We start from the raw sequence: 42,023 nt of genomic DNA, 5'->3' as shown, positions 1-42,023 counted from the left end.
CCGATGCGCTGGTGAACGCCGGCCTCGCCCGCGTCGTTGCGGCGATGCAGGACCCGAACCCGTCAGTCGCCGGTCGCGGCATGCAGCGGCTGGCGCAGGCCGGTATTGCCATCGAAAGCGGCGTGCTGGAAGGCGAGGCGCGCAAGCTTAACGAAGGTTTCCTGAAGCGCATGGAACACGGCTTGCCGTTCGTGCGGGTCAAACTGGCCATGAGCCTCGACGGCCGCACGGCGATGGAAAGCGGCGAAAGCCAATGGATCACCGGTCCGGCCGCGCGTTCGGCGGTGCAACGCCTGCGCGCCCAGGCCAGCGTAGTGCTGACCGGCGCCGACACGGTACTCGCCGACAACGCCCGCTTGACCGTGCGTGCGGACGAGTTGGGCCTGGACGCCGAGCAGACCGCGTTGGCAATGAGCCGTCCGCCGCTGCGCGTGCTGATCGATGGCCGCTTGCGTGTGCCGCTTGATGCGCCTTTTTTCAAGGCCGGCCCGGCGCTGGTCGCGACGTGCATGGCCATCGAAGAGCAATATGCCAATGGCCCGGAATGCCTGATCGTGGCTGGCGACGATGGCCAGGTTGACCTGCACAAGCTGCTGGTCGAACTGGCCAACCGTGGGGTCAACGAAGTGCTGGTCGAGGCAGGTCCGCGTCTGGCGGGGGCTTTTGCCCAGCAAGGCCTGGTGGACGAATTCCAGATTTTCATCGCTGGCAAGTTTCTCGGCTCTTCGGCCCGACCGTTGCTGGACTGGCCGCTGGCGCAAATGAAAGACGCGCCCGAACTGAAAATCACCGAAATCCGCGCGGTTGGCGATGACTGGCGGGTCACTGCCATTCCTTTGCCAGCAGCGAGCGTATAATTCCCGGCCTGCGTCACGCGTCGGCCCTGTTCTCGAGGAGGACTCCATGTTTACCGGCATCATCGAATCCATCGGCAGTATTCGTGCATTGACCCCAAAAGGCGGAGATGTGCGGGTTTATGTAGAAACCGGCAAGCTCGATTTGAGCGACGTCAAACTGGGCGACAGCATCGCGGTCAACGGCGTGTGCCTGACGGCGGTTGAACTGCCAGGCAACGGCTTCGCGGCGGACGTCAGTCGCGAAACCCTCGACTGCACGGCCATGAACGACCTCAAGAGCGGCAGCCCGGTCAACCTGGAAAAAGCCCTGACCCCGACCACTCGCCTCGGCGGGCACCTGGTCAGCGGCCACGTCGACGGCGTGGGCGAAGTGGTTGCCCGTACCGAGAATGCCCGCGCTGTGGAATTCCGCATCCGCGCGCCAAAAGACCTGGCCAAGTACATCGCCCACAAAGGCTCGATCACCGTCGACGGCACCAGCCTGACCGTGAACGCAGTCGATGGCGCCGAGTTCCTGCTGACGATCATTCCGCACACCCTGAGCGAAACCATCATGGCGTCGTATCAGCCAGGTCGCCGGGTGAATCTGGAAGTGGACTTGCTGGCCCGTTATCTGGAGCGCCTGCTGTTGGGCGACAAGGCCGCAGAGCCTGCGTCCAGCAACATCACCGAAAGCTTTCTGGCCGCCAACGGCTACCTCAAATCCTGACTCAAGGGGGTGCCTTGTGGCGCTCAATAGCATCGAAGAACTGGTTGAAGACATCCGCCAAGGCAAGATGGTCATCCTCATGGATGACGAAGACCGCGAGAACGAAGGTGACCTGATCATGGCCGCCGAGTGCTGCCAGCCTGAGCACATCAACTTCATGGCCAAGCACGCCCGTGGCCTGATCTGCATGCCGATGAGCCGCGAGCGCTGCGAACTGCTGAAGCTGCCGCTGATGGCGCCCCGCAACGGCTCCGGTTTCGGCACCAAGTTCACCGTGTCCATCGAAGCCGCCACCGGCGTGACCACCGGCATCTCCGCCGCCGACCGTGCACGCACCGTGCAGGCGGCTGCCGCGAAAGACGCCAAGGCCGAAGACATCGTCAGCCCGGGCCACATCTTCCCGCTGATGGCCCAGGCCGGCGGTACGCTGGCACGTGCCGGCCACACCGAAGCGGCGTGCGACCTGGCGCGCATGGCCGGTTTCGAGCCAAGCGGCGTGATCTGCGAAGTGATGAACGACGACGGCACCATGTCCCGTCGCGCCGAACTGGAAACCTTCGCTGCTGAGCACAACATCAAGATCGGCACCATCGCCGACCTGATTCACTACCGGATGATCCACGAACGTACCGTTCAGCGGATTGCCGAGCAGCCACTGGACAGCGAACTGGGCCAATTCAACCTGGTGACCTATCGTGATTCCGTGGAAGGCGATGTGCACATGGCCCTGACCCTGGGCAACGTGTGCGCTGAAGAGCCGACCCTGGTTCGGGTGCACAACATGGACCCGTTGCGCGACCTGCTGATGGTCAAGCAACCTGGCCGCTGGAGCCTGCGCGCCGCCATGGCCGCGGTTGCCGAGGCGGGCAGCGGTGTGGTGCTGTTGCTCGGTCACCCGCTCGATGGCGACGTGTTGCTGGCGCATATTCGCGAAACGGCTGATCAGGCCGCCGTGAAAAAACCGACCACCTACAGCATTGTCGGTGCCGGTTCGCAGATCCTTCGGGACCTGGGCGTACGCAAAATGCGCCTGATGTCGGCACCGATGAAATTTAATGCGATATCCGGTTTCGATCTGGAAGTTGTAGAATACGTGCCCTCCGAATAATGACCGGTTGTTTCCGGCCCTTGATTCGCGGCTAACAAATCACTGAGGGACGCATAGAAAATGCGTCCCGGCTCTTTAAGAGATCTAACGAATGACCCTGAAGACCATCGAAGGTACCTTCATCGCCCCTAAAGGCCGCTACGCTTTGGTAGTGGGCCGTTTCAACAGCTTCGTCGTTGAAAGCCTGGTCAGCGGTGCAGTTGATGCCCTGGTTCGCCACGGCGTGAGCGAAAGCGACATCACCATCATCCGCGCACCTGGCGCCTTCGAAATTCCGCTGGTTGCGCAGAAAGTCGCTCAGAAAGGCGAGTTCGCGGCAATCATCGCCCTGGGCGCGGTCATTCGTGGCGGTACTCCGCACTTCGAATACGTGGCGGGCGAATGCACCAAGGGCCTGGCCCAGGTGTCCATGGAGTTTGGCGTTCCGGTCGCGTTCGGCGTCCTGACTGTTGATTCCATCGAGCAAGCCATCGAACGTTCCGGCACCAAGGCCGGTAACAAAGGTGCCGAAGCGGCCCTGTCCGCTCTGGAAATGGTCAGCCTGCTGGCGCAGTTGGAGGCCAAGTGATTAGCGACGAAAGCGATCGTTTCAACCCGCGCGATCCAAAGCCTGCGGATGCCGGCAAGCCATCGAAAAGCGTCAAGCGTCGTGAAGCCCGTCAGCTCGCGACTCAGGCGCTTTATCAATGGCACATGGCCCGTCAGTCGCTGAACGAGATCGAAGCGCAGTTTCGGGTCGATAACGATTTCAGCGATGTCGATGGCGCCTACTTCCGTGAAATCCTGCACGGGGTTCCAGCGCAGAAGGACAAGATCGACGCCGCTCTCAAGCCTTGCCTGGACCTGACCATCGAAGAGCTGGACCCGGTTGAACTGGCGGTATTGCGCCTTTCCACCTGGGAACTGCTTGAGCGTGTCGACGTTCCTTACCGCGTTGTCATCAACGAAGGTATCGAGCTGGCGAAAGTCTTCGGTTCCACCGACGGCCACAAGTTCGTCAACGGTGTACTCGACAAGCTGGCCCCGCGTCTGCGTGAAGCTGAAGTCAAGGCGTTCAAGCGCTAACCAGCGCTTGCAATCGCATGGGTGAGTTTGAGCTGATCCGCAATTTCTTCGCCGCCGCGCCTTGTGCGCAGGGCGGCGAAGGCGTTGCTCTCGGGATCGGTGATGACTGCGCCTTGCTTGCTGTTCCCCCCGGGGAGCAGCTGGCCATTTCCACCGACACCCTCGTGGCCGGTGTGCATTTCGCAGACCCTTGCGACCCGTTTCTGCTCGGTCAGCGCTCGCTGGCTGTAGCGGTCAGTGACCTGGCCGCCATGGGCGCCACGCCCGTTGCCTTTACCCTTGCCCTGACCTTGCCGACGGTGACCGCCGATTGGCTGGATGCTTTCGCCCGTGGTTTGAACGTGATGGCGCAGGGCTGCGGTGTGGCGCTGGTCGGCGGTGACACGACACGTGGCCCCCTGAGCTTGACCGTAACCGTGTTCGGACGGGTGCCGGCTGGCAAGGCATTGACTCGCAGCGGCGCCCGACCCGGTGACCTGTTGTGTGTCGGCGGCGAGCTGGGCAATGGCGCGGGCGCCTTGTCGTTGGTGCTCGGCCAGCGCACGGCCGAGCCTGCCATCGCCGATCCGCTGCTGGCCCATTACTGGTCGCCGCAACCGCAGCTTGGTCTGGGTGAAGCGTTGCGTGGCAAGGCCACCTCGGCGCTGGACATCTCCGACGGCTTGCTTGCCGACTGCGGGCATATCGCGCTCGCGTCGGAGGTCGGCATTCAGGTTGAACGGGGCCGGTTGCCGCTGTCGAAGGCTTTAGTGGCCTTCCTCGGTCAAACGGGCGCCGAAGACGCCGCCCTGAGTGGCGGTGACGATTACGTGCTGGCGTTCACCCTACCGTCCGTCGAGTTGTCACAATTGATCGCCGACGGTTGGCCGATCCATGTGATCGGGCGGGTGGTGGCAGGGCAGGGCGTCGTCTTGCTGGATGCCGCTGGACAAGACATCACCCCGCAAACCCGGGGCTATCAACATTTTCGGGAGACACCGTGACAGATCATCCCAAACAGGTCCCGGCGGAATTCGTACCGCCTTCGGTCTGGCGCAATCCATGGCATTTCCTGGCGTTCGGGTTCGGCTCGGGCACCTTGCCAAAGGCACCGGGCACCTGGGGGTCATTAGTTGCGCTACCCTTTATCCCGTTGTGGCAGATGTTGCCCGACTGGGGTTACTGGCTGATGCTGGGCATCACCATGCTGTTCGGCTTCTGGCTGTGCGGCAAGGTGGCCGACGATTTGCGGGTACACGACCACGAAGGCATCGTCTGGGACGAAATGGTCGGGATGTGGATCACCCTGTGGCTGGTGCCGGAAGGTTGGTATTGGTTGTTGGCGGGATTCCTGATGTTTCGCTTCTTCGACATTCTCAAGCCGTGGCCGATTCGCTGGATCGACCGGCATGTGCATGGCGGTGTCGGGATCATGCTCGATGATGTATTGGCCGGGGTGTTTGCGTGGTTGGCGATGCAAGGGCTGGTGAAGCTCTTCGCCTGAGGATCAAGCGGGAGGAACAGGGATGGCTCGACGCTGGTTGGCGGTGATGGTTTTCGCGATATTCGGCGCGCTGGCACACGCGCAGGACGCGCCGACGACGCCGTCCGTGATTCATCTGGCCAGCGAGGAGTGGGAGGACTACACCGCCGCCGACGGGCATGGCATGGCCTGGGACGTGTTGCGCGAAGTGTTCGAGCCGGCTGGCGTCAAACTGGATATCCGCACCGAACCCTACACGCGCTCCATCGGCCTGGCGCAACGTGGCGAAGTGGATGCGTGTGTTGGCGGTTATCGGGATGAAGTCAGCGACCTGCTGTACCCGCGCTGGAATTACGACACCGATCATATCTATGCGCTGGGCCTGTCGACCAGCCCGGTGCCGACCCTGCAAACTCTTGGCGACTATCGGCTTGCCTGGGTCCGTGGCTACGAGTTCCAGGCCTATTTGCCTAACGTACGCCGCTACAACGAAGTGGTCCGACGCACCGGGATTCTGTCGATGCTGACCCACAACCGCGCCGACTATTACATCGATGCGTTGACCGAAGTGGATTACATCGTCAGCCGGGCCAAGGATCCATCGCAGTACCGCCGTACCCACATCGCAGAATTGCCGCTGTATCTTTGCTTTGCGAATAATCCCAAGGCGCGCGCGTTGATGTCGTTGTTTGATCAGCGAATGGATCTGTTGGTGAAAAACGGTCAATTGAAGCCGATCTTCGAGCGCTGGAAGCAGCCTTACCCCTTTGATTCAAATTGAACACAGGCCCATGTAGCAGCTGGCGAAGCCTGCGTTCGGCGGCGAAGCCGTCGTAAATTCAGACATTGCGCTGTATCAGACTGACCGGGTCGACAGGTTTCACGGCGGCTGCGCCCCCGAACGCAGGCTTCGCCAGCTGCTACAAAGGATCTGTGTGACAACCGAGGATCTAACTTTTTGATCGTTATGCCCCATAATTCAGCCTAAGCGTCTGTAGGAACGTGCTGTTACAATGCCGCGTCTGCGAATCTCCAGTACCTATTGATCAGGAGCACACCGGTGCCTGTCGTTTTTGTCGCCGCTTCCAAGCTGCCAACGCCTTTTGCGCAATTCACCATGCACGGCTTTCTCGATGAAGAAAACGGGCGCGAGCACGTTGTGCTGAGCCTGGGCGAATTCGACGACGGTGCCCCGGTTCTCGGCCGCTTGCACTCCGAATGCCTGACCGGTGACGCCTTGTTCAGCCAGCGTTGCGACTGCGGTTCGCAACTTGAGGCCGCCTTGCAGGCGATCGCCCGTGAAGGTCGTGGCGTGTTGCTCTACTTGCGTCAGGAAGGCCGAGGCATTGGCCTGCTGAACAAGATCCGCGCCTACGAATTGCAGGACGCCGGCGCCGACACCGTTGAAGCCAACGAGCGTCTGGGTTTTGCCGCTGACCAGCGTGAATACTCGATGTGCCTGCCGATGCTTGAACATCTGGGCGTGAAATCCCTGCGTCTGATGACCAATAACCCGCGCAAGGTCAAAGCCCTCACCGACATGGGCATTGTGGTCGCCGAACGCGTGCCGCTGCACACCGGCCACAACCCGCACAACAAACTCTACCTGGCCACCAAGGCCAGCAAGCTCGACCACATGATGGGCAACGAGCATCAGGGCGAGGCAGACCGGGCGTGACCCGCGGTCAAGTGCGGCGTCGTCTGTCCGTCAACTGGTGGCAATACCTGTCGCTGGCCCTGCTGCCGCTGTTCGTGATCAACGGCGTATTCGGCCAGGGCGAGGCGATCTTGCCGGTGCTGGCGATGCCGTTGTTCATTGCCGGTGTGGCTTCGATGTTTGTCAGCCTGAAATTTTTTGGCGGCTACAAGCACGCGCTGATCGCCACCCAGAAAGCCCTTGATACCCCGGAAGAACCCGCCGCCTGGATTGCCCTGGCGGCCAAGCGCCGCGTGGCGTTCCTGGCGGCCGCCTTGCCTGCCTGGATCGGAGCGCTGGCGGTGTTTGTCGGCCTTGAAGCCGTGCCGTTGGTGCTGCTGGCATTGTCGACCGTGGTGCTGTTCTACCTCTACCGTATTCCGCGTCAACTCGGCTGATGCTTCGGGCCTGGCTGGCGGTTTTGCTGCTGGCCGTCGGCGGCTCGGCATCAGCGGTTGAACGCGTCGTCAGCCTCGCGCCGTCGCTCTCTGAAATCGTCGTTGAGCTGGGTTCAGCGGACCTGCTGGTGGGTGTGCTGGACGCCGGCGAACGCCCGGCCGCTCTCAAGGACCTGCCTTCCGTTGGCCGCTATGGCCAGTTGGACATGGAACGGCTGCTCAGCCTGAAACCCGATTTGCTGCTGCTTTGGCCCGGCAGTGTAGGTCCGGCACAGCATGAGCAGCTCAAGCGGCTGAATATTCCCACCTACGTTGCCGAACCGCACAACCTCGAACAACTCACCGCGCAAATAGAGGCGATTGCCACCCAGCTTGGCCGGCCTGAGCGTGGCGTTTCACTGGCCGCCAGTTTGCGTCAGCGACTGGAATCACTGCGCCAACGCTACCGCCGGGAGCAACCGTTGCGGGTGTTCTATCAGGTCTGGGATCGGCCGCTGTACACCGTGGGCGGCGGGCAGATCATCAGCGATGCGCTTGAAGTCTGCGGGGCACGTAATGTGTTTGCCGACCTGACCCTGCCCGCGCCCCAAGTCAGCGTCGAGGCGGTGCTGCAGCGTAATCCCGAAGTGATTCTGGCCAGTGATCAGGCGCAGCTCGAAGCGTGGAAAGCCTGGCCGCAGGTGACGGCGGTGGCGCAGGGGCAATTGCTGCTGGTCACGGACAAAGGCCTGGAACGGCCGAGCGGGCAGATGCTTGAGGCGACGGCCAAGCTGTGCCAAATCATCGCGCCTGACCGCTGAACTGTGGCGAGGGAGCTTGCTCCCGCTGGGCTGCGAAGCGGCCCCAAATCTGTCGGTGGGTTACTTCAGATAGAACTGCATCAGCCTATTTACGACTGCTGCGCAGCCGAGCGGGAGCAAGCTCCCTCGCCACAATGGCCGGCGGCAGCTTTAGAGCTGTGGAGTCCAGGTCACCCCGAACATCCACGCCCGACCTTCCTCGCGATACCCATACTGAGCGTCGTCATGGCTGTACAGCGCCCGGCTGTAGCCCTTGTCCAGCAGGTTATCGAGCTTGAGCTCCAGCTTGATCTCGCGACTCAGTTCCCAGCTGCTACGCAACCCCAGCAACGCATACCCGCCCAGCGGCTGCTGATTGTTCAAGTCGTCATAACTGCTGCTCACCGCTTGCCAGCTGGCGCCAAGGCCCAGTCGATCGAACTGCCGATCCAGGTCCAGGCTCAACGTTCGTCGTGCACGACGCGCCAGGGTATGCCCGCTGTCGCGATCCCTCGGGTCGATGATTGCCACGCCGAGATTGCTCTGCCAGCCGAACAATTCCTGTTTCAACGCCGCTTCGAAACCGTTGATCCGCGCCGAGGCCACGTTCTGCGGCCGGGAGTTGCTGCCGAAAATAATCGCGTCTTCCAGGTCCGTGCGATACAGCGAAGCCTCCAGTCGGCTGCTGTCAGTTAACTGGCTGCGCCACTGCAGTTCGTAGCTTTTCGAGGTCTCGGGCTTGAGGTCCGGGTTGCTGAAATCCGGGTAGTACAGGTCATTGAAGGTCGGTGCGCGGAAGCCTTCACTGTAGGTCAGCAACAGGTCGTTGTCCGGGTTCAACGGCAGGGTAAAAGTGCCGCTCCAGCTGTTTTGCCCGCCAAATTGCTGGTTCTGGTCGCGCCGCAAACCCAGTTCCGTGGAGAAACTGTCCGCCTGATAGCGGTGCTGAATAAACGCCGCGCGGTTCCAGCGGCTGTCTTCGTCGAACGGCGTGCTGCTGTTGATGCGGTCTTCGTACCAGTCGCCGCCGAGGATCAGGCTGTTGCGTTCGTTGAGGGTCAGGTCGTTCTGCCAGTTCACCGAGTCGCGGTAAGTGTTGAACACGCTGCGCTCGTCGCTGAGCTTGTCGAAGGTTTTCTCGCGGTTTTCGCTGTGGCCGAACTCGACGCGGGTTTTCCAAATGTCGTTAACCCGAGCGTCGACGTAACTGCTGACGCTGCTGACGTCGAACTCGCTGTAAGGCTGCTGCTGGACCGACTCGAAGGTGTTGAGGTCGAAGCGCCCGAACGGATTGTCGAACTCGCTTTTGCCACGGTTATCCAGCAGGTTGGCGCCGATTTCGATGTCGTCGGTGAGGGCGTGGCTCAGGCTCAGACTCATCGATTTATTGCGGTACTCATCGTGATCGCCATCGCTGGGATACGACTCATGAGTGCGATTGATCCCGGCAGTTTCATCGAGGCTGGCGCCGAGGTTGAAACGGGTTTTCTCGTCGCCCCCGGACAAGCCCAGGCTGCGTTCCCAGGTTTGATGGCTGCCAAAACCTACATGCATGCGCGGCTGCAAGCCGGCCTCGTCACCGCGACGGGTGAAAATCTGAATGACCCCGCCGATGGCATCGCTGCCGTAAATCACCGAGCGGGAGCCGCGCAGCACTTCCACGCGCTCGACCTGTTCGATGTTGATGTGCTGCAGGTTGCTGTCGCCGGACGTCGAGTTGCCGATGCGTTGGCCATCCACCAGGACCAGGCTCTGGGCCGAGTTGGTACCACGAATGTAAATCCCCGGCAGGCTGCCGCGACCGCCGGTTTGCCCGACTTGAACGCCTGGCACCCGACGCAGCAGGTCCGTGACGCTGTTCGGTTGCAGGCGATCAATGTCTTCGCGGGTGAACACGGTGTTGGCGGCGCTGCTGTCGTTGCGCGCTTCGACCTGGCGATTGGCGCTGATCAGCACATCGGGCAGCTTCAGGGCCTGATCGCGTTCGAAGGTGTCGGCCAGGAGCTGGCCGGACGGCAGAAGGGTCAGCGTCAGGGCGAGGCGGGAGAGTTTCATCGGGTAATCCGTCGGCGCTTTAAAGCGAACACATATTTGAAAGTTGCCCAAAACCAATGTGGGAGCGAGCCTGCTCGCGATGACGGTGTATCAGTCAAGAATGAGTTGACTGTCAGTCCGCTATCGCGAGCAGGCTCGCTCCCACAGGGTCTTGTGTTTAGATTTTCAGCAGTTGCAGGCGCTCGCGAACAGAAGCCTCGATCCCGGCCTCATCCAGCCCGCACTCCGCCAGCATTTGCGCAGGCTTGGCGTGTTCGACGTAGATATCCGGCAAGCCCAAGTGCAGCACCGACTTGAGGATGTTCTCGCGGGCAAGGAACTCGCTGACCGCGCCACCGGCGCCGCCCATGATCGCGTTTTCTTCGATGGTCACCAGCAACTCATGACTGCCGGCAATTTCACGAACCAGTGCCTCGTCGAGGGGTTTGACGAAGCGCATGTCGACTACGGTGGCATCCAGCGTCTCGCCGACTTTCAGTGCCTCGGCCAGTTGCACGCCGAACACCAGCAGCGCCACTTTGCTGCCCTGGCGACGGACGACACCCTTGCCGATTTCGATCGGTTCGAGGTTTTTCTCGATGGTCGCATTCGGACCGTTGCCACGCGGATAACGCACCGCCGCCGGGCCGTTGTACAGATGCCCGGTGCTGAGCATTTTGCGCAGTTCGTTTTCGTCGCTCGGCGTCATCACCAGCATGCCGGGGATGCAGCGCAGGAACGACAAATCGAAGCTGCCCGCGTGCGTCGGGCCGTCTTCGCCCACCAGACCGGCGCGATCGATGGCGAACAGCACGTCAAGGTTTTGCACCGCGACGTCGTGGATGAGTTGGTCATAGCCGCGTTGCAGGAACGTCGAGTAAATCGCCACCACGGGTTTCGCGCCTTCGCAGGCCATGCCCGCCGCGAGGGTCACTGCGTGTTGCTCGGCAATCGCCACGTCGAAATAGCGCAACGGGAAACGTTCGCTGAAGGCCACCAGGTCAGAGCCTTCCTTCATTGCCGGCGTGATGCCGACCAGGCGCGGGTCTGCAGCGGCCATGTCGCATAGCCACTCGCCGAACACACCGGAATACTTCGGACCGCTCGCTTTTTTCGGTGCGGCGGCCGGCGCGTCCAGCGGCTCGAGTTTGGTGATGGCGTGGTAGCCGATCGGATCGACTTCCGCCGGAGCGAAGCCTTTGCCTTTCTTGGTGACGATGTGCAGGAACTGCGGGCCTTTCAGATCGCGCATGTTGCGCAAGGTGGCGATCAGGGTCGGCAGGTCGTGGCCATCGATCGGGCCGATGTAGTTCCAGCCCAGCTCTTCGAACAGCGTGCCGGGGACCAGCATGCCTTTTGCGTATTCTTCGGTGCGACGGGCGATTTCCCAGGCGCCGGGCAGGCGCGACAGGACCTTTTTGCTGCCTTCGCGCATGCTCGCGTAAGTGCGGCTGGAAAGGATCTTCGCCAGGTAGTTCGACAAACCGCCGACGTTGCGCGAGATCGACATGTCATTGTCGTTGAGGATCACCAGCATGTTGGCGTCCACTTCCGGCGCATGGTTCAGCGCCTCGAACGCCATGCCGGCGGTCAGTGCGCCGTCGCCGATCACGGCAATCGCCTTGCGATCACTGTTTTGCAGGCGGGCGGCAATGGCCATGCCCAGCGCTGCGCTGATCGACGTGCTGGAGTGGCCGACGCCAAAGGTGTCGTACTCGCTCTCGGAACGACGCGGGAAGGCCGCGACGCCGTCCTTCTGGCGCAGGGTGCCCATGCGCTCGCGACGGCCGGTCAGGATTTTGTGCGGATAGGCCTGATGACCCACGTCCCACACCAGCCGGTCGTCCGGGGTGTCGAAGACGTAATGCAACGCAATGGTCAGCTCGATGACGCCCAGGCCTGCACCGAAATGCCCACCGGTCTGACCGACCGTGTAGAGCAATTCCAGGCGCAACTCATCGGCCAGGGTTTCCAGCTCGGCTTCGCCTAACCGGCGCAGGCCGTCCGGCGTGTTGGCACGGTCGAGCAGAGGCGTGGTCGGGCGCTTGCGGGGAATCTCATGAAACGTCGTGGGCATCAGGCGAATCGTTATAGGTATAAAAGATGCGGCAGTTTACCTGATGCATCGCCCCCTGCCCACGCGTTGCTCTTTTTTGGCGGATACGCTGTCAGCTGCGGCGGTCCACGATATAACGGGCCAGATCGCGTAACGGCTCGGCGGCCGCGTCAAACGGTCGCAGCGCGTGCAGGGCCTGGTCGCGCAGTTCCAGGGCATAAGCCTTGGCCGCATCGAGGCCGAGCAGGGACGGGTAAGTCGGTTTGTCGCGGGCGATGTCGGCGCCCTGGCGCTTGCCGAGGGTTTCGGTATCGCTTTCGACGTCGAGAATGTCGTCCTGGACCTGGAACGCCAGACCGATGGCCTGTGCATAGTTCTGCAGGGATTTCAGTTCGTCCTTCTCGGCCCGGCCGCTGGCGAGGGCGCCGAGTTTGACGCTGGCTTCGATCAATGCGCCGGTTTTGTGCCGGTGCATGTATTCGAGGGCCTTTTGATCGAGTTTCAGGCCAACGGAGCCGAGGTCAATGGCCTGACCGCCGACCATGCCCGCCGGGCCCGCTGCCAATGCGAGCGCGCTGACCATTTGCAGGCGGATTTCGGCGTCCAGCGTACTCAGGCGCGGATCGAGCAGGGCACTGAAGGCCAGGCTCTGCAAGCCGTCACCGGCGAGGATCGCGCAGGCTTCATCGAATTTCTTGTGGGTGGTGGGCTGGCCGCGACGCAGATCGTCGTCGTCCATGGCCGGCAAATCGTCGTGCACCAGCGAATAAGCGTGAATCAGCTCCACCGCGCAGGCCGCGCCATTGGCTTGTTCAGCCTTGCCGCCCAACGCTTCGCACGCGGCGTAGGCCAGCAGCGGGCGCACACGCTTGCCGCCGTTCATTACGCTGTAGCGCATGGCTTCGTAGAGACGAGCGAGCTCAGGGCTCGGTGCGTTGAACAGGGTTTCCAGGGCCGCGTTGACCCGGGCCTGGCTGGTCGCCGAATACGCTGCAATCATTCTGGCTGATCCGCGTCGAAGGGTTCCTCGGCCAATTCGCCATCCCGTTCAAGCAATACCTGAACCTTTTGCTCGGCCTGGGCCAGCGCCGCCTGGCAATCACGGGTCAGACCGATGCCCTGCTCGAAAGCCGTCAGCGAGTCCTCCAGCGATAATTCGCCGTTCTCCAGTCGCTCTACCAGCGTTTGCAGGTCAGCGAGGGATTGTTCGAAATCCAGTGCAGCTTTTTTGCGGGCCATGGCGGCTATTTCCGGTTGACGTTAAACCGGCGCGACACTAGCAGACATGGGGGTTATGGGCAAATGAGGCCACTGTCTGATGCACGGTTGTATCCGTTGCTGCGGTCACGGCGGTTAAAAAATGTGGGAGCCAGCCTGCTGGCGATGGACGCACAGACAACGCGATCATCCAGACAGGGCGCGTATCGTTGACGTCCATCGCCAGCAGGCTGGCTCCCACAGGGGAATTGCGCGCATCAGCAGAGTCAGGTCGGCTGTCAGGCTGCCTTGGTTTGCATTTAATCGAGGCGCCCTGAACAAGATTATTCGGCTCACCGTCCAGCCACGACCGTGACCCCTCCCTCAAATCAAGCACCATTCGATTGTTAAAACCCCACCAAATGGCTACCCTTCGCGCCTTCTACGACCCATCAGTCACGGGTCGATCTGACGAAACGCAGTACTTGGATCTGTAACGCGCCTAGGATCAGGCGCAGGGTTTCGTTATGCATGGCAGGAGGCGTTACATGCGTTCATGTTTTCTATTGCTGATCGGGCTGGCCTGCGCGACCACTGCCTGGGCCGGGCCAACGGCCGAGCTGACGGAACCTGTCGGCGGCTGGCGTTACTCCGGTTTGCTCGACCGCAGCGAAAACCCGCAAGTCGCCTATCCCACGCCACCCATCGACCGCGGCGTGCAGCGCAATCGCACGATGATCGAAGGCCAGCTCAAGGCCATCGGTACTCAACGCGGGCCGCACACGCTGGCGGTCAATGGTAATCCGCTGAACCTGTACACCGACGACGCAGGGCGTTTCGCTCGGCCGTATGCGTTCGGCGCAGGTTCCAACAGCGTCGAAGTGCGCAGTGCCGAAGGCAAATCCCTCAAGCGCGTTCAATTCTATGAAGCCAACGACTTGCGCACCCCGGCGCGGATCCGCGTGGTGCTGGGGTGGGACGACCCGAAAGCCGAACTCGACCTGCACATCATCACCCCCGACGGCCAGCATGCGTTTTTCGCCCACACGGCGTTGACCAACGGCGGCGGTCTGGACCCGGACGGCGTCGATGGCCCCGGCCCGGAAATGTTCACCATGACCGCGCCGCTGCATGGCACCTATCTGGTTTACGTGAACTATTGGGGCAACTTCGGCAGCGAAGGCTATAACTTCGATGAGGCCAGCAACCAGAACGAGGTCATCACCTCGCAAATCAACCTGGTGCTCAACGAAAACACCGTCGACGAAAAACGCGAGACCTTCATCGTGCCCCTGCGGGCCATCGGTGACCTGCTGCTGGTCAAGACTTTCAACTATTAAGCATCCCGCTCCACGGATGAATTGCTGAGCTTTGGGAACATGAGCGTGAACATGAGCGATAACACTGTGACACCTGCCGCTGATGCACCGGCTGCGAATATTTCTCGTCGCTGGCCGACCGTGCTGATCGGGCTGTGCCTGGTGGCGGGCGTCGCGGGCGGGTTGGGCTGGTTCATGCACAAACCCAAGGCGCCGCCGGCGGCCCTGGCCAGTGACAAACTGGGCATGAGTCGCCCGGACGGTCTGCTCGAAACCCGCTCCCTGAGCCAGTTGCCCAAGGACTTGCTGGCGGTGCCATTTCTCAAGGAAACCCTGACCGAAGATTTCGTCTTCTATTACGAAACCCATGTGGATCGGCTCGGGTTGATCGGCAGCCTGCGGCGGATTATTTACGAGCATGACCTGAAGTTGCAGGACAGCCTGATCGAGCAGCTGTTCGATCAACCGGCGGATGTGGCGCTGTGGCGCGGAGCGGACGGTCGGCTCAAGGATTTCCTGCTGGTGATGGATCGCGGTGGCCTGGCCAAGGTGCTGGAGCCGCTGGCCAAGGTGGCACTGGATGACTCGCAACTGACCAAACTCAGTGACGTGAAAGTCGGCGCCGACGACGTTGCGCTCTATCAACTGAACTACAACGCCAGCAAAGCGCTGGTATTCGCCTCCCATGGCGACAAATTGGTGGTGCTGTCGAACCCGTCCAAACTCTACGATCCGGGCAACGGCCCGATGGACGAGCCGGGCAGCGTCTCGACCCTGGCCATCGCAGCGTTGCTCAACGGTGACAAACTGTTTCCCGAAGCCTTCGGACTGCCACCGCGTGCGCCGGAAGTGAAACAACGCCTGTCGGTGAACTCCAGCGTACTGGCGATGGGTTACCAGCGTTTTATCCCTAACTTCGCCGGCCTGCGTTTCGACATGGACGACAAGGGCTGGCACAGCTTCCTGGCCATGGATGAACTGGAAAACCAACCGGACTTCGATTTCAAACCGGTCTGGCAAGCCATGCCGATGGGCGCCAGCGCCTGCGTGGCCCTGCCGCTTGCCGCCGAACAACAGAAACCATTGCTGGTGAAACTCGGCGCCGAAGAGAACGTGGCCCAAGCGCTGACCGAACACATGGCCGGTGCGGCCGGCCTGTGCTGGTACGCCGATTCGCGGCTGTACACACCGCTGCTGGTGGCCAGCCTCAATGACAAGGACAGCGCGAAACTCGACGGTGATCTGGGCACTTTGTTCGGCTCGATGGTCGGCGCCTACGAAGGCAATGTCGAAGAACATGCGTTCCCGGTGGTCGAGAAACAGGAAGGCGAAACCCATCAATGGCAACGTCAGGTCAGTTCCAATTTCGGTCCGTATGCCGCCAAGGACGCCGAGACGCCGGAAGCCATCACCGGCAAGGCGTTCATGAAAGTCAGCCTGGCGCGTCACGGTTCAACGCTGTTGTTTTCCCTGGACGACAAGCTGGTGGACAAAGCCCTCGGCACCCTCGACAAACGCTTCCCGCCGATGGCCGATGTGGTGCCCAAGGACTTGCTGATGCCCGTCTATTTCGGCCCGGATTCCATGGCGCAACTGATGCAACAGGAAACCCTCGACAGCCTGCCGCAGGACATGGAGCCGGTGTTTTACAACGCCGCGCAAACCTACCTGATCCCGAAACTGCGCACGCTCGGCGGTTACGGCAAATATGCCCTGACCTTGCCCGCCGGCAGCGAGCCTGATGGCCACTGGCAGTGGTTGCCGCTGGAATGGAAAGCCCTGTGACCGCACTCATTCGAGGCCTCGGCCTGCTGGCGATGTTGCTGGGCAGTCGCGCATTGGCCAGCGACGCCGCGCCGCTCGACGTGCAGCAATCCCAGGTGTTCCGCGCCTGGTTCGTGCGCATCGCTCAGGAGCAACTCACCCAGGGCCCGAGCCCGCGCTGGTATCAGCAGGACTGCGCCGGGCTCGTGCGGTTTGCCGCCAACGAAGCGCTGAAAGTCCATGACGACAAATGGCTGCGCAGCAATGGCCTGTCCAATCGCTACCTGCCACCGGAGTTGCAATTGAGCGAGGCCCAGCGCGGTCTGGCCCAGCAATGGCAGCAGGGCGGCGGCAAGGTCGGGCCATACGTCAACGCGATCAAGCTGATTCAGTTCAACAGTCATCTGGTGGGCCGCGACCTGGCGCAAGCCCGGCCCGGCGACCTGATGTTTTTCGATCAGGGCGACGACCAGCACCTGATGATCTGGATGGGCCGCTACATCGCCTATCACACCGGTACCACCACCCCCACTGACAACGGCATGCGATCCGCGAGCCTGCAGCAACTCATGACATGGAAGGACACCCGATGGATACCCGATGCAGCCAACCCCAACTTCATCGGCGTCTATCGACTGAACTTTCTCTCCCAATGATCGGTGCCCGCATGCTGCGTTTCTGTTCAAAACTGCCAGTGTTGCTGGCACTGATTCTGCCGCTGGCCACGGTCAACGCCGAAGACACCGTCGCGCCAAGCAACTACACGCCGGTGGCCGGGGAAAGCTTTTTCCTGCTGGCCGACAGCAGCTTTGCCAGCGACGAGCAGGCGATGGTGCGCCTGGAAGCGCCGGGCCGTGACTACCGTCGATTCCGCATGGAACCTTACGGCGGCGCCGACATTCGCGTGTACCGCATCGACAAGCCGCTGGACTTCCTCAAGCGCCAGAAGAACCTGCACCGCGTGGTCAGTGACGGCCAGTTCAAGGGTGAAGGCCTGTCGAACACCCTCGCTTACCTGTGGGACAACTGGTACCGCAAATCCCGTCGCGTGATGCAACGGGCGTTTTCCTACGAGTCGCGTAAACAAGTCACCGAGGAAGTGCCGGAACTGAAGATGGGCACCGCCATCGCCGCACCAACGCCTTACGACGCTCAGCCGCAATTCGCGCTGATTCCGGGCCTGCCGGTGGTCAGCCAGTTCCGGTATCCGCTGTGGCAAGCCAAACCGATCCAGCCGCCCGAAGGCGTGAACCTGGCCGGCTCTTCCAGCGAGTTCGTCACCGTTGCGCCGGGCAACGTGTACATCCCGCTGGGCCATCTGAAACCGGGGCTGTATCTGGTGGAAGCGCTGATCGGCAAGTACCGCGCGACCACCATGGTCTTCGTTTCCAACACCGTCGCCGTCAGCAAGATTGCCGGTGATGAACTGCTGGTGTGGGCCGCGCGCAAACACGAAGGCAGTTCGGTGCCCAAGGTGAATGTGTTGTGGACCGATGGCCTTGGCGTCATGAGCAGCGGCGCCACCGATGCCGATGGTTTGCTGCGCCTGAAACACGTCAGCCCGGAGCGTTCGTTCGTGATTGGCGAGGACGAAGAGGGCGGGGTGTTCGTCTCTGAAAACTTCTATTACGACAGTGAAATCTACGACACCAAACTCTATGCGTTTACGGACCGGCCGCTGTATCGGCCGGGGGATTGGGTGTCGCTGAAAATCGTCGGTCGCGAGTTCAAGAACGCGCGTGACTCAGTGTTGCCGACCGCTGCCGACGTCAACGTGACCGTGCTCGATGCAACCGGCACCGCGCTGCAATCACTGGCGCTGAAACTGGATTCAAAGGCTGGAACCCAAGGGCGATTCCAGTTGCCGGACAATGCCGTCGCGGGCGGCTATGAGCTGCGTTTCAGCTACAAGGATCAGGCTTACAGCAGCGCCTTTCGCGTGGCCGAATACATCAAGCCACATTTTGAAATCTCGCTGAACCTGGCCAAACCCGATTACCGCACCGGCGAACCGGTGAAGGGCAATCTGGTGCTGCTGTACCCAGACGGAAAACCGGTGGCCAATGCCAAATTAACCCTCGGTTTGCGTGCCCAGCAACTGTCGATGGTCGACAACGAACTGCAATACCTCGGGCAATTCCCGGTGGAGCTGACCAGCACCGAACTGACCACCGACGCCAAGGGCAACGCGACCCTCGACCTGCCGGCCGCCGACAAGCCGAGCCGCTACATGCTCACCGTGTTTGCCAGTGATGGCGCGGCCTATCGAGTCAAGACCACCAAGGAAATCCTCATCGACCGTGGCGCCGCGAGCTTTCGTCTCGGTGCACCGCAGCGCTTCAGCGCCGTCGGCGACAAAGTTGTCTTCAGCTACGTCAATGAAGGTGGCAGCGAGCAAAGCAAAGCCGTCACGCCGAGCGCCTACAGTTGGGTGCGCCTGGAAGACCAGACCACCGGCGGAGGTAAACTCGCGGCGACCGATAAGGGCTTCACCCTCGCCTTCGACCGTCCGGGCACTTACAACCTGAGCTTGAAGGACGACCATGGTCGCGTGGTCGGCGCGACCGGCCATTCGGTCACCGGCGATGGCGTCAAAGCCGTGCCCGGCACCGTGGAAATCGTCCTCGACAAAGCCGAATACAAGGCCGGCGACGAAGCGCTGGCGTTGATCACGTTCCCTGAGCCGGTCAGCGACGCGTTGCTGTCCCTGGAACGCGACAAGGTCGAGGCCACCGCGCTGATATCCAAGGGCGGCGACTGGCTGAAGATGGAAAAGCTCAGCGAGACCCAATACCGCGCGCGCATCCCGGTGAAAGACAACTTTGCGCCGAACCTGACGTTCTCCGTGCTCTACACCAAGGGCGGCCAGTACAGTTTCCAGAACGCCGGGATCAAGGTGATTGCGCCGCAGATCGACGTGGCCATCGCCACCGATAAAGAGACCTATCAGCCGGGCGATACGGTGTCGGTGGACCTCACCACACAGTTCGCCGGCAAGCCGATTCCGGCGCACCTGACGGTCAGCGTGGTCGACGAAATGGTTTACGCGCTGCAACCGGAAGTCGCGCCGACCATCGACCAGTTCTTCTACCACCCGCGCCGCAACAATGTGCGCACTAGCGCCAGCCTGTCGTTCATCAGCTACGACGTGGCATTGCCGGGCAGCCCCGGCGCACCGGGCAAAGCCAATCGCAGCGAGCGCGGCGTGAAAGTGCTGGAACGACCACGCCGTGAAGACGTCGACACCGCGGCCTGGCAGCCTGAATTGGTGACCGACGTCAGTGGCAAAACCCGCTTCACCTTCAAGATGCCGGACTCGCTGACCCGCTGGCGCATCACTGCGCGGGCCATCGCCGATGACGGTCAGGTCGGGCAGAAAAAGCAGTTCGTGCGTTCGGAAAAACCGCTGTACCTGAAGTGGAGCGGGCCAACCCGATTCCGTACCGGCGACAAACCGGACCTCGGTGTGTTCGCCTTCAGCCAGGCCGAGCAACCGGTGAAGGCCGAGCTGGTGATTCATTACGGCGGCGCGGATCAACGGGTACCAGTGACGCTGAACAACGGCATCAACTACATCGCGTTGCCGGCGTTCGCCCCGGTCAATGGCGATTGGACTGCAGAGCTGGTGCAGGACGGCAAAACCGCAGACGCCCTGGCCGTGCGCCTGACTGCGACCGGTGAAGGCTGGCAGGTCACGCAGAGCCAAAGCCTGGACGTGGCCAGTGGCGATACGCCGTTGGCCTTGCCAGCAGACGCCAGCGATATCCGTCTGCGCCTGGATGACAGTCCGCAAGCGCTGTTCCGTTCGGCGCTCGATGATTTGCTGAGCTATCCGTATGGCGGCGTCGAGCAGACGGCCAGTCGTTTGCTGCCGTTGAGCATCGCTTATCCGACCTTGTCGGCGAATCTGCAGATCCGTGATCGCCTGCGGCTGATCATGCAAAACAGCCGTCTGCGGCTGGTGCAGATGGCCGGGCCCTCGGCGAGTTTCACCTGGTGGGGTATGGACGGTGAGCCGGACGCGTTCCTCACCGCGTACGCCTATTACGCCGACTGGCACGCCAGCAAAGCGCTGGAGCTGAGCCTGCCGCCAGAGCATTGGCAACGGGTGCTGGAGGTCTATTCGAAACAGGCCAAAAACACGCCGCTGTTGCAGCGCGCATTGATCCTGTCGTTCGCCAAACAGATGCAATTGCCGGTGAACACCTTGCTCAGCGGCTTGATGGACGACTTGTCGAAAGCGGGCGAGGGCAATGCGGCGAACCTGATGGACGATGGCGAGGACAGTCTCGTCATGAGCGATCCGGATTCGGCGCTGGGGCTGGCGGCGGCACGTGCGTTGACCGCTTCGTTGGCGAAGCAATCCAAGGTCACTTTGCCGGACGCGTTCAATCGGCAACTGGCCGATGCGCAGCAGCGTCTGGCCGTCAGTTCCCAGCCGTTTGCCGAAGCGCTGAACCTGTCCCTGCAAACCTTCGATCAGGCCCACGCGCAAGCGTTGTTGCAACGCTTGTTGCCGCAGCAATCGACGCTGGAACGTGCACTGGCGCTGACCTGGTTGCAGCGCAGCATCGAGCAGGCTTCGCCCACCATCGCGCTGGCGCCGGGTGACGGCTGGAAGAAAAACTACGGTGATACCGGCGAGATGTATTGGACGTGGCAGGGCGCCTCGCCCGTGCCAGCAGTGCTGTCGCTGAGCGGGACACAAGAGCGTCCGTTGCGGGCGGCGTTGAGTTATCAGACGCGGCAGCCGTCGGTTGATCCTGTGGCGGTGACCATCACGCGTCGCCTGTCGCGACTGGTGCCGGGTGACGAAGCGTTCACCTTCAAACTGGAAGCGGTCGGTACCAAACCTTTGTCCAGCGACAGCCTGTATCTGGACGAAGTGATCCTCACCAGTAAGGCTGCCAAGCCGTTGCGCTACGGCATGATCGAAGTGCCGCTGCCGCCGGGCGCCGATGTGGAGCGCACCACCTGGGGCATCAAACTGATGGGCAAGGCGGGCACAGAACCGACGGCACTGGAGAAGGCGCGCTTCGAGCCGGGTCAGATGGCCTATGCGATTCCAGTCGATGCGCTCAGCGGCGAATTGCGCCTGCGCCATCTGGTGCGCTTCTCGCAAAAAGGTCAGTTCAATTTGCCGCCGGTGCGTTTCACTCAGGTCTACGCGCCACAGCATCAGGCGCAGGAACAGAAACCGGCGCTCGGCCAGGTCACGGTCAACTGATGTGAGCCGGTTTCTGCTGGGGTGGCTGTTGTGTTTACTCCCTGCGCTGGCGACAGCGCAGGAGGAACCGCTGCGCTTGGGCTTCAAGGGTGAGCTGCTGACGCTGAGACGCACTCAGGTGATGGCTCGCGAGCCAATGCCGGCAGACGTGCAGACACCGTTGGGCAGTCTGTGGAAGTTGTTTGTGTATGGCTGGCTGGTGGACACCGGCGCACGTGAGCCGGCTTATGAATGTCGCGGGCAGTCGAAAGAAGAAGTCTATTGCTGCACCGCTGGCGGCAAGATCGAGCGTGATCAGGCCTTGGTGAAGTCGTGCGGTTTGTATTTCGAGCCGGCGCGGCTGGGCATTACTGGAGGTGACTGGCGCAGTTATTGGCAAGCGCGACACGCACCAGAGTGGTTGCTGGACTTGCCGTCATTGCAGCCTTCCACGCGTGTGTCGGTGGCCGAGTTGCTCAAGGTGCTGGCGGTGATGCCGGCGCAGGCTCAGGCGCGTCGAGTGTTATTGGACGTGGTATTGAACGCGTCCGACGGCAATGTCGTGGGCGAACTCGGCGGCCGGTTACGGGTGAAAACCTGGAGCTGGCTGGGCGATCAGGGGCCGTCTTCGCGCCAGGGCGGGTTCGCCGGCTGGACCACGGATGGCTCGCCGATCTGGGCCGGCGGGCGCGGGACCAGTCAAACGGTGCTGCGCAACTACGGTCAGGCGCTGGCGTCTGTCTTGCCGGTTGATTGGCCTGTGGACGCGGGACGCTGCGTTGAAGTCGGTCTGTTTGCCCGTTATCCGATCGAGCGTGTTCTGGCGGGGGATCGTGTGGTGTCCAGCGGGCCCCTGCAAGGCGACTACCGCGTCGAATTCACCAACGGCAATCAACTGGATATCCACAGCGACGGCGAATTGTTTTTGCTCAAGGACCAACTCGTCGCCCGCCTGGACCGTGAAGAATATGTCGCCCGCGTCCTGCAACGTGAAGCCCAGCCCGAACCTGCCGAAGCCGCCAAAGCATTGGCCATCGCCATCCGCACTTATCTGCTGCAAAACGCCACCCGCAACGGCGACTGCCTGAGCATCGACGACAGCAGCAGCCGCCAACGCGTTGCGCCGCGCCCGGCCACGGCCGAATCAAGGAACATCGCCGCCTGGACCAGCGACCTCGTGTTGGCCGGCAGCACCGTCACCTATCATTCCGACCAACCCGGCCCGGACAAACTCTCGTGGCAGCAAGCCGTCGAACAAGCCAACGCCGGCCAACGCTACGACGCCATTCTGCTGCACGCCTACTCGCGTGCGAGCCTCAGTCGATGGGACAACCCCGTCGCCTCTTGCGAAGCGCTGCCCGCCGCCCAGGACTGGCTGCAAAACCAGCGGCGCGGTTGGCGCCAACGCCTCGAAAGCGAAGTCGGCTACAACGAAGTCAGCACTTTCGCCGTCTGCCGCCTGGCTTTCGGCCGGCCCTACGTCGACCGCGAACGCCAGCGCATCTACGTGCGCGGCGTGCTGTCGCTGCAGGATCGCCTCGACCTGACCCACGAATACCTGCACCTGGCCTTTGAAGCTCATCCCAATGGCCAGGATGAAACCTACATCGAAGGGCTCGCCCGCCACCTCTTGCTGGAATAGGTCATGAAACTCCGTTATCCACAGGTCTTCCTGTTCCTTTGTACTTTCCTTGCGCTGCCGACAGTTTTTGCGGCGGATAACGCCGTGAAGCTCGACACCCCCGTCGGCGGCTGGCGCACAGGGGCGGTCGAGGGCGAAGGCGAACATTTTCGCCAGACCGTCAACTACCCGGCCTCGTCGGTCAATACGCCAGCGGGCCAGGCCAACACCGCGCGCATCACCGGCCAGATCAAAGCCACCCCCAAGTCCACCGAGCCCGGCCGGCTGATCGTCAATGGCGTCAGCATGCCGCTGAAGATCGACCCTGCCGGCCGCTTTGATCGCCCGTTCTCCTTCCCCAATGGCAGCAACAGCGTCGAAGTGCGCAGCCCCGATAGCCAACAACGTCATCGCACACAATTTTTCAACGCCAGTGGCGGTGCGACACCAGCCAAGTTGCGGGTGTTGTTGTCGTGGGACAGCGACAACACGGATCTGGATCTGCACCTGATCACCCCCGATGGCGCGCACATCTGGTACGGCGATCGTGTGGCACCCAATGGCGCCGCGCTGGATGTCGACGTGACGACCGGTTACGGCCCGGAAATCTTCGCCATGCCCGCGCCGATCAAAGGCCAATACCTGGTGTACGTGAACTACTTCGGGGGCGGGTATCGCAGTGATGAAGAAGGGCAGGAGGATGCGGTTCAACCGCTGACCACGGCGCAGGTGACGGTGATTACCGAGGAAGGGACGCCGAACGAGAAGATGGAGACGTTCCTGGTGCCGATGCGGGCGGTGGGGGAGTTGACGCTGGTTAAGGGGTTTAGTTATCCGTGAGGGGGTGAATCAGTCAGCGGGTTGCTGACCGATCCGATCTTGCGCATCCTGGTAGGCGGCTTCACGTTCACGCTTTCCAATGGCGATCACAAACACCACGACTTCTTGATCAAGCACCTGATAGATCAGGCGATAACCAGCACTGCGCAGCTTAAGTTTGTAGCAATCAGGCAAGTTGCGAAGTCGATTGGCTTCGACACGAGGGTTTTCCAATACTTCAGCAAGCTTCTTTTTAAACTGCTGGCGTAACGTGTCCCCCAGTTTGTTCCACTCTTTTAACGCACGACGATCAAATTCGAGGCTATAGGTCATCCAGGCTTACCTTGACTCGCTGAGGGGAGGCAAGGCGCTCGGTGACCACGGCGATGAGGGCTTCATCCTCTTCGCTGAGTAATGCTGCTTTGAAAGGCAGTTTGCCTCTCTCTGCGACGTATTGAAGGGTTTGGCGCAACAGCTCTGAGGGGGTGACCCCGAGTTTTTCCAGCTCGGCAAATGAACGCTGCTTCAGGTCATCGTCGATGCGAATATTAATAGAAGCCATGGTGAATTACCTGTAATGACGTTTGTCGTTACGATAGCAATTGCGGTACTGGCCCAACAACCTCTCATGGCGGTTTTCAGATGACAGGTAAGCTTTCTCTAGAGTAGCTTTCGCGTCATCCGTGAAGCACAAAAAAGGCCAGCGCTAACGCTGGCCTCTTCTTCAATCCATCAGCCACGCATTTCGCCAAGCCAACAAGTGTTCGTCCTTGAGCATCCAGTTGTCGAGTACCACGCTGCGAAGAGCATCTCCGACCCGGGCGTTGGCGTCGGGTTCCGCGAGGTGTTCGCGAATGGCGGCAACCCAGTCTTTCGGTTTGTTCTTGACCCTGGTCACGGGGAAGTCACCCTGATAACAGACGATGTCCGAGCAGATCACCGGGAAGCCACAAGCGCCGTATTCCAATAGTCGTAGATTGCTTTTGCAGGCGTTGAAGACATTATCTTTGAGCGGTGCCAACGCCAGGTCCAGGTTCAAGCCGGCGAGGTAGGCCGGGTATTTCTCGATATTCACGCCCCTGTGGAATTCGTGGACATAGGGACGCAGTTCCGGTGGGCACATGCCCATGAACACCCATTCCACTTCCCCGGCCAGTTCACGAACCACTTCGGCAATGACATTCAAGTCAGCGCCGTGGCCCGAGCCGCCGGCCCAGCCGACCCGAGGCTTGTGGCCTTGTTGGCGAAGGCTGGTCAGGCCGCTCCACCATTGGCTGGGCAGGCGGTTTTCTATCACTCGGATGTCGGCGTTATACCCCTTCAGTGCATGGGCCAGCGGCTGTGTCGACACTACCAGCCGGTCGCACAAGCCCACGGCTTTCTTCAAGCGTTTGGCAATGTCTTTGGGCGGCAGGTCGCGGCTTGCGCCAGTGGGCACGTCGAGGATGTAGTCATCCAGCTCGTAAACCTTGAAGGCCCTGGAAAATGCCTTGGAGTTCTCGATGAGTTCGAGCTGAGGTGTCGTGTATTGACGCTGGAAAATGATCGTGTCCGGCGCCAGGCGCTCCAGCTCTACCGGTTGAAGCCCCCAGTCGCTCAACGCGCCCTCGACCAGCCCGGCGGCTTTCATGGCCGCGAAGGGCTGGCGCACCCGATAATGGCCACAGCCGAAAGCGTCGCCGGGGTAGCACAGCGCGTGAGGCAACGCGCGACTGGCGAACGGTTGCCAGCCGGCCTCGCTGCGGCAATCGGCAGCGAAGCCGCTGCCTTCCAGGGTCAGGTTGCGGTTGTAGGCCTGGTCGTTGGCCAGCTGCGGCAGCCAACGCTGGTACATCACCGATTGTTCGCGCTTGAAGCGTTCGAGCTTGGCTTCCTGCCGGGTCGTGTCGACCGTGTGCTGGCTCACGCTGTTTTCGTGCACGAGCACCGCATAAGGCGTCCAGACAATCAGTCGCCCGGCCTGGCCGACTTTCAGACACAGATCGACGTCGTTAAAGGAAATCGTCAGGCTGGCTTCGTCCAGTCCGCCCACCTGGCGGTAAAGCTCGGTACTGATCATCAGGCAGGCGGCGGTCACCGCGCTGTAGTTCTGGTCAACCTGCAAACGGTGAAGGTAGCCGTTGGACTGCATGGGGTCGCCCAGGAAGGGGTGGTCAGCAACGCCGCGCAAGCCGAGGACCACGCCACCATGCTGAATCGTCCCGTTGGGGAATAACAATTTGGCGCCGACGATGCCGACTTCCGGCCGTTGGGCGTGATGGAGCAGCGCGCCCAGCCAGTCGCCATCAATGATCGCGGTGTCATTGTTGAGCAGCACCAGGTAGTCGCCACGGGCATGGCTGGCGGCGAAATTGTTGATCGCCGAATAGTTGAACGGGTGCGGGTAGCGCAGGATGCGCACCTTGGGGTCGTTCAGACTTTCCATACCGCTGAACCATTCCAGGGCTTCGGCGGTTTCACTGTTGTTGTCGACGATGATCAGTTCGTAATTCGTGTAGCGGGTTTTCTCCATGATGCTTTCGACGCAGCGAAGCAGCATCGGCAGGCAATCCTTGGTGGGAATCAGGATGGACACCAACGGCTGCCCGGCGTGTTGGTAAACCACGCGATTCATCATCGACAAAGGGCCTGTGCGCAATTCATGAGCCACACCCAGTCGCTGCAAATGCGCTTCGACTATCGCGGCAGAGTGCGCGATGACTTGGGGCTCGCCGAGCCACTGGCCGAAGTTAATCGCCTGGTGCACCAGCACATCGGAAAGGTGCCCGACGGTGCCCAACCCATGGGTTTCGATCAGCCGATAGAGCAGGTCATGGGGCGCCAGTTCGGCAAAGGCGGGATCGAAGCAATCGACGGCCAGCGCCGCTTCGCGACTGAAGGCCAGGGCTCGGCCGACATACGGATAACTGCGCAACAGATCCAGGTTCAGGTCTGGTTTGAATACCGGGTCCTGGCAGCCGGTTGCGGTCAGCGAGTCTTCATCGCTGTAGCAAACGCTGATGCCGGGGTTCAGGGCGATGCCTTCGGCGAGCACTAGCAGCGCGTGGGGATCCAGTTGGTCGCCGCCCCGCAGCAAGTAGCACCAGTCGACCTCGATACCTTGCAGCAACTCATTGAGCTGGCTCGGCCAGGATTCAGCCAGCGGCAGCCAGACCAGATTGTCGGCCGGTGTCACGCCTACCGGTTGGGCATTGGACAGCACCACAATGGCTGCGGCCCCATACAGCTGGCGGTCGATGCTTTCCAGGCTGGAACGCAACAATGCAATGTCGCCGGTGGTATCGGTCAACACCAACAAAATGTCCGGTTGCTGCGGCCAGCCAGCCAGTCGCGCCGGCAACGCTTCGAACTCGGCGGGGGACAACTGCCGGGTGTCCAGCCAGCGCCGGTACAGGTCGGTATCGCGCTGCTGTTGGCCGACAATCGCCAGCACACCAAAAAAGCGTTCCACGGCGTGTGCCAGGGTGCCTTCAATCTGGCCACGTTCAGCTTCAAAATCCTTACCGGCCAGCTGCATCCGCTCCAGAGGCGCCAGCGCTTCGGTGCGCACAAAGAACATGGTGCCGGCAAAAAAATGCGCAGCGTCGATTACTCGTGGGTCAAAGCCAGCACGTTCGGAGAGGGTGAACAGGTGCGTGCGGGTGCTTTCATCAAGGTCTTTGGCGACCGGCAGCCAGAATTTCTGGGTGCCCAGCAGCGGATTGCGCGCTGGGTCGGCCAATTGTTCTACCGAATGGCGGAAGCGCAAGGGGCTTAGCAAGTCATCAAAAAGGTCGCGGGCCCAGGCTTTCGACTCGCCCAGGGTGTGCAACTTGAGCACTGTGCGAATGTTATCGGCGCGTAAAAACGGCAGCACCTTCAGAAAGGGCAGAACATCCCGTCCGTGGTTGGGCACGCGGTACAGCGAATGACTCAGCCCGCTGGCCTCCAACTGAGCACGCACCGTGTCGTCTCGGCCGGCCACGCAGGTGACGTAAAGGTGCAGTCGTTCATGCAGGTCAATCAAGCGGACCAGAATGTCTCGCAGCACTTTGGGGTGATACACATGGATGACCACGCCAACGGGCGGCTCGCCGTCTTCGAGAAGTGGCTGCTGCGCGACCAGCACTTCACACTCCTTGAGGAACGGGGCTGCGCTGCTGTGTGCCTTGATGGGCAGGGCTTCAGACGCCAGGAAAGCACCTTTGGCTGGGAAGGTATTCGTCATGTTCACACCAATTTGAATAGGGGGCGAAGGTAGAACTCGCGGAAGCCGCCTTCAGGAAGCCCTGGGTCTCACCTTGCAGCGCGTATATGTCGGGGGACCCGCGCGGTGTCGAGATCGACTTCGACGTGGTGCCACATCACACATTGAACAAACGCACGCGAAAATGCCCCGGCACACAACCGTCAATGAAATGTTGTTTTTTGCTATCTGGAGGGGGGCCAAGCAGAAAGCGTTCCAACTTCGGGCGTCGTGGCCGGTGGTGGGCTGGCGGCGGAGGAACGATTGTTTCAGGCATTAAAAAGCCGGCTTGTGGCCGGCTTCTCGGGGACTGGCTTGGTTCATTTTTGGTAAACCGCGCCAGCCTTCAAAACGTACACCCGGATCTTGCGTCCGGCTGTGGGACTCGGCGAGAAAATCATCTGCCTTGTCGGTGCGATCGAAGCCGCGGGGCGGGTCGATGCGCAAATGTGGGGCGCAGCATACTGATTTTTTTGGAGAATTCCCAGCATGGTGTGCGACCTCAGGCTAACCCGTGACCTGTAGCAGCTGGCGTAGCCTGCGTCTGGCTGCGCAGCAGTCGTAAACCATTCGACTCGGTGTAACAGGTAAACCGCAATTACCGGTTTTACGACTGCTGCGCAGCCGGACGCAGGCTTCGCCAGCTGCTACAGGGTTGAGTGTTCACAGGAATGGCACGGGCGGGCGGCGTTTGTTCAGGGTCGACCACCAAAACACCCAGCCCAATACGCGGATGTTCTGCTCTTCGATTTGCGCAGCCCTGAAGACCTCATCGGGGTATTCGGCGCTGTTGTGGCTGCGCATTCGCAAACCATTGCCCGGCATCCGGTGCAGGTATTTGATTCGCAGCATCCCGTCATGTTCGATGGCGTAAATCTCCCCGTCGACAATCTGGGTCAGCCCGCGATCGATGGCGATGGTCGAGCCGTCTTTAATCTTTTCGTCCATGCTGTTGCCGATCATGCAGGCGCAGATGGCGTCCGCATGGTTGATGTCCAGTGAGTCGAGATGGCTGCGGGGCAGGCGCACGGGTTGGCTTTTGTCTTCCACGACATGGGTTTTACTGGAGCCTTGAGCGGCAGGCACTTCTTTGTAGACGCTCAGCTCGATGTCGGTGGGTTCGATGACGGTGTAAATGCCGCGGATAGCCTGGGCGTCGAAGGTGTTGCCTGACTCGTCGAGCAAGCGCAGGTGTTTGGCGTCTTTCGGGCCTTCGGCGGTTTTGAGCCAGTCGCTGTTGACGGACAATTTTCGGGCGACGGCTTCCATGATATGGGCGGGCACACCGCGGGTGTACCAGTTGTGGACGTTCTGCGGCGCCGTGTCCAGAAACTCGGCAAATCCTGTCGTCGTAATGTTCGCTGCCTTGAGCAGCGCTTTGAACCGTGGTCCGCTAGTGTTCTTTTTCATAAACACGAGTCTACGGGCGCTGGGCGGGGGTTTGAATAAACAAACCGTTCAAAATTCGCGGGAATTTTAAGACTGGATGTAAGACGTAAAAGGTAAATTTTAAACAGAGAAAAACCGAAACATCGGGGTGTTAAACAGTATGTTTACAGGCCTTTTCTGCGCCCACAAAAAACCCCGGATCAACCGGGGTTTTTTCAAGTCGTCAGTGGCGCAAGGCCAATGGCGCCTCAGCCTTTATAGGCAGCAACCGACTTGGTGATCGCGTCGCGGGCGGCGTCTGCACCGGCCCAGCCTTCGATCTTCACCCATTTGCCTTTTTCGAGGTCTTTGTAGTTGGCGAAGAAGTGCTCGATCTGCTGAATCAGCAGCGGTGGCAGATCGGTGTATTCCTTCACGTCGACGTACAGCTGGGACAGCTTGTCGTGTGGGACTGCGATGACTTTGGCATCGCCGCCGCCGTCGTCGGTCATGTTCAGGATGCCGACCGGACGGGCGCGGATCACCGAACCTGGAGCAACCGGATAAGGGGTCACAACCAGCACGTCGAGGGGATCACCGTCGTCAGCCAGGGTGTTCGGGATGTAACCGTAGTTGGCCGGGTAGAACATCGGGGTGGCCATGAAACGGTCAACGAACAGGCAATCGCTGTCTTTGTCGATTTCGTATTTGATCGGCGCGTGGTTGGCCGGGATCTCGATCGCGACGTAGATGTCGTTCGGCAGGTCTTTGCCAGCCGGAATCTTGCTGTAGCTCATTGGGCGGTGCCCCCGTTAGTTGACCAAAACACTTGGCCGGATTGACCAAAAAGTGGCGGCGATTATAGGCATATTCCGCCTGCGATGCCACGTGCCCGACCTTAGTCGGCTGTCTGATAGACCGGGTCTTCGGCCTGAAGTTGCTTGAGCCTTGCCAATGGATCCTGGCGGTAAAACAGCTTCAGTTGATCGTAAACCCGAGGATAGGCCCCGTGCAGCAAATCCGGGGCGCTGAAGAAGTATTCGCTGGTGACCGCGAAAAACTCGGCGGGGTTTTCCGCCGCGTAAGGATCAATGGCGGTTTCGGCGTCCGGATTGCGCTCCAGTTGGCCATCGAGATCGTCGTAGGCCTCTTGCATGACCTTGGCCCAGTCGCTGACCCGCATGTCGGGGTGCAGCGGTGGCAGGCCGTTGGCATCGCCATTGAGCATGTCGAGTTTGTGCGCGAGCTCGTGGATCACCAGGTTGTAGCCCTCCCAGCCGCCACTGGCCATTACGCCGGGCCACGCAAGAATGATCGGGCCCTGCTGCCAGGCCTCGCCACTGTGCTCGCCGTCCCATTCGTGCTCGACGCCACTGGCATCGCGATGGCGTTGGGGGCTGAGAAAGTCGTCAGGGTAAAGGATGATTTCGTGGAAACCCTGATACCAGTTCAGGTCGCCCAGGTTCATCAACGGCAACTGTGCCTGGGCGGCGAGCAGCAGGCGTTGCTCCTGATGGAGTTCGACGCCGGGCAGGGCGGTCAGGTGTTTGTCCTGGAGGAACAGCACGCTGGCTTCACGCAACCACTGGTCTTGTTCGGCGGAGATCCCGTCCAGAAAGCTCAGGTGGTGGCGCACCCGTTGCCACATGTCGTCGGCAATCGGGTGTTTGGCCAAGGTACGTTGGCGACGCCAAGCGTTTAGCGACCACATGCGGTATTAGCGCGATTGGGCTTTTGACGCGGCATTGCCAAAGCGGCTGCGGATCATGCCGATGATCATCGGCACCAGCGATAGCAGAATGATGCCTACCACCAGCAGCGACAGGTTTTGCTTGATGAATGGCACATTGCCGAAGAAATAACCCAGCGTCACCAGGCCGCCGACCCACAGGACTGTGCCGAAGATGCTGAAGGCAAAGAAGCGCGGGTAGGGCATTTTGCCAACGCCGGCGACGAATGGCGCAAAGGTCCGGATGATCGGCATGAAGCGCGCCAACGTCACGGTTTTGCCACCGTGCCTATCATAGAAATCGTGGGTTTGCTGCAAGTAGTCGCGGCGGAAGATTTTCGAGTTCGGATTACTGAACAGGCGTTCTCCGGCTGTTCGTCCGATCACATAGTTGGTGCTGTCACCCAGGATGGCCGCCAGCATCAACAGCCCGCCCAGCAGAACCGGGTCCATGCCGCCACCGGCTGCAACGGCGCCGGCAATAAACAGCAGGGAATCGCCCGGCAGGAACGGCATCACCACCAGGCCGGTTTCGCAGAAAATCACCAGAAACAGAATGGCGTAGATCCATGCCCCGTAGTTGCTGACCAGCATGTCGAGGTAAACATCGAGATGCAGAACAATGTCGATCGGGTTGAAATCCATGGAGAGCACCTGTGGTTATGGCCCGACTCGGCAGGCCTGTGCGGATGACTTCGCGAAAGCCTACAGACGGGTGTAGTTTTTCTTACAAGCCGGAAAAGGTCGGCATTATACGGGCACACAAGTGAAAAACGTGTTCAGTTTGTAGCAGGGGATTTCGCGAGAATTGGCCGTTACTCAATCCATTGTTGCGAGGGAGCTCGCTCCCGCTGGAGGGCGAAGCACTCCCAAACCCGAGTTCATAGCGCTTCAGGATAATCTTGTTGGATGATTTACGACTGCTGCGCAGTCGAGCGGGAGCAAGCTCCCTCGCCACAGAAGCTCGCTGCGTCGCAATTTGCGTTACAGCTCATCACTGATCGGCAACACATAGTTCTTGAACTCTGTGTCTTCCTTGAATCCGATGGACTCGTAGGTTTTCTGCGCGATTTCGTTGTGGCTGCTGGTGGAAACGCGCATGCGCACGGCATTGGTTTCCTTGGCCATTTTTTTCGCGGTGCGCATCAGGTTGTCGGCCACCAACTGACGGCGGGCGTCTTCGGCGACATAGATGTCATTGAGGATCCACACGCGTTTAAGCGAAAGGGACGAGAAGCTCGGATACAACTGACAGAAACCCATCAGTTTGTTGGCGTCATCATCGGCCAGGGCCAGGTAGATCACCGATTCCTTGCGTCGCAGGCGTTTCTCGAGGAACGCGCGGGACGAGTCCGGATACGGCAGGGAGCCATAAAACTCGCGATATTTGACGAACAACGGGGTCAGGAGGTCCAGATGTTCGAGGGTCGCTTGAATAATCCGCATGGTAGGTCTCGTCTTCAAGTGGCTGTCTTCACGTGCTCTGACGGCAAACGGTTCTCACTCGGGCAGCCGTGCGTCGATCCTGCCTGAAACCTGATTGCAAACGCAATGCGGAAACGGTTCAGGCATTCGACGGCCCCAGTAGGAAATTACCTTTCATGTCCGCACCGGCGTCCGACTCAAGCGTCTGAACCTGAGCTTCGTCCTTCAGATTGACTCCAGAGAGCCGGCGCCGACAGGCTTCGCGCATCAAATACAGCAAACGGTGTGCCGCCATGCCGTAACTAAGCCCTTCGAGGCGGATATTCGAGATGCAATTGCGATAGGCATCCGTCAGCCCGACCTTGGGATTGTAGGTGAAATACAGTCCCAGGCTGTCCGGAGAGCTGAGCCCCGGGCGCTCGCCGATCAGGATCACGACCATCTTCGCGCCCAGTAACTCGCCTATTTCGTCGGCGACGGCGACCCGCCCCTGTTCCACCAGAATGACCGGTGAGACGGACCAGCCGTCACCCACAATCTGATCTTCCAGCCGTGCCAGAAACGGCAAGGTGTGGCGGTGAACGGCCAGCGCCGACAATCCATCGGCCACGACAATCGCCAGGTCGATGCCGCCGGGATTGGCCAGCGCATGATCGCGCAGTGCCTGCGCCGACTCACTGCTCAACTTTCGCCCCAGGTCGGGGCGCTGCAGATAACTGTTTCGGTCGGTGGCGGCACTGTGCAGCAGCAGACTGCTGCGCCCGCGATCGGCCAGCTGTGATCTGAGCCCGGCGTGGTCAAACGGCAAGTGCACCGCATCGCGCGCCTCGGCGTGGGCGTACTGGAAATCCAGCTGCGCGCGGGTTGGCATGCTGGTGCCAGAGCGACCGAGGGCGATCCGGGCCGGCGTCAGACGACGCAGTTCCAGCAACGGGTTCTGCGGGTCGGCGGTTGGTTTATCCATTTCAACACTCATCCCAATTGCCCCATCGCCTGGCGGAAGGCCGGCGGCAGGCTGTCGCCGAAGTGAATCTTGCCGTCCGCCTGAGTGAAGATGCCCATTCTCGCCAGCCACTGTTCGAATTCCGGCGCGGGCTTGAGGCCCAGGGTTTGTCGGGCATAGAGCGCGTCGTGGAACGAAGTGGTCTGGTAGTTGAGCATGATGTCGTCGGAACCGGGGATGCCCATGATGAAGTTGATCCCGGCCACGCCCAGCAGGGTCAGCAGGGTATCCATGTCGTCCTGGTCGGCTTCGGCGTGGTTGGTGTAACAGATGTCGCAGCCCATCGGCACGCCCAGCAATTTGCCGCAGAAGTGGTCTTCCAGGCCGGCGCGGATGATCTGTTTGCCGTTGTAGAGGTATTCCGGGCCGATGAATCCTACGACCGTATTCACCAGGAACGGCTTGAAATGTCGCGCCACGGCGTAGGCGCGGGTTTCGCAGGTCTGCTGATCGATGCCGTGGTGGGCGTTGGCTGAAAGGGCACTGCCTTGGCCGGTCTCGAAATACATCAGATTCTGGCCCAGCGTGCCGCGATTCAGGCTCAAACCGGCGTCGTATCCTTCCTGCAAGACGTTGAGGTTGATGCCGAAACTGGCATTGGCCGCTTCGGTGCCGGCAATGGACTGGAACACCAGGTCCAGTGGCACGCCACGATTGATCGCTTCGATGGACGTGGTGACGTGGGTCAGCACGCAGGCCTGTGTAGGAATTTCGTAGCGCTGGATGATCGCGTCGAGCATTTCGAGCATGGCGCAGATCGACGCGATGCTGTCGGTGGCCGGGTTGATGCCGATCATGGCGTCGCCGTTGCCGTACAGCAGGCCGTCGAGGATGCTCGCGGCGATACCGGACGGTTCGTCGGTCGGGTGGTTGGGTTGCAGGCGTGTGGATAACCGTCCGGGCAGGCCCATCGTGCCGCGAAATTGCGTGATGACGCGGATTTTCTGCGCCACCAGCACCAGGTCTTGTACGCGCATGATTTTCGAGACGGCAGCGGCCATTTCCGGAGTCAGGCCGGGGGCGAGGGCGCGCAGGCTCTGCTCGTCGGCGGCATCGCTGAGCAACCAGTCGCGGAAACCGCCCACGGTGAGGTGGCTGACGGCAGCGAAAGCCTGTTTGTCGTGAGTGTCGATGATCAGCCGGGTGACTTCATCAGCCTCGTAGGGAATCAGTACTTCCTGTAGGAAGTGAGCCAGCGGGATGTCAGCCAGGGTCATTTGCGCGGCGACGCGTTCGCCATCATTGAGCGCGGCGACGCCCGCGAGAAAATCCCCGGAGCGTGCCGGACTGGCCTTGGCCATGACTTCCTTGAGGCTCTCGAAACGGTAGGTTCGGGCGCCGATGGAGTGGGCAAATGTGGCCATGGGGGCCTCCTGATGTGTAGAAGTCTTGATTACACTGACATTCCCTTGTGGGAGCCAGCCAGCCAGCCAGCTGGCGATTGAGTGTGTCATTCAAAATCTATGCTGACTGTCCGACCGCAATCGCCAGCAGGCTGGCACCCACAGGGGCGCTGTGTGCACTTCAATAAAGCATGCGCCAGGCACGGGGCCCGGCGCCGGTGCAACTCAGGCGCCTTCGAGCATCGCATCCGCCGGCGCATCGAAGCGCTGCTTGGCGGTCAGTTGGAAATACAGGTAGCCGGCCGCCATGAAACCGAGGAACACACAACCGATCAGCGTATTGAACCAGGCCATCGCTATCAGGCAGACCACCGCCAGGAACAACGCGATCCCCGGCACAATCGGGTAGCCCGGCGCACGGAAGGTACGTTCCAGGTTCGGCTCGGTTTTACGCAGCTTGAACAGGCTCAGCATACTGATGATGTACATCACGATGGCGCCGAATACCGACATGGTGATCATCGCCGCCGTCAGGGTCATGCCTTGCAGGTTGACCAGGCCATCGCTGTAAATGGCCGCGATGCCGATCACGCCGCCCGCCAGAATCGCACGGTGCGGGGTCTGGAAGCGTGACAGTTTGGCCAAGGAGCGCGGCAGGTAGCCGGCGCGGGCCAGCGCAAAGAACTGCCGCGAGTAGCCGAGGATGATCCCGTGGAAACTCGCCACCAGCCCGAACAGGCCGATCCAGACCAGCATGTGCATCCAGCTTGAGTTATTGCCGACCACCGCTTTCATCGCCTGGGGCAGCGGGTCGTTGATGTTCGACAGCTGACGCCAGTCGCCAACGCCGCCCGCCATCACCATCACACCGATGGCCAGGAACACCAGGGTCAGGATGCCGCTGACATAGGCCTTGGGAATCGTGCGTTTCGGGTCCTTGGCTTCCTCGGCCGCCATGGCTGCGCCTTCAATGGCGAGGAAGAACCAGATTGCAAACGGGATCGCCGCAAAGATGCCGGGTATCGATGCCAGGGTGAATTCGTTGGAGCCCGACCAGCCATTGAGAACGAAATTACTGAAACTGAAGCCCGGCGCCACCACGCCCATGAACACCAGCAATTCGGCAACGGCCAGTACAGTGACCACCAATTCGAAGGTGGCGGCGATGCTGACGCCAAGAATATTAAGGGTCATGAACACAAAATACGCACCAACGGCGGCGATCTTGGGGTCAAGCTCCGGGTATTGCACGTTGAGGTAGGCGCCGATGGCCATGGCAATCGCCGGGGGCGCAAAGACGAATTCGATCAGGGTGGCGATGCCAGCGATCAGGCCGCCTTTTTCCCCAAAGGCCCGCCGACTGTAGGCAAACGGCCCGCCCGCGTGGGGAATGGCGGTGGTCAACTCGGTGAAGCTGAAGATGAAGCAGGTGTACATCGTCGCCACCATTAACGCGGTGACGAGGAAACCCAGTGTGCCTGCGGTGCCCCAGCCGTAACTCCAGCCGAAATACTCGCCGGAAATCACCAGGCCGACGGCAATGCCCCATAGATGCAGGGTGCCGAGTGTGGGTTTGAGCTGTGTAGAAGAAGTCATAAGTCCTCGCTGTCTTTTTTATTGTTTGATCTGTTGGACTGTCGGGAACTGCATTTGCGGGTAAAGCGGGCAGGCAAAGCCCGTGCCAGAGCGGCAGGGCGATTTTTAGTGAGTCATTGAGGACGCCATCGCGAGCAGGCTCACTCCCACAGGGGACGTCTGTCTGCCCACCTATGTGGATTCACCACAGATCCCCTGTGGGAGCGAGCCTGCTCGCGATGGCAATGTGAAGGGCGACGCAGGGTTACCCGCATCGCCCCCGGGTTTTAGAAGAACCCCAACGGATTGATGTCGTAGCTCACCAGCAGGTTTTTGGTCTGCTGATAGTGATCGAGCATCATCTTGTGGGTTTCACGGCCGACGCCGGACTTCTTGTAACCACCGAACGCGGCATGCGCCGGGTACAGGTGGTAGCAGTTGGTCCACACGCGCCCGGCCTTGATGGCGCGGCCCATGCGATAGGCGCGGTTGATGTCGCGGGTCCAGAGGCCGGCACCGAGGCCGAACTCCGTGTCGTTGGCGATGGCCAGGGCTTCGGCTTCGTCCTTGAACGTAGTGATGCTCACCACCGGGCCAAAGATTTCTTCCTGGAACACGCGCATTTTGTTGGTGCCCTTGAGCAGGGTCGGCTGGATGTAATACCCGGTCGCCAGGTTGCCCTCGAGTTTTTCAACCTTGCCGCCGGTCAGCAGCTCGGCGCCTTCGCCCTTGGCGATTTCCAGGTACGAAAGAATCTTGTCAAATTGCTGCTCGGAGGCTTGGGCGCCAACCATAGTGTCGGTGTCCAGCGGGTCGCCACGTTTGATCTGCAGGACTTTCTTCATCACCACTTGCATGAATTCGTCGTAGATCGATTCCTGCACCAGGGCGCGGGAAGGGCAGGTGCAGACTTCGCCCTGGTTGAAGAACGCCAGCACCAGGCCTTCAGCGGCTTTTTCGATGAAGGTCGGTTCGGCTTTCATGATGTCTTCGAAGAAGATGTTCGGCGATTTGCCACCCAGCTCCACGGTGGACGGAATGATGTTTTCGGCTGCGCATTTCATGATGTGCGAGCCAACCGGGGTCGAGCCGGTGAAGGCGATCTTGGCGATACGTTTACTGGTGGCCAGGGCCTCGCCGGCTTCTTTGCCGAAGCCTTGGACAATGTTGAGCACGCCCGGCGGCAGCAAATCGCCGATCAGCTCGACGAGCACGGTAATGCCCAGCGGCGTCTGTTCGGCAGGCTTGAGCACCACACAGTTGCCGGCCGCCAGCGCCGGGGCCAGTTTCCAGGCGGCCATCAGGATCGGGAAGTTCCACGGGATGATCTGCCCGACCACGCCCAGGGGTTCATGGATGTGATAAGCCACGGTGTTGCCGTCGATCTCTGCAGCGCTGCCTTCCTGCGCGCGGATGCAACCGGCGAAGTAGCGGAAGTGGTCAGCGGCCAACGGGATGTCGGCATTGAGGGTTTCGCGAACGGCCTTGCCGTTATCCCAGGATTCGGTGATCGCCAGCAGTTCCAGGTTCTGTTCGATGCGGTCGGCGATTTTCAGCAGCACCAGCGAGCGCGCCTGGGCGGACGTGGCGCCCCAGGCATCAGCCGCCGCGTGGGCAGCGTCCAGGGCCTTGTCGATGTCTTCGGCCGAGGAGCGTGGGAATTCGGCAATAGGTTGGCCGTTGACTGGCGAAGTATTGGTGAAGTACTGACCTTTGACAGGCGCGACGAACTCGCCGCCGATGTAGTTACCGTATTTACTCTTGAACGAAACGATAGCGCCTTCAGTACCGGGGTGAGCGTAACGCATGGTGTTTTCTCCTTGGCTCTTGTGTTTATAAGGGAGAGCGCATGTGCGCTTGCTATAAGCGTAGAGCAAAGGTTGGGCCACTGCCTTGCAGGTCAGGCAAATCAAGGCCTTGCGCGATTTTTGTCGGACGGGTGGAGGTCGCCTGCAACGGTTTTGGTACAGCCCAGGTGACACTTTGTACCGCTTGTGGCACAGCGGCTGACTGCTCGGTCTTGCCAGCATTGCAATGCCGGCCAGGCTGGAGGATGCTCGGCCAACGTAGCCACTGGATATTCCGCTGTGGCGAGGGAGCTTGCTCCCGCTGGGCTGCGAAGCGGCCCCCAAAATGTTAGCCGCAACAAATCTGGCGAGCGCTTCGCACTCGAGCGGGAGCAAGCTCCCTCGCCACAAGGTGTGTGTCAGCCTCTTTTAGCGGGGCAGCACGGTTTTCGGGAGAATAATAAGAAATGCACGACAACCATTTGAGTCGCCATGCCCAGCAAGTCCTGACCGTCACGCAAGGTAAATCCCATCTGCATGGCCCCGGTAGCGACCCGTCGATTGCCCGCTCCTGGCTGCGTTGTCTTGAGGACTATCACCTCGACCCGGCCCTCACCATTGCGCCGACGGTGCTGGAACACGGCCGCGTGCTGGAAAGCCGCGAGCGCTTGCAGCAAGTACTGCACATCGCCGGCAACGAAATGGCCAGTCTGCATCAGCAACTCTCCGGCGCGGGCCACGCGGTGCTGCTGACCGACGCGCGGGGGGTGATCCTCAATTGCGTCACGGCCCCCGCCGAACGGAAGATTTTCGAGCGCGCCGGCCTCTGGCTTGGCGCCGACTGGAGCGAGGCCTGCGAAGGCACCAACGGCATCGGCACATGCCTGGTGGAGCGGCAATCGCTGACCATTCACCAGGATGAACATTTTCGCGGTCGCCATACCGGCCTGACCTGCTCGGCAAGCCCGGTGTTCGACCCGCACGGCGAACTGCTGGCCGTGCTCGATGTTTCCTCGGCGCGGCACGATGTGTCGCGTCAGAGCCAGTTTCACACCATGGCCTTGGTCAATCTGTCGGCGAAGATGATCGAGAGCTGCTATTTCCTGCGTTATTTCGACAATCAATGGTTGCTGCGTTTTCACTTGCAGGCTGAGTCCGTGGGGCTGTTCAGCGAAGGGCTGCTGGCCTTCGACGGGGAAGGGCGGATCAGCGCCGTCAATCAGAGTGCGCTGAACCTGTTGGGGCATATTCGCGGCGGGCTGCTGGGCAAACCGGTGGAGGCATTTTTCGATTGCTCGCTGGATGAGTTGCTCGGCCGCGCCAGTGTCAACGCGAGCGCCAGTTGGCCATTACGGACGCGCGACGGACGCGGCCTGTTTGCGGTGCTGCGGGGCCAGCCGCGCAGCATCCCGATGCCGGTGGTTCAAAGCCCGGCAAGGGGCGAACGTCCTCATTTATCAGGCATCTGCATTGGTGATCCGGCGTTGCAGGAGGATTTCCGCAAGTCCTTGCGCGTCTTTGAACGGGACGTGCCGCTGTTGATCAACGGCGAAACCGGGTCCGGCAAAGAGGCCTTCGCCAAAGCCGTGCATCAGGCCAGCCAGCGCGCCGAAAAAGCCTTCGTTGCCCTCAATTGCGCGGCGATTCCTGAAAGCCTGATCGAGAGCGAACTGTTCGGTTACCGCGGCGGCAGCTTTACCGGCGCGCGCAAGGAAGGCATGCGCGGCAAGTTGCAGCAGGCCGATGGTGGCACGTTGTTCCTTGATGAAATCGGTGACATGCCGCTGGCGTTGCAAACCCGGTTGTTGCGGGTGCTGGAAGACCGTCAGGTGGTGCCGATCGGCGGTGAGCCGGAACCGGTCAATGTGCGGATCATCAGCGCCACCCACCGCAATTTGCTGGGGCGGGTGCAGGACGGTAGTTTTCGCGAGGATTTGTATTACCGGCTCAATGGGTTGGAGGTGGCGCTGCCGGCGTTGCGCGAGCGTACTGACAAATCCCGGTTGCTCGATTTTTTGCTGGCTGAAGAAGCGGGCGGGGAAACGGTGCTGATTGATGAGCCGGCCCGCCAGGCTTTATTGGGCTTCGCGTGGCCGGGGAACGTTCGCCAGTTGCGCAATGTGCTTCGGACCTTGGCGGCGTTGTGCGACGGCGGACGGATTGGGTTGGAGGATTTGCCGGCGATGATTCGTCAGGCCCCACCAGCGCCGGCTGTGGCTGTTGAAGCACCGTCGGAGCATCCGTTGGAAGATGCCGAGCGGCTGGCGTTGCTCAATGCACTGGAGCAAACCCGTTGGCACATGACCCATACCGCAGAACAGCTTGGCGTCAGTCGTAACACTCTCTACAGGAAACTGCGTAAACACGGCATCGCTCGCTAAACCGCTTCTGTGGCGAGGGAGCTTGCTCCCGCTCGGCTGCGCAGCAGTCGTAATATGGGGCCGCTGCGCGGCCCAGCGGGAGCAAGCTCCTCGCCACAGAAAATCAGCTAAAGAGTGCGATTTTCCCCTCCCTACGCTAACCTGCGGCCATGTTTTACGAGGTCGACTATGCACATTCATATTCTGGGTATCTGCGGCACTTTCATGGGTTCGATGGCGGTCTTGGCCAAAGAGCTGGGCCATCACGTGACCGGCTCCGATGCCAACGTCTATCCGCCGATGAGCACCCAGCTCGAGGCGCAGGGCATTGAATTGACCCAGGGTTACGATCCCGCCCAGCTCGATCCGGCTCCGGACCTGGTCGTCATCGGCAACGCCATGTCCCGCGGCAACCCGGCGGTCGAATACGTATTGAACAAAGGCCTGCCGTACGTCTCCGGCCCGCAATGGCTGGCGGATCACGTGCTGCAAGGTCGCTGGGTGCTGGCGGTTGCCGGTACGCACGGCAAAACCACCACCAGCAGTATGCTCGCCTGGGTGCTGGAACACGCGGGCATGAGCCCGGGTTTCCTGATCGGCGGCGTGCCACAGAATTTCTCCGTGTCGGCCCGCTTGGGCGGTACGCCGTTTTTCGTGATCGAAGCCGACGAGTACGACAGCGCGTTCTTCGACAAGCGTTCCAAGTTTGTCCATTACCGCCCGCGCACGGCGATCCTGAATAACCTGGAGTACGATCACGCCGACATATTCCCCGATCTGCCTGCCATCGAGCGGCAGTTCCACCATTTGGTGCGCACCATCCCGAGTGAAGGGCTGGTGATCCACCCGACCACCGAACCGGCCTTGCAGCGTGTGATCGAGATGGGTTGCTGGACCCCGGTGCAAACCACCGGTGCCGGCGGTCAGTGGCAGGTCAAACTGCTCAGCGAGGACGGCTCTAAATTCGAAGTGATGTTCGAAGGTGTTGCTCAAGGCGTGGTCGACTGGGACATGACCGGTCAGCACAACGTCGCCAACGCCCTGGCCACCTTGGCGGCGGCTCGCCATGTGGGGGTTGTACCCTCCATGGGCATCGCCGCGCTGAGCGCTTTCAAAAG

Annotated in this window: 35 protein-coding genes (1 of these 35 only partly in view); 19 read left to right on the top strand and 16 right to left on the bottom strand. The window is 60.9% G+C overall.

What is annotated here, in order from left to right:
• From ribD to EJA72_RS18060, 11 genes are all read left to right on the top strand, one after another.
• The coding region (ribD, locus tag EJA72_RS18110; RefSeq protein ID WP_157712780.1) for a bifunctional diaminohydroxyphosphoribosylaminopyrimidine deaminase/5-amino-6-(5-phosphoribosylamino)uracil reductase RibD at window positions 1-857 on the top strand (857 nt) is incomplete at its 5' end.
• Between the two features lie 46 nt (window positions 858-903).
• Window positions 904-1,566 (top strand): riboflavin synthase, encoded by a 663-nt coding sequence (locus EJA72_RS18105; RefSeq protein WP_157712779.1) that lies wholly within the window; start codon window positions 904-906, stop codon window positions 1,564-1,566.
• Between the two features lie 16 nt (window positions 1,567-1,582).
• Window positions 1,583-2,674 carry a bifunctional 3,4-dihydroxy-2-butanone-4-phosphate synthase/GTP cyclohydrolase II gene (ribBA, locus tag EJA72_RS18100; RefSeq protein WP_178129416.1) on the top strand — a complete coding sequence of 364 codons (1,092 nt, stop codon included), beginning with the start codon at window positions 1,583-1,585 and terminating at the stop codon, window positions 2,672-2,674.
• Window positions 2,675-2,765: 91 nt separating this feature from the next.
• Window positions 2,766-3,242, top strand: coding sequence for a 6,7-dimethyl-8-ribityllumazine synthase (gene ribE, locus EJA72_RS18095; protein ID WP_003228649.1), 477 nt, complete (start codon window positions 2,766-2,768; stop codon window positions 3,240-3,242).
• Window positions 3,239-3,739, top strand: a complete 501-nt coding sequence (gene nusB, locus EJA72_RS18090; protein WP_178129415.1) for a transcription antitermination factor NusB — start codon at window positions 3,239-3,241, stop codon at window positions 3,737-3,739. The genes ribE and nusB overlap by 4 nt, the downstream gene beginning before the upstream one ends.
• A gap of 17 nt (window positions 3,740-3,756) precedes the next feature.
• On the top strand, window positions 3,757-4,722 hold the full coding sequence (gene thiL, locus EJA72_RS18085) for a thiamine-phosphate kinase (protein WP_157712778.1): 966 nt from the start codon (window positions 3,757-3,759) through the stop codon (window positions 4,720-4,722).
• Window positions 4,719-5,222, top strand: a complete 504-nt coding sequence (locus tag EJA72_RS18080) for a phosphatidylglycerophosphatase A (RefSeq protein ID WP_178129414.1) — start codon at window positions 4,719-4,721, stop codon at window positions 5,220-5,222. Before thiL ends, EJA72_RS18080 begins: the two co-directional genes overlap by 4 nt.
• Before the next feature lie 22 nt (window positions 5,223-5,244).
• Window positions 5,245-5,982: an ABC transporter substrate-binding protein gene (locus EJA72_RS18075; protein WP_157712777.1), complete on the top strand. Its 738-nt coding sequence runs from the start codon at window positions 5,245-5,247 to the stop codon at window positions 5,980-5,982.
• A gap of 279 nt (window positions 5,983-6,261) precedes the next feature.
• Window positions 6,262-6,879 (top strand): GTP cyclohydrolase II, encoded by a 618-nt coding sequence (gene ribA, locus EJA72_RS18070; protein ID WP_178129413.1) that lies wholly within the window; start codon window positions 6,262-6,264, stop codon window positions 6,877-6,879.
• Window positions 6,876-7,295, top strand: a complete 420-nt coding sequence (locus EJA72_RS18065; RefSeq protein WP_178129412.1) for an MFS transporter — start codon at window positions 6,876-6,878, stop codon at window positions 7,293-7,295. Before ribA ends, EJA72_RS18065 begins: the two co-directional genes overlap by 4 nt.
• Window positions 7,295-8,095 (top strand): cobalamin-binding protein, encoded by an 801-nt coding sequence (locus EJA72_RS18060; protein WP_157712775.1) that lies wholly within the window; start codon window positions 7,295-7,297, stop codon window positions 8,093-8,095. Before EJA72_RS18065 ends, EJA72_RS18060 begins: the two co-directional genes overlap by 1 nt.
• Before the next feature lie 150 nt (window positions 8,096-8,245).
• Here the strand turns inward: EJA72_RS18060 and EJA72_RS18055 are convergent, their stop codons facing one another.
• The 4 genes from EJA72_RS18055 to EJA72_RS18040 all read right to left on the bottom strand — a co-directional run bounded on the left by EJA72_RS18055 (window position 8,246) and on the right by EJA72_RS18040 (window position 13,403).
• The gene (locus EJA72_RS18055) at window positions 8,246-10,129 is read right to left on the bottom strand and encodes a TonB-dependent receptor domain-containing protein (RefSeq protein WP_157712774.1); all 1,884 of its coding nucleotides are present in this window, start codon (window positions 10,127-10,129) and stop codon (window positions 8,246-8,248) included.
• A 157-nt stretch (window positions 10,130-10,286) separates the two neighbouring features.
• A complete protein-coding gene (gene dxs / locus EJA72_RS18050) occupies window positions 10,287-12,185 on the bottom strand; it encodes a 1-deoxy-D-xylulose-5-phosphate synthase (protein WP_157712773.1) in 1,899 nt (632 codons plus the stop codon).
• A gap of 91 nt (window positions 12,186-12,276) precedes the next feature.
• The gene (gene ispA, locus EJA72_RS18045; protein WP_157712772.1) at window positions 12,277-13,164 is read right to left on the bottom strand and encodes a (2E,6E)-farnesyl diphosphate synthase; all 888 of its coding nucleotides are present in this window, start codon (window positions 13,162-13,164) and stop codon (window positions 12,277-12,279) included.
• Window positions 13,161-13,403 carry an exodeoxyribonuclease VII small subunit gene (locus EJA72_RS18040; protein WP_007894317.1) on the bottom strand — a complete coding sequence of 81 codons (243 nt, stop codon included), beginning with the start codon at window positions 13,401-13,403 and terminating at the stop codon, window positions 13,161-13,163. The genes ispA and EJA72_RS18040 overlap by 4 nt, the downstream gene beginning before the upstream one ends.
• A 506-nt stretch (window positions 13,404-13,909) precedes the next feature.
• Here EJA72_RS18040 and EJA72_RS18035 point away from each other — a divergent pair.
• Genes EJA72_RS18035 through EJA72_RS18010 form a run of 6 tightly spaced genes read left to right on the top strand, consistent with a single transcriptional unit; the run spans window position 13,910 to window position 24,111 of the window.
• On the top strand, window positions 13,910-14,701 hold the full coding sequence (locus EJA72_RS18035) for a YfaP family protein (RefSeq protein WP_157712771.1): 792 nt from the start codon (window positions 13,910-13,912) through the stop codon (window positions 14,699-14,701).
• Window positions 14,702-14,752: 51 nt separating this feature from the next.
• A complete protein-coding gene (locus EJA72_RS18030) occupies window positions 14,753-16,465 on the top strand; it encodes a DUF2138 domain-containing protein (protein WP_157712770.1) in 1,713 nt (570 codons plus the stop codon).
• A complete protein-coding gene (locus EJA72_RS18025) occupies window positions 16,450-17,100 on the top strand; it encodes a DUF1175 family protein (RefSeq protein ID WP_157712769.1) in 651 nt (216 codons plus the stop codon). The genes EJA72_RS18030 and EJA72_RS18025 overlap by 16 nt, the downstream gene beginning before the upstream one ends.
• Window positions 17,097-21,671 (top strand): alpha-2-macroglobulin, encoded by a 4,575-nt coding sequence (locus EJA72_RS18020; protein WP_157712768.1) that lies wholly within the window; start codon window positions 17,097-17,099, stop codon window positions 21,669-21,671. Before EJA72_RS18025 ends, EJA72_RS18020 begins: the two co-directional genes overlap by 4 nt.
• A gap of 1 nt (window position 21,672) precedes the next feature.
• A complete protein-coding gene (locus EJA72_RS18015; protein ID WP_178129411.1) occupies window positions 21,673-23,292 on the top strand; it encodes a DUF2300 domain-containing protein in 1,620 nt (539 codons plus the stop codon).
• A 3-nt stretch (window positions 23,293-23,295) separates the two neighbouring features.
• Entirely contained in the window at window positions 23,296-24,111 is an 816-nt protein-coding gene (locus EJA72_RS18010; protein ID WP_157712767.1) for a YfaP family protein, read from the top strand.
• Between the two features lie 9 nt (window positions 24,112-24,120).
• On the opposite strand, the gene EJA72_RS18005 is transcribed toward EJA72_RS18010, so the two are convergent.
• The 12 genes from EJA72_RS18005 to EJA72_RS17950 form a co-directional block, all read right to left on the bottom strand.
• Window positions 24,121-24,423 (bottom strand): type II toxin-antitoxin system RelE/ParE family toxin, encoded by a 303-nt coding sequence (locus EJA72_RS18005; protein WP_157712766.1) that lies wholly within the window; start codon window positions 24,421-24,423, stop codon window positions 24,121-24,123.
• On the bottom strand, window positions 24,413-24,652 hold the full coding sequence (locus tag EJA72_RS18000) for a type II toxin-antitoxin system RelB/DinJ family antitoxin (protein WP_039761862.1): 240 nt from the start codon (window positions 24,650-24,652) through the stop codon (window positions 24,413-24,415). Before EJA72_RS18000 ends, EJA72_RS18005 begins: the two co-directional genes overlap by 11 nt.
• Window positions 24,653-24,814: 162 nt before the next feature.
• Window positions 24,815-28,297 (bottom strand): glycosyltransferase, encoded by a 3,483-nt coding sequence (locus EJA72_RS17995; RefSeq protein WP_157712765.1) that lies wholly within the window; start codon window positions 28,295-28,297, stop codon window positions 24,815-24,817.
• Window positions 28,298-28,978: 681 nt separating this feature from the next.
• Entirely contained in the window at window positions 28,979-29,725 is a 747-nt protein-coding gene (locus EJA72_RS17990) for a S24 family peptidase (RefSeq protein WP_157712764.1), read from the bottom strand.
• Window positions 29,726-29,952: 227 nt separating this feature from the next.
• Window positions 29,953-30,480, bottom strand: coding sequence for an inorganic diphosphatase (ppa, locus tag EJA72_RS17985; protein ID WP_008052339.1), 528 nt, complete (start codon window positions 30,478-30,480; stop codon window positions 29,953-29,955).
• 101 nt (window positions 30,481-30,581) lie between these two features.
• The gene (locus EJA72_RS17980; RefSeq protein WP_157712763.1) at window positions 30,582-31,394 is read right to left on the bottom strand and encodes a zinc-dependent peptidase; all 813 of its coding nucleotides are present in this window, start codon (window positions 31,392-31,394) and stop codon (window positions 30,582-30,584) included.
• A gap of 6 nt (window positions 31,395-31,400) precedes the next feature.
• Complete coding sequence (locus tag EJA72_RS17975; protein ID WP_157712762.1) at window positions 31,401-32,057, bottom strand: DedA family protein; 657 nt, start codon at window positions 32,055-32,057, stop codon at window positions 31,401-31,403.
• 339 nt (window positions 32,058-32,396) lie between these two features.
• Window positions 32,397-32,858, bottom strand: coding sequence for an N-acetyltransferase (locus tag EJA72_RS17970; RefSeq protein ID WP_157712761.1), 462 nt, complete (start codon window positions 32,856-32,858; stop codon window positions 32,397-32,399).
• A 118-nt stretch (window positions 32,859-32,976) separates the two neighbouring features.
• Window positions 32,977-33,801 (bottom strand): ethanolamine ammonia-lyase subunit EutC, encoded by an 825-nt coding sequence (eutC, locus tag EJA72_RS17965; protein ID WP_178129410.1) that lies wholly within the window; start codon window positions 33,799-33,801, stop codon window positions 32,977-32,979.
• A gap of 8 nt (window positions 33,802-33,809) precedes the next feature.
• Window positions 33,810-35,204, bottom strand: a complete 1,395-nt coding sequence (locus tag EJA72_RS17960) for an ethanolamine ammonia-lyase subunit EutB (RefSeq protein WP_157712759.1) — start codon at window positions 35,202-35,204, stop codon at window positions 33,810-33,812.
• Between the two features lie 204 nt (window positions 35,205-35,408).
• Complete coding sequence (gene eat, locus EJA72_RS17955) at window positions 35,409-36,779, bottom strand: ethanolamine permease (RefSeq protein WP_157712758.1); 1,371 nt, start codon at window positions 36,777-36,779, stop codon at window positions 35,409-35,411.
• Window positions 36,780-37,045: 266 nt separating this feature from the next.
• Complete coding sequence (locus EJA72_RS17950; RefSeq protein ID WP_157712757.1) at window positions 37,046-38,566, bottom strand: aldehyde dehydrogenase family protein; 1,521 nt, start codon at window positions 38,564-38,566, stop codon at window positions 37,046-37,048.
• A gap of 446 nt (window positions 38,567-39,012) precedes the next feature.
• Between EJA72_RS17950 and EJA72_RS17945 the strand changes: the two genes are divergently transcribed.
• Window positions 39,013-40,926 (top strand): sigma-54-dependent Fis family transcriptional regulator, encoded by a 1,914-nt coding sequence (locus tag EJA72_RS17945; protein WP_157712756.1) that lies wholly within the window; start codon window positions 39,013-39,015, stop codon window positions 40,924-40,926.
• 168 nt (window positions 40,927-41,094) lie between these two features.
• Window positions 41,095-42,023, top strand: partial view of a UDP-N-acetylmuramate:L-alanyl-gamma-D-glutamyl-meso-diaminopimelate ligase gene (gene mpl, locus EJA72_RS17940; protein ID WP_157712755.1) — the 5' portion only. The gene runs 421 nt beyond the window's last position; 929 of the gene's 1,350 nt are visible here — the first part of the coding sequence; the start codon lies at window positions 41,095-41,097; its stop codon lies off the right edge, out of view.

Source organism: Pseudomonas sp. PB120 (assembly GCF_009761815.1).
GTDB lineage: Bacteria > Pseudomonadota > Gammaproteobacteria > Pseudomonadales > Pseudomonadaceae > Aquipseudomonas.
Note: the sequence above shows the minus strand (reverse complement) of the source record. Positions and strands in the feature narration are given on the sequence as shown.

Coding starts and splice junctions, on each gene's coding strand:
- EJA72_RS18105 (WP_157712779.1), top strand. CDS start 904: ATGTTTACCGGCATCATCGAATCCATCGGCAGTATTCGTGCATTGACC.
- ribE (WP_003228649.1), top strand. CDS start 2,766: ATGACCCTGAAGACCATCGAAGGTACCTTCATCGCCCCTAAAGGCCGC.
- thiL (WP_157712778.1), top strand. CDS start 3,757: ATGGGTGAGTTTGAGCTGATCCGCAATTTCTTCGCCGCCGCGCCTTGT.
- EJA72_RS18075 (WP_157712777.1), top strand. CDS start 5,245: ATGGCTCGACGCTGGTTGGCGGTGATGGTTTTCGCGATATTCGGCGCG.
- EJA72_RS18060 (WP_157712775.1), top strand. CDS start 7,295: ATGCTTCGGGCCTGGCTGGCGGTTTTGCTGCTGGCCGTCGGCGGCTCG.
- EJA72_RS18055 (WP_157712774.1), bottom strand. CDS start 10,129: ATGAAACTCTCCCGCCTCGCCCTGACGCTGACCCTTCTGCCGTCCGGC.
- dxs (WP_157712773.1), bottom strand. CDS start 12,185: ATGCCCACGACGTTTCATGAGATTCCCCGCAAGCGCCCGACCACGCCT.
- ispA (WP_157712772.1), bottom strand. CDS start 13,164: ATGATTGCAGCGTATTCGGCGACCAGCCAGGCCCGGGTCAACGCGGCC.
- EJA72_RS18040 (WP_007894317.1), bottom strand. CDS start 13,403: ATGGCCCGCAAAAAAGCTGCACTGGATTTCGAACAATCCCTCGCTGAC.
- EJA72_RS18035 (WP_157712771.1), top strand. CDS start 13,910: ATGCGTTCATGTTTTCTATTGCTGATCGGGCTGGCCTGCGCGACCACT.
- EJA72_RS18030 (WP_157712770.1), top strand. CDS start 14,753: ATGAGCGATAACACTGTGACACCTGCCGCTGATGCACCGGCTGCGAAT.
- EJA72_RS18025 (WP_157712769.1), top strand. CDS start 16,450: ATGGAAAGCCCTGTGACCGCACTCATTCGAGGCCTCGGCCTGCTGGCG.
- EJA72_RS18020 (WP_157712768.1), top strand. CDS start 17,097: ATGATCGGTGCCCGCATGCTGCGTTTCTGTTCAAAACTGCCAGTGTTG.
- EJA72_RS18010 (WP_157712767.1), top strand. CDS start 23,296: ATGAAACTCCGTTATCCACAGGTCTTCCTGTTCCTTTGTACTTTCCTT.
- EJA72_RS18005 (WP_157712766.1), bottom strand. CDS start 24,423: ATGACCTATAGCCTCGAATTTGATCGTCGTGCGTTAAAAGAGTGGAAC.
- EJA72_RS18000 (WP_039761862.1), bottom strand. CDS start 24,652: ATGGCTTCTATTAATATTCGCATCGACGATGACCTGAAGCAGCGTTCA.
- EJA72_RS17995 (WP_157712765.1), bottom strand. CDS start 28,297: ATGACGAATACCTTCCCAGCCAAAGGTGCTTTCCTGGCGTCTGAAGCC.
- EJA72_RS17990 (WP_157712764.1), bottom strand. CDS start 29,725: ATGAAAAAGAACACTAGCGGACCACGGTTCAAAGCGCTGCTCAAGGCA.
- ppa (WP_008052339.1), bottom strand. CDS start 30,480: ATGAGCTACAGCAAGATTCCGGCTGGCAAAGACCTGCCGAACGACATC.
- EJA72_RS17980 (WP_157712763.1), bottom strand. CDS start 31,394: ATGTGGTCGCTAAACGCTTGGCGTCGCCAACGTACCTTGGCCAAACAC.
- EJA72_RS17975 (WP_157712762.1), bottom strand. CDS start 32,057: ATGGATTTCAACCCGATCGACATTGTTCTGCATCTCGATGTTTACCTC.
- EJA72_RS17970 (WP_157712761.1), bottom strand. CDS start 32,858: ATGCGGATTATTCAAGCGACCCTCGAACATCTGGACCTCCTGACCCCG.
- eutC (WP_178129410.1), bottom strand. CDS start 33,801: ATGGATAAACCAACCGCCGACCCGCAGAACCCGTTGCTGGAACTGCGT.
- EJA72_RS17960 (WP_157712759.1), bottom strand. CDS start 35,204: ATGGCCACATTTGCCCACTCCATCGGCGCCCGAACCTACCGTTTCGAG.
- eat (WP_157712758.1), bottom strand. CDS start 36,779: ATGACTTCTTCTACACAGCTCAAACCCACACTCGGCACCCTGCATCTA.
- EJA72_RS17950 (WP_157712757.1), bottom strand. CDS start 38,566: ATGCGTTACGCTCACCCCGGTACTGAAGGCGCTATCGTTTCGTTCAAG.
- EJA72_RS17945 (WP_157712756.1), top strand. CDS start 39,013: ATGCACGACAACCATTTGAGTCGCCATGCCCAGCAAGTCCTGACCGTC.